The following is a 56,589-nucleotide window of genomic DNA, read 5'->3' as shown; positions in this document are numbered from 1 at the left end:
GTGACATCCAGCAGGCCAAATCCCGCGCGGCTGAAGCCGGTGGCAAGGTCAAGGTGGCCTACGACATTCCGAAAGAAGGCGCCGGCAGTTTCTATGACATGGTCGCCATCCCTAAAGATGCTGAAAACGTCGACGCTGCCTACAAGTTCATGAACTACCTGCTGGAGCCGAAAGTCATGGCTGCCATCACCAACAGCGTACGTTTCCCGAACGGTAACGAGAAAGCGACCCCACTGGTCGACAAAGACATCACCAGCGACCCGGGCATCTACCCGTCCGCCGATGTGCAAGCCAAGCTCTACGCCATTGCTGACTTGCCGGCTGCAACTCAGCGTGAAATGACCCGCAGCTGGACCAAAATCAAATCGGGTAAATAAGCCTTAAACCCTGTGGGAACGGGCTTGTGTGGGAGCGGCGGTTCGACGATTCGATTTGCTCGCCAAAGCGGTGTATCAGTTGATGCACCTGCTGGCTGACACATCGCCTTCGCGAGCAAGCCCGCTCCTCCTAAACCGACTCCCACAAATTAAATGACAGAAAGTTTTGCCGGATCGGTTTATCGAGGGTAAGTTGCGCGCCGGTTTTGTTGCCGGGCAACAACTTTAAGGCCCAACTATTTAAGAGGACCTCCACTTGCCAATTTCTTTATTTCGCAAAGCCGTGCTGGTAGGTGCAGGTATCACGCTGGCTGTCAGCGTGCAGGCCGCGCCGACTGTGCATATTTATAACTGGTCGGACTACATCGGCCCCGACACCCTGGCCAACTTCGAAAAGGCCAGCGGCATCAAGCCCGTGTATGACGTGTTTGATTCCAATGAAACCCTGGAAGGCAAGTTGCTCGCCGGGCGCACCGGTTACGACGTGGTCGTGCCGTCGAACCACTTCCTCGGCAAGCAGATCAAGGCCGGGGCGTTCCAGAAGCTCGACAAGTCATTGCTGACCCATTATGCAAACCTCGACCCGGCGCTGCTCAAGCGTCTGGAAAAGAACGATCCGGGTAACCAGTACGCCGTGCCGTATCTGTGGGGCACCAACGGGATCGGTTACAACGTCGACAAAGTCAAAGAAGTACTGGGCGTCGACCATATCGATTCCTGGGCGGTGCTGTTCGAGCCGGAGAACATGAAAAAGCTGGCCACCTGTGGCGTCTCGTTCATGGACTCGGCCGATGAAATGCTGCCGGCGGTGCTCAACTACATGGGCCTGAACCCCAACAGCACCAACCCGGCCGACTATAAAAAGGCCGAAGAGAAACTGCTGAAAGTGCGTCCTTACGTGACTTACTTCCACTCCTCCAAGTACATCTCGGACCTGGCCAACGGCAACATCTGCGTGGCGGCAGGTTTCTCCGGTGATGTGTTCCAGGCCAAGGCCCGCGCGGCCGAGGCGGGCAAGGGCGTGAAGATCGCCTACGCGATTCCGAAAGAAGGCGGCAACCTGTGGTTTGACGTGCTGGCGATCCCGGCGGATGCCACCAACGTTAAAGAGGCCCACGCCTACATCAACTATTTACTGCAACCTGAGGTGATCGCTCAGGTCAGTGATTACGTCGGTTACGCCAACCCTAACCCCGGGGCGGACAAACTGATGGAGCAATCGATACGCACCGACGCAGCGGTTTACCCACCGCAGGCGGTTCTCGACCGGACGTTTGTCAACTTCGAGTTACCCCCGAACGTGCAGCGTTTAATGACCCGTAGCTGGACCAAGGTCAAGACGGGCAAGTAAGGCTTAAAGCTCAAACTATCCAAGGTTTCGCCCGTATTGGGTGAACCTCAAATTTTGTTGGGAGTTTCGTAAATGGCAGTTGCCTCCGGCGCCTATAAGAAAGCCCTCGAGGGCGACCAGACACCGAAAAAGGTGTTGGTCAAAATCGACCGGGTCACGAAGAAGTTCGACGAGACGATTGCCGTGGACGATGTGTCCCTGGAAATCAAGAAAGGCGAGATCTTCGCCTTGCTCGGCGGTTCGGGTTCGGGCAAATCCACTTTGCTGCGCATGCTCGCAGGCTTCGAGCGCCCAACCGAAGGTCGCATTTACCTCGACGGTGTGGACATCACCGACATGCCGCCGTATGAGCGGCCGATCAACATGATGTTCCAGTCCTACGCCTTGTTCCCGCACATGACGGTAGCGCAGAACATCGCGTTCGGCCTGCAGCAGGACAAGATTCCCAAGGCTGAAGTCGACGCCCGCGTGGCCGAGATGCTCAAGCTGGTGCAGATGAGCCAGTACGCCAAGCGCAAGCCGCATCAACTGTCGGGTGGTCAGCGTCAGCGTGTGGCCCTTGCGCGTTCGCTGGCCAAGCGCCCGAAACTGCTGCTGCTCGATGAGCCGATGGGCGCCCTCGACAAGAAACTGCGTTCGCAAATGCAGCTGGAGCTGGTGGAGATCATCGAGCGCGTGGGCGTGACCTGCGTGATGGTGACCCACGACCAGGAAGAGGCCATGACCATGGCCGAGCGCATCGCGATCATGCACCTGGGCTGGATCGCGCAGATCGGCAGCCCGATCGACATCTACGAAACGCCTACCAGCCGCCTGGTGTGCGAGTTCATCGGCAACGTGAACATCTTCGACACCCAAGTGGTGGACGACGCCGAAGGCCACGCGGTGCTCAAGTGCCCGGACCTGGACCGCGACATCTACGTGGGCTACGGCATCGCCACGGCGGTGGAAGACAAGTCGGTGACCTACGCCATCCGCCCTGAAAAGCTGCTGGTGACCACCGAAATGCCGACCTGTGAGCACAACTGGTCCAGCGGCAAGGTGCACGACATCGCCTACCTGGGCGGCCACTCGGTGTTCTACGTCGAGCTGCCGAGCGGCAAGCTGGTGCAGTCCTTCGTCGCCAACGCCGAGCGCCGTGGCCAGCGCCCAACCTGGGGCGACCAGGTGTATGTGTGGTGGGAAGACGACAGCGGCGTGGTGCTTCGCTCATGAATATGAAGAAGTTCAAACGCCAGCTGCAACGAATAACACCCGGTGGCCGGCATGTGGTCATCGGGATCCCTTTCCTCTGGCTGTTTCTGTTTTTCGCGCTGCCGTTCTTCATCGTCTTGAAGATCAGCTTTGCCGAAGCCGACGTAGCGATCCCGCCTTACACCGAGATCTACACCTTCGTTGAGCAAAAGCTGCAACTGGTGCTCAACCTGGGCAACTACGCGATGCTGGGCGACGACGAGTTGTACATCGCCGCGTACCTGGGCTCGCTGAAGATGGCGTTTTTCAGCACGATTTTGTGCCTGTTGATCGGCTATCCGATGGCCTACGCCATTGCCAGCGCACGCAAAGAGATGCAGACCGTGCTGGTGCTGCTGATCATGATGCCGACCTGGACCGCGATTCTGATCCGCGTGTATGCGTGGATGGGCATCCTCAGCAACAACGGGTTGCTCAACGGCTTCCTGATGTCCATCGGGTTGATCAACGAACCGCTGCAGATCCTCAACACCAACATCGCGGTGTACATCGGCGTGGTCTATTCGTACCTGCCGTTCATGATCCTGCCGCTGTACGCCAACCTCGTCAAACACGACCAGAGCCTGCTGGAAGCCGCGTCCGACCTGGGCTCGAGTACCTTCAACAGCTTCTGGAAAATCACCGTGCCGCTGTCCAAGAACGGCATCATCGCCGGCTGCATGCTGGTGTTCATTCCGGTGGTGGGCGAGTTCGTGATCCCGGAACTGCTCGGCGGCCCGGAAACGCTGATGATCGGTAAAGTGCTGTGGCAAGAATTCTTCAACAACCGTGACTGGCCGGTGGCGTCTGCCCTGGCGGTGGTGATGCTGGCGATCCTGATCGTGCCGATCATCCTGTTTAACCGCAGCCAAGCCAAAGAGATGGAGGGCAAGATATGAAGCGCTTCAGTTTCTCGAGTTTCATGCTGGTGGCGGGGTTGCTGTTCATCTACCTGCCGATGCTGATCCTGGTGATCTACTCGTTCAACGAATCCAAGCTGGTGACGGTGTGGGGCGGTTGGTCGATCAAGTGGTACGTGGGCCTGCTGGACAACACCCAGTTGATGGGCTCGGTGGCACGCTCCCTGGAAATCGCCTGCTACACGGCGGTGGCCGCCGTGGCGCTGGGGACGTTGGCGGCGTTCGTGCTGACGCGCATCAGCCACTTCAAGGGCCGCACGCTGTTCGGCGGCCTGGTGACGGCGCCGCTGGTCATGCCCGAGGTGATCACCGGTCTGTCGCTGTTGCTGCTGTTCGTGGCCATGGCGCAGATGATCGGTTGGCCCCAGGAGCGTGGCATCGTCACTATCTGGATCGCCCACACCACGTTCTGTGCGGCGTATGTGGCGGTGGTGGTGTCGGCGCGCTTGCGTGAGCTGGACCTGTCGATTGAAGAAGCGGCGATGGACCTGGGCGCGCGGCCGTGGAAGGTGTTCTTCCTGATCACCATCCCGATGATTGCGCCGTCGTTGGCGGCGGGCGGCATGATGTCGTTCGCGCTGTCGCTGGATGACCTGGTACTGGCCAGCTTCGTGTCGGGCCCAGGCTCGACGACCTTGCCGATGGAAGTATTCTCGGCGGTGCGTCTCGGGGTTAAACCCGAGATCAACGCCGTGGCCAGCCTGATTCTGTTGGCGGTGTCGCTGGTGACCTTCCTGGTGTGGTTCTTCAGCCGCCGTGCCGAAGAACACCGCAAAAAAGCCATTCAGCAAGCGATTGAAGAAGCGGCAGCGGATGGCTGGCAACAGCCAGACAAGCGCCGGGCGCCTGCTCCGGTCTAACCCGCGCAGCCTGGCGGAACCGGATCAAAAATGTGGGAGCGGGCTTGCTCGCGAATGCGGTGGATCAGTCAGTACATCTGGTGACTGACACTCAGCATTCGCGAGCAAGCCCGCTCCCACAGTTGGTTGTGTTTCAAGTCAACTATGCCGCCCACGGCGACTTGCGAATCACCTCGACAAAATTCATCGGCTTGAACCCCGGCTCCTGATCCACCAACACATCCGTCTTCACGTTGCCAAACGTGGTCTGCGGGCGATGGCGCAAGCCGTCGGCAAACGCGCAGATAATGCACTCCTTGAACCCTTCACCGCGTGGATGCGCATGCACCACGGCTTCGCGCTGCACGCTGGAAAACGCGGCGTAGTCCATGCCCAGCACGTCCATTTCCACACCGGCAGTCACCAGCGCCACGGTCGGGCGCAAATGCTGCGGCACGCCCGGCGTGGTGTGCAGGGCGATGGACAGCCACACCTGTTCGATATCGTCGTCGCTCAGCCCGTAAGGCTTGAGGAACGCCGCCGCTGCATTGGCGCCGTCCACTTCGAAACGCTCGTTGTCGCTGCGATGGCCTTCAACCAGGCCCAGGTCATGGAACATGGCGCCGACGTACAGCAGCTCCGGGTTGTAGGCCAGTTGTTTGCGCTCACCGCTCAGCGCGCCGAACAGGAATACGCGGCGGGAGTGGTGGTAGAGCAGGTCGGATTCGACGTCGCGGATGTACTCGGTGGTGGCCTTGGCCAAGGCGCTGTCCGGGATCTGGATGCCGGCGATGGTGGTGCTCATGGTCGTTCTCCTCAACAAAGCGCCGGGGGGTGGCGCCGATGAGTCCAGTCTGGGCGCGCGCCCGCGACGGGGCCATCGCGGCGAGGATGCGATGTCGGCCAATGTGGCGCGATATCGCGCCAGCGGGAATAGTCTCTTGAAGCCTAAGAGGATCAAATGTGGGAGCGGCGGTGCGACGATTCGACTTGCTCGCGAAAGTGGTATGTCAGTTAATGCATGTGTCAGCTGAACTACCGCATTCGCGAGCAAGCCCGCTCCCACAGGGGTTTTGCATTTATTCAGTTAGAAAAGGTGTTTGCAGCATGGGCAAAACTGTCGCCATCCTGATCTTCCCCGGCGTCCAGTCACTGGACGTGACCGGTCCCATGGATGTGTTCTGCGAGGCCAACCGTTTTCTGCCGCCGCAAGACCACTACCAGCTTGAAGTGCTTGGCCTGGGCCACGGCACACTGGCCGCCTCCAATGGCTTGTCGCTGCAGGCCCACCGGCATTACAGCGAAGCCCTGCAAGCCTACGACCTGCTGCTGGTTGCCGGTGGCCCGCAATTGCCCTTCGAGGATTTCGGTGCGCCGTTTGATGACTGGCTACGTGCCGCCGCCGCGCGGGCGCAGCGCTTCGGTTCGATCTGCAACGGCGCCTTCATGCTGGCGCGAGCCGGATTGCTGGACGGCAAAACCGTCACCACCCACTGGAACGATGCCGCCGACCTGGCGCGCCTGTGCCCCTCGGCCCAGGTCGACGCCGACCGCCTCTACGTGCAGGACGGCAACCTCTACACCTCGGCCGGGGTCACGGCCGGCATCGACCTGTCGCTGTTTCTGCTGGCCCAGGACCACGGTCCGGAAGTCGCGCTGAGCGTGGCCAAACGCCTGGTGGTGTTTACCCAGCGCTCGGGCGGGCAGTCGCAGTTCAGTCCGTTCCTGACGCCCCACGCCGAAAGCACTTCGGCGGTGGCGCTGGTGCAGTTGTACGTGTTGGCGAACCTGACCGGTGATTTGACCATCGCCGACCTGGCGAAGGCGGCGAATATGAGCGCGCGTAATTTCTCCCGGGTGTTTGCCCGTGAGGCGCGCATCACCCCGGCGGAGTTTGTCGAGCGGGCGCGGGTGGATGCGGCGCGGGTGATGCTCGAAAGCAGCCCTGCGCCACTCAAGACCGTGGCCTATCAATGCGGGTTTCGCGACGCCCAGCACATGCGCAGCGTGTTCAACCGCCGGCTGGGCGTGACGCCGCAGCAGTTCCGGCTTAACTTTGCGGCGCCGGTTTGAGCGTGTCGTAGGCTTCCAGCGCACGCAGCGAGTAGATGTACGCGGCGCCGGCATTCAGCGAGATCGCGGTGGCAAGCGTGGCCGCCACTTCTTCGCGGGTCGCGCCGGCCTTGATCGCCGCGTCGGCATGTACGCCGATGCAGCCGTCGCAGCGTGTGGTGATGGCCACGGCGATGGAAATCAGCTCACGGGTCTTGGCGTCGAGTACATTGTTTTCCTCGGCAGCCTCGCCCAGCGCCATGTAGGCTTTGACCATCTTCGGGTTGCTCTTGCCCAGCGCGCCAAAGGCTTTCTTCACGGTAGGCAGCAAGTCGGACCAGTTATTGAACATTGCGGTAACTCCTGAACAGGTGGGGTGTGAAGCCAGTTTCTGCTGTTCGGCGTTGGCGTTATTGTTCGATCCGCTCATCTTTTTGACCGATGCTCGCAAATGAATTCGATCGACACGCTTATTGCGCTGGCCAACCTGCGCGGCAGTCTGGATTTGCGTTGCCAGTTCCAGGGCGACTGGGCGCTGGATCACCCGCCTGAGAAATTTGGCGTAGCGCCGTACCACATCGTGCTCAGCGGAACGTGCCGTGCAGAGCTCTCGGGTGGGCAGCAGGTGACGCTGGAGGAGGGCGACATCCTGCTGATGCCCGGCGGTGCCACCCATTTGTTGCGCAGCCAGGGTGCGCGTATCCGACCGATGCAGCCGCAGGTCATCGAAGGGGGCGTGCTGCCGGTGCATCGCTTGGGCGGCGCGCGGCCAGAGGTCGACATGCTGTGCGGTAGCTTTCACTACAACCGCCAGTCTTTGCTGTTCAGTGCGTTGCCGGAGTATTTGGTGGTGTCCAGCCGGCAGTGGCAGGGCGACGAGCAGTTGGCGGCGCTGATCGCGCTGCTGCGCAGCGAAGCGGACGGCGAGCAACTGGGCGCGCGCTCGTTTATCGATGCGCTGTCGTCGGCGTTATTTACCCTGGTTCTGCGCACCTGGCTGACCCGTCAGGCGCCCGTGGCCGGCACCTTCGCCCTGCTCGCCGACAAGCGCCTGAGCAAGGCCTGGCAGGCGATGCTGGCCGAGCCCGGCCATGAATGGACCATCGACAGCCTGGCCGCTGCGGCGACGATGTCGCGGGCCACCTTCATGCGTGCGTTTGTGAAAGTGGCGGGTGTGTCGCCGTGGGTGCTGCTGACTCAGCTGCGCATGGAACTGGCGTTCAACCTGCTGCGCCAGTCGCGCTTGAGCCTGCTGGATATCGCCGCCCAGGTGGGTTATCAGTCCCAGGCGGCGTTCAGCAAGAAGTTCAAGGACACCTATGGCGAGGCGCCGGGGCGAATGCGCACACGATAGTCGCTACAACACAAAGCAAATGTGGGAGCGGGCTTGCTCGCGAATGCAGGGAGTCAGTCGATACATCTGGTGACTGATACTGCGCATTCGCGAGCAGGCCCGCTCCCACATTGAACCGCATGCCTTCAGCGCTATTGCCTGGCTGGCAACAGCTTCAACGTACCCCGGGTATTCGCCGTCACTTCCTCATCGCTGAAATGCGCCTGCTCATACCCGCCTTCGATGTAGGTTTGCGCCTGGTCGTCATAGTGCGAGTCAAACGGCACGCCGCTTTGCCCCACCGGGTTGATGGTCATGGCGTGAGCGGGGTCGGCGAAGTCGATCAGGCGGCGCGTCGATGGGCCGTATGTCACTGGCCAGGGTGCCGGGCCGATCATGGCGGATTGGTTGTTCGGCACTTCGTGGGTGCCGGGGGCGGGGAAGGGGCCGACGTTGAAGAGCTTGTCCAACGGCTTCTGCATGCCCAGCGGGTGGCCGTGGGTCAGGGTGTGCGCCTTGCCCCACTGCCACTGCGTCGGGTCGTCGCCGAACGTGGCTTTCAGATGCGCCAGGCTGTTGTCCCACGCCAGTTTGACCGTGTTGGCGCGCTTCCCGTCCCACCAGGGCGAGTCCGCTGAGGCGGCCAGGCGCGGCAGCGCCGCATCGATCACCCGCGTGGTGAGCAGGGACTTGAACATCGCGTCGCCCAGTTTCGGGTGAAAGGCCGCGTCGGTGAGGTTGAACAGGAACTGGTTGAACAGCGTGGCGCTGGTGGAGTCCAGTGGGTAGTCACCCTTCCAGCTCGCAAGCTGCTCCACCAGTTTCAACTGCGCCGGGTCTTTGACCACCTCACGCAGCACCGGCAACAGCGGCGCCAGCAGGCGTGGGCCATAAGCGGTGGTAGTGCCCAGTTGCAGGGCTTGGCTGTTGTTGACGTCCCACTTCACGCTTTTGTCGCTCAACTGCGTGTTCAACTGCTGGCCACGGTCGGCCAGGTTGTAATAGCCCGGGATTTCCATGCCAGTGGGCGACACCGGCTGGGCATTTGCCGACACCACATAACCACGTGCCGGGTTTTCTTCCTGTGGGTTGGCGCTGAACGGGTAGAAACCGAGCTTGTCGGCCTGGGCGGTGCTGCCGTCGAGGATAAAGCCGGGGTTGACCCCCGTCGGGCGGATCGGCAGCTGCGCCGCCGCCCACCAGCCGATATCACCCTTGGCGTTCGCCCACACGATATTCAGCCCCGGCGCCGACACCATCGCCGCTGCCGCGCGTGCCTTAGCCAGCGTGTCGGCGCGGTTAAGTTGGTAGAAGCCTTCGAGGATCGGGTTTTCGGTGTCGAGGAATGCCCACCACATCGCGATCGGTGTGTTGCCGGCGTTCTCGCCGAGTACGTCATTGATGATCGGGCCGTGGGGCGAGCGACGCAGGGTGAGTATCACCGGGTCTTGGCCTTTGACCGCAATCTGCTGCTCGCTGCTGGTCATGTCGACCCATTGGCCGTGATACCAGACCTGGTTGGGGTTGTCCGGGTTGACCTTTTCGGCGATCAAGTCGAGGTCATCGTTCTGGAACATGGTCAGGCTCCAGCCGAAATCCAGGTTGTGGCCCAGGAACGCCACCGGCACCAGCGCGTTGTGATAACCGTAGAGCTCAAAGCCCGGCGCCGAGAGCTGCGCTTCGTACCATACCGACGGCACCGAGAAGCGGATATGCGGGTCGCCCGCCAGTAACGGCTTGCCACTTTGGGTGCGGCTGCCGCTGATGGCCCAGGCGTTGCTGCCCTCGAACTGCGGCAAGCCGTTGTCGGCCAAGGCCTGATCGCTCAGAGAGGCGATGGCACCGAGGGTGTTCCAGTCGCTGGCGGCCAGGTTCAGCGCGCCTTTGGGTTGCCAGTCCAGGTCAAAGACTTTCAGGTAATCGCTGCCCAACTGGTCGCGGACGTACGTCAGCAGCGGCTCGGTACGAAACGCGGCGGCAAAACTGTAGGCCATGTACCCGGCGACGCTGATGGTGTCCTCGGCGGTAAACGGCCGCTTGGGGATGCCCAGTACGTCGAATTCCATGGGGCTGGCGTGGCTGTCCTGATATTGGTTGATGCCGTCCAGATAGGCTTGCAAGGCCTTCCACGCCTTGGAGTCGTGGTCAATGTGTTCCACGTAACTCAAGGCCCGTTCACGGATGCGCAGGCTGCGGAACAGCTTGTCGGTCTCCAGCACTTTTGGCCCCAGCACCTCGGCCAGTTCGCCTCGGGCCAAGCGCCGCATGATCTCCATCTGGAACAGCCGGTCCTGAGCGTGCACGTAGCCTAAGGCGCGATACAGGTCGGTCTCGTTCTCGGCGCGGATGTGCGGCACGCCACGGTCGTCGTAACGCACCGTGACCGTGCCTTGCAGGTTGGCCAGTGTTTCGGTGCCCTGGCGAGTGGGCTGCTTGCTGTAGACATACCAGCCGGCGCCGGCCATGAGGGCGGCAATCAGGATGGCGAGTACGGTCAGGCTGCGTTTCATGGACGGTCCTTGGTCATTCACCTTTCAGGTCAGCGGAGTCTAATAGGTTTGGCGCGGGCTGCGGGAAATGCTGATGTGCCCTGCCGACAGCCGAGGTTCAAGTGGAGAACACCCCGAAGAGGCTATTATTCCACCTGTCATCTTTGAGCTTTTTGTCATGACTTGCGCCACGCAACCACTGCCAGACTCCAGCCGCCCCGAGGCTACGTACGCGTGCTGCTTGGAAGGGCAATCGCTGATCGGGCGCTTTTTGCAGCACCCGCCAGTGGGTTTCGACGTGCGCCTGTCCGAACAGGGCCTGCCGTACTTCTTCACGCCCTTTGACCTGCTGACCACCGCCGATGATGAGTTCGTGAACCGTGTGCGGGGTTGGCCGGGGTATGGTTTCTGGCATTCGTGGCTGCGTATCGACAGCTGTTTTGTCGGCACCACGGTCAGCGAATACTCGCCGTTCCCCCAAGGCGTGTCGCCGCAGGACCTTGCGCAGTGGCTGCAACATGAGTGTGCGCCGCAGCGCAAACTCACCGTGATCAAAGACGTGCCGTGCAACTCGCCGCTGCTCAGCGACGCGGACAACCGCTACGCGCACGACCTGATCGATGACTGCACCCGGCGCGGCTTCATCAGCCTGGAAGGCCAGGCGCTGGCGTATGTACCGATCAACTTCACCACTATCGACGAGTACCTGGCGCGCTTGTCTCACAGCCGTCGGCGCAATATCCGACGCAAATTGCGCAGTCGTGAAGCGCTGCGCGTGGAAGTCCTGGACACCGGCGATGCGCGCTTCAACGATGATGCCTGGCTGGCGCACTTATACGCGCTGTACAGGGCAGTCTACGACCAGAGCGAGATCCATTTTGACCTGCTCACGCCGGAGTTTTTCAGCAGCCTATTGAAGGACGCCGCCAGCAACGGGCGGGTGTTCTGCTACTGGCACTGCGACGAATTGATCGGCTACAACCTCTGCTACGTGGAGGGCGATAAGCTGCTCGACAAGTACATCGGCCTCAACTACCCGCAGGCGCTGGAGTTCAACCTGTACTTCGTCAGTTGGTTTGTAAACCTGGAGTACGCAGTCGCCAACGGCCTGAAGTTTTACGTGGCCGGCTGGACCGACCCGCAGGTCAAGGCCAGCCTCGGCGCCGACTTCACCTTCACCCGCCATCTGGTCTGGGTGCGCAACCCGCTGTTGCGCAAGCTGGGCAATCGATTCCGCCATCACTTTGAAAGCGATGCCCAGTGGCAACAGGAGCACACCTCATGAGCCAGGATCGACCACCGCTGATTCTGGATTTCGATGGCGCCGTCAGTGACATACCCGGCGCTATCACTTTGCCGTTGCAGGCCTGGCAAGAAAAAATCCGCTTCGGCTGCCGCTGGGCGCAGTTCAAAGAGCTGGAGACCGCTCTGCAGGCGCAAATGCCCGGCGACTACGGCTGTGTGTTTACCGGCAGTGGCGATTATCACCACCTCAGCCAGTTGCTGTTGAACCGACTGCCCACGCAGCAGAAGTTTCAACTGATCATTTGCGACAACCACCCGGACAACATGCGCTACCCGTTCGGCATCCATTGCGGCTCGTGGGTCTATTGGGCCAGCCGTTTGCCGCAAATCGAGCATGTGCATGTGCTGGGCATCGGCTCGCAGGACATCGGCCTGGGCCACGCCTGGGAGAATCACTGGTCGCCGCTGCTCAAGCGCAAATTGACCTACTGGAATATCAACGTCGACACGCGCTGGATGAACTGGGTCGGCGCCGGCCGCAGCAATCGCGCGTTCACTCATCCGGATGAATTGATGCGCGCGTTCCTGGCGCAGTTTGACCGTTCGCTGCCGGTGTACCTGTCCATCGACAAAGACGTGCTCAGCCCCGATGTGGTGAACACCAACTGGGACCAGGGTGAATTCCTCGAGCAGCATTTGAATGACCTGATCAGCGCCTGCCAGGGCCAGATCATCGGCGCGGACGTCACCGGCGATGTGTCGGCCTACCACTATGAAAGCAAGTTCAAGCGCTGGTTGAGTGCCTCCGATGGCCAGGAACAACTGCCCGAAGCGCAGGTGCAAATCTGGCAACAGCAGCAGAACGAGCTGAACAGCCGTTTGGTGGCGCGTATCAATCAGGGCTGGCGACGATAGCTTTTAGCTGGGCCAGTATTTGCTCGAAGAGAGCGTCCGTCAGCCAGTGGCTGTTGCTGATCGACAGCGTGCGAGTGGCGAAGGCTTGGGCCTGGGTCATGTCGCTGCCAGGCTGTAACAGCGGGGCCACGGCCGGGTAGTCCGGCAAGGTGTGAATAAACAGGCGGGTCACACCCAGCCCTGAGGTCCACAGCTGCGTCATCGCCGCATCACGCATGTGTGCCGACGGCATCATCACCATCAGAAACGGCCAGGTGCCTTGCTGCCCCGGCCGGTCCATCACGACTGAGACACCGGGCAAGGCATTCAAGCGTGCGGCGCGGTGCAGTGCCCGGTTGCGGCCTTGTTGCAGGTGATCGGGCAAACGAGCCAGCGCGGCGGCGCCGACCTTCTGGCGATAGGCGCCCAGGCGGTGTAGCGGGATGTCATCGACCGAAAAGTCGTCGCCCACGGCGGCCACTTCATCGCCTTGCGCCAGCGCCGCGCGCAACCCTTTGCCGTACACGTAGTACAAACCGCGCGGCTGATAGGCCAGGGCGTAACCCCACAGTTCAGCGGTGCGTTGCAGCTCCCAGCGCAGGCTGAACGGCAGGTCCTGCTGGCATTGCCGGTGCAGCGCCTGATGCAGCACCGGGTCGCGGCTGAACAGCACGCCGCCTTCGGCCGTGGTCAGGCCTTTACCCAGCGCCATGCTGAAAAAGCCCACGTCGCCTTTGAGCCCGACGCTGTGGCCATCGTCGAGTGCGCCCATCGCTTGCGCGGCGTCTTCGATGACCGCCGCACCGACTGAGTCAGCAATACGTTTGGCGGTGTCGACATCTGCCACGCGCCCCGCCAAGTGGGTGACCACCACGGCCAGTGTGCTTTCATCGCACAGCTGCTGGAGTTGTTGTTCGTCCAGGTCAATGCCGCCCGGTTGCAAATCACAGGGCACCACCCGCAACGGCGGGCAGTAATGCGCAGCCAGTGCCACCAACGGGCAGGTGTAGGCGGGCACGATGAGCCGGGTGCGGCCGGGCATGCGCTGCTGCAAGGTGCGCAGCGCGATGATCAACGCCGCCGTGCCGGAGCAGGGCAGCGCCGGCTTTGGAATCGAGAATTGGCGGGCCAGCGAATCGGCCAGGTCTGCTGAGCAACCGAGCAAATCCCGCCAGCGCAAAGGGAGCCCTGCGGTCGGCGGAATTTCCCATCGGCGTGTCATGACACCGGGGCCTGTGCCGGCTCGACCTCGACCGGTTTGCTCGCTTTGTCTTCGCTGCGCGCCAGGCACAGAATGCCCGCAATAATCAGCGCACCGCCGATGATTTTAGGCAGGGTCAAGGTGTCATCGAACAGCCAGACGGAGATCAGCGTCACACTGATCAGCTCCAAGTGCGAGGCCGCAAACGCCGGGCCCACCGGTGCGTATTTGAGCAGCGTCATCCAAGTGAAGAACGCGCCGATATAGCCCACAAAGGCGCCGTAGATCCACGGCGCGCCAAATACGCGAACCAGCCAGGCGGCGTCCATGGTCAGCGGCTCGGCATGCACCGAGGCGAACTTGAAGCTGACCTGCGCCAAGGTGTCGAAAATGATCAGCGCGAGAAAACCCAGGATATAAAAGCGTTTCATCATTCAAACCCTACGACTGTCACACCACAGGCGATCAGCATGATGCCGATCAGGCGCCATTTGCTCAGACTCTCTTTGAACAGGAACCGTCCGGCAATCATGATCACGACAATATTGATCGAGCCCAGCATCACGCCCACCGACAGCGGCACCAGGGTCAGGAACGCCAGCCACAACACGAATTCGAAGACGTAGCAGATTACCCCCAGCCAGATCCACGGCCGCTTGAGCATGTGCTTCCAGTGGGCCATGCCATCATGCTCGGCGCTGGCCGAGGCGGCGGCTTTAAAGGCCAACTGGCCGGACGTGTCAACGATAACGTTGAGCATCCAGAGGATGATGGTTAACTGGCTCATGTATTCCTACGCTTACAATCTCACTGAAAACGTACGATACAGCAGCGCAATGATCGGGTGATTGGAGTTTGTCGGTTGAACAGGCTGTGTTCAGTTTGGGGTAGGGCTACGCGTTGCATGACGTGCTAGCCGCGACTGGCCACCATAGTTGGAATCAGTATGTTATCTCGAGCGGATCGGGCGGTTTTAGGCGTAATCAATAGGGCACAAGGCCCAGCATTGATCTGGGCGTTGTCAGCTGCTGTATTAAGGTTTACTCAAACGAATATTTTTTCTCAGTGATAAACGTCGGCTCTTTCCAGTTGGGGCCTTTGAGTGTGTGCCCATTGGCATCTTTTGCCAGCTTTCCTTCAGCCAATAATCGTTTGTAAGTTGGCAGAAGCTGGCCGGTTGAGATGACGTCAAAGTTAAATTGAACGTAAAGCCTATCTATGCTTGGATAAGGGGTGTTGGGGGCAAATGCCAGTAATACATCTTCAACGCTTTCAGTTTGGATGACGTGTTCGATAGATGACATTAGAGGCCTCCATTGTATTTTTGCTGTTCGGCCTTGATGTAGGCTTCGTTGGCTTCTGAAGTATATAAAGGTTGATTTTTCTCGTTGATTTTAAAGTCTTCTAGCGTTGCAGTATGCGCGTCATTCCATATGGTCTCATCCACGATATGATCAGGTGTGCCTAAAGCACGGTAGCGTTCCAGTTCTCTGATTTCATGAGTGTAGAATCTCTTGTCTACATCTGTAATAGAAATTTCACCACGTAACGCTCTCTCTAATCGGTCGATCATAACCGCGTTGTCAGCAGACGGGCCGAATCGCTGCGTATGCAACTTGACCAACTCAATACCTTCTTGAGTAACCGATGCTGTCGTCCAGTCCAGGTTCAAGATTGGCCCCCCTGTATTACCAGAGTTATAGGGTCTGCCGCTATGCTTGCCTCTTGTCGTTGCCCCATCATAAGGAGAGCTGAATACTGCGTAGATTGGCGCAATACCCGACCCCGCAGGAAACACATAAATTGCATCTCGTATATCCAGCGGGTCAACCGCTGGCAGCACTTCGGTCGTCGCCGTGATCGGTGTCAACGTAACACCTGAATAGACAGGCACATCCATTGGTTGGGCGGGGGATGTGGTCGAGCTGTTGCCGGGTGCCGCAATGGGAAACACCAGTGTTCGGGGTGGTGTGTCGGCTGAGGTGAAGGTGTAGGCGTTGAGCGAAGGGTCCAGTGTCAGCGCCCTTACGGCGACCTTTGCTGCAGCTCGATCGCCGACAGGGGTTGCGATCAGGGAGTACTGGGTGCGGTCTCCGTAAATACGATACGGCATATCCACAGTCCCGCCAGCGGCGGCGATTTCCGGTAGGTTGCCCGGCAGTTGCGGTGCCAATCCTGCGGCAGGAATGCTCATTGCCGTTGGGTAAAGGTCGCTGTTACCCAGTGCCGGTGAATACAGCAGTAAGCCAATGCCCACTCCTGTTGCCCGGTCCAGTACGGTTGCGGCAAGCCCTCTCAGGGCCTGGATCGCCGCTTGAATGGCTGTATCCAGCGTTAGCGAAGAGCCAGCCGTGATAGCAATTGAGCCTGCTGTGGTACTGAGTTGCGCACCTACCGGCAGCGCGGAAACCCTGAACGTGTTTGCCGCCCGGAGGGTCTGTGCCTGCGCTAAAAGTTGAGCTTGCTCGGCAGCTTCAGCAGCCTTGGCCTGTTCGACTTGAGCCGTCAGCCACGCGATCTGTTGCGTCAGGTACGTGATTTCATCATTCAGGAGTTTGGCAGCATAGGCGGCGTGTAAGGAGTTTTGCCAATTTTGGAAGTTTTTGTCTGGGTTGGCAAAAATCATGCTGTCGGAGATAGCTATTCTCATAAAGTCGCTGACGCGCCGGCTAAAGAAGTTGGAGCGGTAATAGCTGTTTGCAGTGGCTATCTGCGTTGTTATCGCTGCTGATTTTTCAGCAAGCAGTGTTTCTCTGATTGATCGTTCCTGATTTAACGCCTCGATAGCCGTTAAGGCAGTAGTCACCATCTTTTCCCTGATGGCAGAAAGACTGTCATCTATGGATGTGGCCAGAGCCCCCAGTCTGGCTGAATAGAGTGTTTCTTGATTTCTTACTGCGGCCGCGACGAGCGGTGGAAACTTTTCCAGAATGTAGTTACGGGTTGCGGAGCCGATTCTTTGTGCTTCTCGGCTGCCTGAGAAATCGTCATATCCACCTCCGTTATTTGGGCCAAATGTTTGCTCTCTATAAGCAGTTATCCTTGTTTCTCCAAGGAAAACAGTATCTCCGGGTCTATATGGCATTGATGCGTTCCCTCATTTGACGCGCCAGCACGAGCCATTCCATGCTCGTGTATATAAAGTTAGTTGTTCGCTCTTTTAGAGATGAGCATCTGCACTCTAGTGCAGCCAAGTTGTGAGTGCATCGAGTAATTGTGTGGAGGCGTTTCTATTAACTTTCGTGCTTAGGCAGAGGCGGGGGAAGAGTTAGTGGATGAATGACCGGTTGCGTTAAGTCTTAGGGGGCAGAGGGCGCCGAACGCCACTCGCAATAGCAGCCCACGGCCAACGTATGGGTGGCATCGACCTCGCGCCCGGCCTCGAGGGCTTGCAGGATCGGCTCGATGAAGCTGTTGCTGGAATTGCACGTAAGCCCTTCGCTGTACGGCCCGAAATACGCAAGTTTGCCGCTTCGATCCCAGATTCCGACGGCAGGCGTGGCCGGTATCTGCTCGGCACCGGACAGGGCGTGGAGGGTTTTCATTTTGCGCAGGTTGTCGGGCAGTTGGCCGTGGCTGCCGGCCTTTTGCAGGGCGTAGAACTCTACGCCTTGGGGCGCGTAGTGCTCGATCAACTCGCCCAGGTGTTGCTGGTTGCCGACATTGCACGGGCAGGCCGGGTCCCAGAAGTGCACCAGGCGGATCGGGCCGGGGCCTGAGAGTTCGGCGGGCAGGCGCAGCGCGTCGCCGGAGAAGACCGCCGTGTGTTCGCTGAATGCACGCAGGTAGCGGCCCTGGAACCAGTCATACGCCGCCCACAGCACGCCGGCGCAGATGACCAGGATCAGGCTGGCGAACAGGGCGGAACGGTAGGGCTGTCGCATTCAGATCAATCCTCGAAGGTCGCGTAGCTTGCCATGCTTGTCCTGACAGATGAATATCACCGCTCGATATTCATCTTCACCGTCAGTCTGGAACTCTTTATGCCTGTGAGCTTTGACCCCGATCATCTGCGCGAAAGCTTGCGGCCACTTGTGGATGCGCAACCGCTCAGCGCCGAGGCGCGGGTCTACCAGCGTTTCTACGGGCTGGACCTGGCCGCGCGCAAGGTACCGGCGGCGAGCCGCCTGGGGCGTTTCGATGTGGATGGCTTCCAAGTGGTGGCGCAGGTGTGGTGGCCACCCCAGCCCGTGGCGACGATGTTTATGTTCCACGGCTTCTACGACCATATGGGACTGTACCGCCATGTGGTGGACTGGGCGCTGGACCAGGGCTGTGTGGTGATTGCCTGCGATCTGCCCGGCCATGGCCTGTCCAGCGGCGCGCGCGCCAGCATCGATGATTTTGCCGTGTATCAGAACGTGGTGCAGGCGCTGTTTGCCCAGGCCACGGCGCTGCAGCTGCCGCAGCCCTGGCATCTGTTCGGGCAAAGCACCGGCGGCGCAGTGGTGGTGGACCATGTGCTCCATCACGGCGCCGACAGCCCGGCGCAGGGCAAGACCTTCCTGCTGTCACCCTTGGTGCGTCCGCGTGCGTGGGGTTGGTCGCAAGTCAGCTATTACTTGCTGCGGCCCTTCGTCAAAGGCATCGCGCGGCGGTTCAGCGAGAACACCCACGACCCTGCGTTCAAACCGTTCCTGGAAGCTGACCCGCTGCAGCCGCGCCACTTGCCGACCGCCTGGGTGGGCGCACTGGCACGCTGGATCAAGCGCATCGAAGCCGCACCGCGCAGTTCGCGGCGGCCGGTGATTGTGCAGGGTGAGGAAGACATGACGGTGGACTGGCAGCACAACCTGCAAGTGCTGCGGGGCAAGTTTGATCAGCCTGAAGTGTTGATGATCCCGCGTGGCAGGCATCATTTGGCGAATGAGATTCCGGAGATTCGTGAGGAATACTTCCGTTATTTGACGGACCACCTGAAGTAACACCATCCAAATGTGGGAGCGGGCTTGCTCGCGAATGCGGAGTGTCAGTCAACTAATTTGCTAACTGACACACTGCATTCGCGAGCAAGCCCGCTCCCACATTGGTTACTGCGACAGGCTGGAAGTGCTCTGGCCGACGGCAAGTCCTGCGCGAATGGCTGCCAGCGCCGCCTTGTAATACGCCCGACCCTCCGGCGACTCCGCGAACGTGGCGAATTCCTCCAGCTCCGGGTCAGACAAATCCCGATAGACATACAACAGCGTGTTGTTCAGGTCATTGCCGATCTGCTGCATCAGCCGCTCACGCTGTCCATTCAACATGCCCTGAGCCTGACCGCCGCCCAACAGGCCCGGAATCATCTGGCTCAAGCTGTCGGCGGCCACACCGGCAATCGCCAGGCTGACTTCCGCACCGGCTTCACGGGCAGGCAGGGCCTGGGCCAGGTGGCCGATGATCAGGCTGCGAGTGGCATCGGCCTCGATGTGCGGCAGGCCTTGGGCGTTTTTCGCCAACTGGTCGCGGCGTGTGGCCAGCAACTCGGCGGCGACAATCTTGCGGCCCAATGGTGATTGGAAAAACGCCAGGGCGGGCTTCGGGTCCGCCAGGTTTTTGCGCAATTGCGCCTCGGCACGCTGGTCCACGGCCTGGGCGGCGAAGCGTTTATTGCTGTTGTCCACCAGTGCCTGGTACACCGCCGGCGGCAGGCTGTTGCGGTAGCGTTGCTGAGCGGCACTCAGAGCGTCATTGAAATGCGCACGCTGTTCAGCCCAGCCGGCGACCTTGTACAACTGGTCATGGCCGTCTGCCCAAGCGGGCAAAACGCAGAACATCAGCACGGAAAAAAACAAACGACGCATATGGACTCCTGTCAGTCGGCCACTATTGTCCGTGTCGGGCGTAGGATTTGTCGAGAAATCCTATCGGTCACCTGACTAAAGTGTATTCAGACGCTCGGCGGCTCTGTCAGATTCACAGGCGTATGGATACTATGCGCGCCATGCAAATACCCCTCGATCATCCCCTGCTGCAACGCATTGTCGACGACCTGGCCGAAAAAGGCTGGTCGCAGCAGAACGGCTTCCTGCCCCAGGCTCTGACCCTGGAACTGGCGGCTGAGTGCCGTAAACGTGCGGCGGAGGGGGAATTGGCACCCGCAGCTGTAGGACGCGGGCCGGCTCAGGAGATTCGCGAGGGCATTCGCGGTGACCATATCCAGTGGTTGGAAGAGGGTGATGCAGAGGTCTGCGAGACCTACATGGGCGTAATGGACAGCCTGCGGTCGGCCATGAACCGCGGGCTGTTCCTGGGCCTGGAAGATTTCGAAAGCCACTTTGCGATGTACCCGCCGGGTGCGTTTTACCTCAAGCACCTGGACCGTTTTCGCGACGATGACCGGCGCATGGTCTCGGCGGTGGTCTACTTGAACGACGCCTGGCTGCCCGAGCATGGCGGCCAGCTGCGCATGTACCTCAAGGGCGGCGTCGAATACGACGTGGTGCCCACCGGCGGTAGCCTGGTGGTGTTCCTGTCCGGGGAGGTGCCCCACGAAGTCCTGCCCGCCACGCGCGAACGCCTGTCCCTGACCGGCTGGTTTCGCCGGCGGGGTAACGAGCCGTTTTAAACATGGAAAAGATTCTGATCAGTCGCTGCCTGCTCGGGCACAAAGTGCGCTACGACGGCGGCGCCAGCGGCCCGTTCGATCAATTGGCGGCGTGGCAGGCTGAAGGCCGTGTGGTTGCGATCTGCCCGGAAGTGTCTGGCGGTTTGCCGACGCCCCGGCCCTCTGCCGAAATCCCGGGCGGGCAGGGCATCGATGTGTGGGAGGGCCGTGCCCAGGTGCTGACCGCTGAGGGTGAAGACTTCAGCGCCGCCTTTCTCGATGGCGCCCGCCAAGCCCTGGCGCTGGTGCAACGCCACAATATCCGTGTCGCCGTTCTCAAGGCCAATAGCCCGTCCTGCGGCAACGTGCTGACCTATGACGGCACGTTCACTGGCGTAAAGGTCAGCGGCGAAGGCGTGACGGCGGCGTTGCTCAAGCGCCACGGGGTGTTGGTGTTCAGCGAGCTGGAGTTGCCTGAGGCAGCTGCGGCCTTGGCCCGACTCGCAACCCTCACCTGAATCAACATGTGGGAGCGGGATTGCTCGCGAAGGCGGTATGTCGGTCACCGTTTCGGGTACTGACACTCCGTCTTCGCGGGCAAGCCCGCTCCCACAATTGATCTAGGGTGTCTTGAGGACCGGTGTGTCGCCTTCAAACCACTTCTGCGTCAGCGCCTTCAAGCGACCATCCGCCTTCACCTGCTGCAGCGCCTTGTCCAGGCTATTTTTGAACGCCGGGTTGCCCTTTTGGAATGGAATGGCCAGCTCAGGTGTTTCCTTGTAGGGATCGCTGAAATCGAAACGATCCTGCAGCTCGGCAGTCATAGCGATATGGTTGATGGCTACGTCGTACTTGCCGGTTTCAACGCCTGGCAGCATGTCGGCGTCATCGGTGGTGATGAATGAGGGGCGTACGTCCATTTCCTTCGCCAGCTGCTCGCCCAGTTCCACTTCAAAGCCGGTGAGCTTGTCGCCGTCCTTGAAGTTGAACGGCGGCGTGTTGGCCTCCAGGGCGATGCGCAGTTCGCCACGATCAAACACATCATCAATCAATTCGGCGTGAGCCAATGGGCTCAGAAGGGGCAGCAAAAGTACAAGGCCAGGCGAAAAGCGCATGGTCGCTCCTGATGAATTCGTCTACGCGAGGGGCCGTTCAGCATCGCTTTGCTATGGTGTTGAGTGCCTTGGACAGCAATTTGTCGCGAAGTTGTCATAACCCTACAGATTTCATAGAAAAACTGGAGAAGCGAATGAAAGCCTTTTTGTCCCGTGCCACCCTGGCCAGCGTTCTGCTGGGTGCTTCGATGTTGGCTACCGCTGCTGACGGTATCCCACGCAGCGCGCCGCCTGAAGGCGCCAAAGTCTTTATCGTGTCGCCAAAAGACGGCGCCACTGTCGATAAAACCTTCACCGTCAAATTCGGTATGGAAGGCCTGAAACTGGCCCCGGCCACCAGCCAGGACCCCGGCACCGGCCATCACCACCTGCTGATTGACCAGAAAGAGCTGCCTGACGCCAGCGTGCCGATCCCGGCCACCGACACCGTGATTCACTACGGCAAGGCCCAGACCGAAACCGAGCTGACCCTCACCCCTGGCAAGCACACCTTGCAGCTGGTAGCCGGCGACAAACTGCACATGCAGTTCAACCCGACTGTAGCCTCGAAAGTCATCACGGTTAACGTCAAGTAAGATTTATTCAGATGTGAAAAAGGGAGCCCCGCGGGGCTCCCTTTTTTATGCTGCGTTGAAACCTTAGAACAACACGCGGCTACGAATCGTGCCGTTGATGTGCTGCAGCTTCTCTTGCGCCAGGTCGGAGTACTCGGCGTCGACGTCGATGACCACGTAGCCGACTTTCTCGTTGGTCTGCAGGAACTGACCGGAAATGTTGATGCCGTTTTCTGCGAAGACCTTGTTGATCTCCATCATCACGCCAGGGATGTTCTGGTGGATGTGCAGCAGACGGTGCTTGCCAGGGTGAGCAGGCAGCGCCACTTCCGGGAAGTTGACCGAGGACACCGAGGTGCCGTTGTCGCTGTACTTGACCAGCTTCTCCGACACTTCCAGGCCGATGTTGGCTTGGGCTTCAGCGGTGGAACCGCCGATGTGCGGGGTCAGGATCACGTTGTCCAGGCCACGCAGCGGGCTTTCGAAGATGTCGTCGTTGGAGCGTGGCTCCACCGGGAATACGTCGATCGCGGCGCCGATCAGGTGCTTGTCCTTGATCGCGTCAGCCAGGGCGTCCAGCTCAACCACGGTGCCGCGTGCAGCGTTGATCAGGATGCCGCCTTTCTTGATGGCGCGGATTTCCTTCTCGCCGATCATCCACTGGGTCTCAGCGGTTTCCGGTACGTGCAGGGTGACGATGTCGGACATGCCCAGCAGCTCGGTCAGGCTCGACACCTGAGTGGCGTTGCCCAATGGCAGCTTGGTCAGGGTGTCGTAGAAGAACACCTGCATGCCCAGGCCTTCGGCCAGAACCGACAGCTGCGTGCCGATCGAGCCGTAACCGACGATACCCAGCTTCTTGCCGCGGATTTCGAAGGAGTTGGCCGCGCTTTTGATCCAGCCGCCACGGTGGCAGGAAGCGTTCTTCTCAGGGATGCCGCGCAGCAACAGGATGGCCTCGGCCAATACCAGCTCCGCAACGGAACGGGTGTTGGAGTACGGTGCGTTGAACACCGCGATGCCGCGCTCGCGCGCCGCGTTGAGGTCGACCTGGTTGGTGCCGATGCAGAAACAGCCGACAGCCACGAGTTTCTTGGCGTGGTCGAAGATCTCTTCGGTCAGCTGAGTGCGGGAGCGAATGCCGATAAAGTGCGCGTCGGCGATCTTTTCCTTTAACTGGGCTTCCGGCAGAGAACTGGTGATGTACTCAATGCTGGAGTACCCAGCGGCCTTCAGTACGTCGACAGCCGATGGGTGGACGCCTTCCAGAAGAAGGAACTTGATCTTGCTCTTATCGAGAGAAGTCTTGCTCATCTGCGTAAACCTGTATCCCGGAGAAAAATGGCAGGGAATCGAGCAGTTAGTGCCTTGAATCAGTGCACAAGAGCTGACCCGGACGGCAGGAAAGCCGTCACCGCAGAAACGCCCTTGGGCTCTGTCCTGCGGGGGCGGTATGCTAGCATACGTGCCCCGCTAAACACCCATTCCTGCGACGTGAAGCGTTCTCAGGATGACCATGAATTGTTCGAGAGTTCTGTCGATGACCCATCCTGCCCTGATTGATGAGCTGAAGACCCTGGTTGAGCCTGGCAAAGTGCTGACCGATGCAGACTCCCTGGAGGCTTACGGCAAGGATTGGACCAAGCACTTCGCACCCGCGCCTTGCGCCATTGTGTTTCCCAAGACCACCGAGCAGGTGCAAGCCATCGTGCGTTGGGCCAACGAACACAAGGTCGCGCTGGTGCCTTCCGGCGGCCGCACTGGCCTGTCGGCTGCGGCGGTGGCGGCGAATGGCGAAGTGGTGGTGTCGTTTGACTACATGAACCAGATTCTCGAGGTGAACCTCACCGACCGCACCGCCGTGTGCCAGCCGGGCGTGGTCACCAAGCAATTGCAGAACGTCGCTGAAGAAAAGGGCCTTTATTACCCGGTGGATTTCGCGTCGTCCGGTTCGAGCCAGATTGGCGGCAATATCGGCACCAATGCCGGCGGGATCAAGGTCATTCGCTACGGTATGACCCGTAACTGGGTGGCCGGCATGAAAGTGGTCACCGGTAAAGGTGATGTGCTGGAACTGAACCGCGACCTGATCAAGAACGCCACCGGCTACGACATGCGCCAGCTGTTTATCGGCGCTGAAGGCACTTTGGGCTTTGTGGTTGAAGCCACCATGCGCCTGGACCGTGCGCCGAAAAACCTCACCGCCATGGTGCTCGGTACCACGGATTTCGACTCGATCATGCCGGTGCTGCACGCGTTCCAGAGCAAGCTGGACCTGACCGCCTTCGAATTCTTCTCCGACAAAGCCTTGGCCAAGGTCATGGGCCGTGGCGACGTGCCGGCACCGTTCGACACCGAGTGCCCGTTCTACGCGCTGCTGGAATTCGAAGCCACCACCGAAGAAGTCGCCAACCACGCCCTGGAAACCTTTGAGTATTGCGTCGAGCAGGGCTGGGTGCTGGACGGCGTGATGAGCCAGAGCGAAACCCAGCTGCACAACCTGTGGAAGCTGCGCGAGTACATCTCCGAGACCATTTCCCACTGGACGCCCTACAAGAACGACATCTCGGTGACTGTCTCCAAGGTGCCGGCGTTCTTGAAGGAAATCGACGCGATCGTCGGCGAACACTATCCGGACTTCGAAATCGTCTGGTTCGGCCACATTGGCGACGGCAACCTGCACCTGAACATCCTCAAGCCGGAAAACCTGAGCAAGGACGAGTTCTTCGCCAAGTGCGCTACCGTCAACAAGTGGGTGTTCGAAACCGTCGAGAAGTACAACGGCTCGATCTCCGCCGAACACGGCGTGGGCATGACCAAGCGCGATTACCTGACGTACAGCCGCTCGCCGGTTGAAATCGAATACATGAAGGCAGTCAAAGCGGTGTTCGACCCTAACGGGATCATGAACCCTGGCAAGATTTTCGCTGTTTAATCGCCCCTGTAGGAGTCGTTTCATGAGCTACCAGCACAAGTACGTCGACGGCACCAACATCCACTTTCCCCTGGGCAAAGTGGTGTGCATCGGGCGTAACTACGCCGAACATGCCAAGGAACTGGACAACCCGGTGCCCACCGAACCGTTGCTGTTCATCAAGCCGGGCAGCTGCGTGGTCGCGCTGGAAGGCGGTTTCGCCATCCCGACCGAACGCGGTTCGGTGCACTACGAGGCGGAAATCGCGGTGTTGATCGGCAAGCCCCTGTCGAACAAACCCAGCCGTGAAGAAGTGCTGGACGCCATCTCCGGCTTCGCGCCGGCCCTGGATTTGACCCTGCGCGACAAACAGGCCGAGCTCAAAGCCAAAGGCCTGCCGTGGGAAATCGCCAAGTCGTTCGATGGCGCGGCAGTGATTGCACCGTTCGTGGTCGGCAGCACCTTTGCGGACGTGACCGATATCGGTATTCGCCTGACCATCAACGGCGAAGTGCGCCAGGACGGCAACAGCTCGCAGATGCTCAACCCGATTATCCCGATGATCCAGCACATGGCTGGCTGCTTCTCGCTGCAGGCCGGTGACGTGATTCTCACGGGCACCCCGGCGGGCGTAGGTCCGTTGAACGTGGGTGACGAGCTGGTGCTGGAGTTGACGGGTGTGAGCCGTTTCGAAAGCAGCGTTCGCTGACTCCTGGCCAAACGCAGTAAAAAATGTGGCGGCGGGCTTGCTCGCGAATGCGGTGTACCAGTCAATACATTCGGTGACTGACACTGCTCATTCGCGAGCAAGCCCGCTCCCACATTGGATCTTCATACATTCTGAATCCCTGCTTTTGCATTTTTTTCACACGCCATCCGGATAATCCACACCCTCCTGCGCGCGGGCCCGCTGATCCTGTGCTATCACCTAACGCTGACTTTCCGGAAAAGCGCTCAATGGCCGTGACTTTGCCCTCTGCTGCACCCAAGCCCCGTTCACGCTTTGCCCTGCGCTGGTATTCCTGGCTGTTCCTCGCCGGGGCGATTGTGTATGGCGTTGCCTGGCTCATGCATTGGGATGATCGTGGCGTACTGTGGGTGGCGGAACGCTTTGAGACGCCGGCTGAGCAGCAAGCCAGCGTCTGGCTGCCGGACTACCATGCGGTCATTGACGGCAAGTTGCTGCCCGGCATGGAGAAGGATGAGGCTTCGGATCTTTCCTACAATCCGCAGACCAAAACCCTGTTTTCCGTGATGGGCAAAAACCCGTTCCTGGTTGAGTTGAGCCTGCAAGGCGATGTGCTGCGCAAGATGCCACTCAACGGCTGGAACAACCCGGAAGGCCTGACGATGATGGAGAACGGCCTGATGGCCATTGTCGATGAGCGCATGCACACGCTCACCGTGGTGAAAGTCGATGCCGGCACCCAGCAACTGAATATCGCTGACTTCAAGAGCTACGACCTGGGCCCGTCCAAGGATCAGAACAAAGCCTTCGAAGGCATCACCTGGGACAAGCGCAATCAACAGCTCGTGCTGGGCGAGGAGCGCCCACCGGCGCTATTTACCTGGAAAAGCGATGGCGCCACGCTGACAGGCGACAAGCAAAAACTCGCCAGCACCGAGCTGGACATGCGCAACCTGTCAGCCCTTGCCGTGGACCCGCGTACCGGCCACTTGCTGGCATTGTCGGCCGACTCCCACCTGTTGCTGGAGCTGGATGAAAAGGGCGAGCAAGTCAGCTTCATGACCTTGCTCGGCGGCTTCAACGGCCTCAAGCGCACCATTCCGCGTGCCGAAGGCGTGACCATGGACGAGCGCGGCACCTTGTACATGGTCAGTGAGCCGAACCTGTTCTACCGTTTCGAAAAACAGAAATAACCCACCATTACGTCGGGCATTTCTCCAATAGCGGCATTCGCCAGACATCCGGCAGCGTTTAAGTTTAAATTCAGACAGGCGTGATATTCATTCGCCACTTTTTGACTTCGAGCTGCCCTGATGCGTCGATTCGCCCGCCCCAAACCCGCGTTTTTTACTGTGCTGCTGATCGCCCTGGTGGCCGCCGGTGTGGTCGCACAGCAATTGCGTCTGTTCGAGCGCGCATGGTTTAACTGGCAGGCCTGGCGCCAGCCGGCCGATGAGCGCTCCATCGGCCTGGCCGATTATCGCGTCAGCCTGGAAGCCAAGGTGATCGAAGGCCTCGACGATGATGTCTCGGCCCTCACCTATGACCCGGTGCGCAGAAGCCTGTTTACCGTCACCAATAAAAACGCCGAGCTGGTCGAGCTGTCCCTGGACGGCAAGATTTTGCGGCGCATTCCACTGGTGGGTTTTGGCGATGCCGAGGCCGTGGAGTTCATCAGCGACAACATCTACGTGATCAGCGATGAGCATCAGCAGCGGCTGATCAAAGTGCACGTGAACGATGACACCCAGTTCCTCGACGCCGCCGATGCGGAGCAGATGACATTGGGCGTACACATGGGCGGCAACAAGGGTTTCGAGGGCCTGGCGTACGATTCGGTCGGCAAGCGCCTGTTTGTGGCCAAGGAACGTGACCCGATGCTGATTTACGAGGTGCGCGGTTTCCCTCATTTCAAGCCGGAAAAAACCTACTCGGTGCACGTCATCAACAACCCCAAGCGCGATGCCGGACTGTTTGTACGCGATCTGTCGAGTTTGCAATACGACGAGCGCAGCGGCCATCTGCTGGCGCTGTCGGATGAGTCGTTTCTGGTGCTGGAGCTGGACATCGACGGTCGCCCGCTCAGCAGCCTTTCTCTGCTCAACGGGCGCCATGGCCTGCAAAAACGTGTGCCTCAGGCCGAGGGCATCGCCATGGACGACGAAGGCAGCTTGTATCTCGTCAGCGAGCCGAACCTGTTTTACGTGTTCAAGAAACCCTGATCAAAACATCCACTGCACACCCAGCGAATAGCCGGTCTGGCTGCCTTCGGCATGCCCCAGGCGGCTGTTTACCTCGGCGTAAACGCCCAGCTGCGGGGTGATCGCCAGCTGGCTGCCGACTTGGGCGCGGCCAAAGCTTTTGTCCACGGCACCCAGTTTGGCGGTGCGCGCCTGGCCATCGGCGCGGGCGGTCAATTGCAAGTCGTCGAGACGCCCGTCAGCCAATTCCTTGACCCAGGCGATGTCGCCGTAAGGCAGCAGGCTCAAGCCATAGGGCAGGGCGACGGCACCGCGCACGCGCCAACCGAAGCTGGCTTCCAGGGAGTCGAAAGATTGCTCCTGGTACTCAAGCGCCGTGCGCAGGTTCTGTTTTTCGTGGAATTTATCGATGCGCGAGTGACTGTAATCCAGACCGGCAAACGGACCGCTCTTGACCGCGCCGACGTCGAAGTCATAGCCGCCCAGGACGCGCGCGCCCAAGGACAATGCGTCGGTGTTGCCGCTCAGTTGCTGATTGAGCAAGACCGGGCCGCCATTGGCCTGGATCAACAAGTTGCGCTTGGCATCAAAGCGCGTACGACCGACGCTCAGGTCGCCGGCCAGCCAGCTCGGTCCGCCGTCGTTGAGCAAGGCGTAGGCCGCGGCCTGCCAGGTGTCGCTGTCGAGTTTGCCGCGGTGCTCTAGTTTGTCGCGACCGTTGAGGTAGCTCAGGCTGGCGCCGATGTTCAGGCTGGGCGTGAGTTGGTAGTCGCCGAGCGCATGCACGCCCAAACGCCGCGCTTGAGGGTTGAGCGGGCTGTCGAAGCCGCTGTCCGGGGTGTATTCACCGTCCACGCCAACCTCGCCGTCAAAGCTGCCAACCTCGCGACTGGCTGCTTGCAAGCTCAGCCAGCGGCGATCATGCAGGCGCACCATGGCTTGGTGCTGGCGCTGTAGGTTGTCCTGCATGTTGCGTGCAACGGCGCCGCCGGAGGCAGTCGAGGCCATCAGGTCGGCGTTGGTCAGCTCCAGCACCAGGCGGCTGAGCAGGCGCGAATAGTCGCGCAGGCGCTGGTCGATGCGCGCCTGGCCGAAGGCGTCGGTGAGCACGGCCTTGTTGTCCTCGGCCGGGTCATGCCAGGTCGAGCCACCCGGAATTTTCGGGTTGTTGGTTTGGGTGTAGCCGTCCAGGTCGCCCAGCTCCCAGTTGGTGGCTTCGATATACAGAATCGGGATTTTCAGCGGCTCGAACGGCTCGCCATCGCTGCAGCAGCCGGTGCCCGTGGGGTATTGCGGGTCCAGGCCAGGGTTGGTGAACAGGGGGATGTTCAATTCCTTGGCGATCTGGAAAGTGTGTTCGCGCAGCGAGGCCAGGGCGGGGTTGGCCGTGCTGTTCTGGCCGGCGTGGGCGTACATCATGTCGCCGGTGATCAGGCTGTCGAGGTTGATCATTGCCAGCATGTTCGCGCGCTGGCTGGCGCTGAGTGAGTCGACAAACGCCTTGGAGCCGCGCAGGCCTTCCTCTTCCGCGCCGAAGCCGACGATTTGCAGGCCGTTTTCCAGTTGCAGACCGCCGAGGTTCTTCGCCACTTCGGTCAGCACGCTGGCGCCGGAGCCATTGTCGTCCAGGCCTTGGAGGGTCGGGCGGCCGAAGTAGGTGTCAAAATGCGCGCCAATCACCACGTACCGCGGCGTGGTGCCGGCGGCGTAGGCCACCACGTTTTGCGAGGCGCGAGTGCCGTTGTTCCAGGTGAAATTCTGGCGACTGAGGCTGTAGGCCGAGCCCATCTGGCTTTGCATCCAATCTGCTGCGCCGGCGAAATTGGCGGTGCCGCGATACCGGCCGGGGTAATCGTTGATCAGCTTTTCCAGGGTGGTGTTGGCGTGCTGGCCGTAATCATAGGCCTGGGTATGTGTCGACAGCAGGCTGCCGACCACGCTGATCGCGAGGGCTAGGGGCTTTATCACAAGGTCGTCCTTGAGGTGATGGGGAAGGTCAAGCCCAGACCCATTGCACAATGCGCGCCTCATTCCTTGAGCGATTGCAAAGTGGCGCATTGTTAAACGCGTGAGTCGCCTGGCTGTAATTTGTAACGGGTTTGATACTGAGTGAGGTGTGACATGCCACGAGGTGGCGCACGATATTGGCGAGGGGATGCAGCGAAAAGTAGCGTTTTTGTTACATAACTATCGAGGTCAGCCCATCGCAAATGTGGGAGCGGGCTTGCTCGCGAAGACGGTGTGTCAGGCCACTGATCCAGCGACTGACACACCGCATTCGCGAGCAAGCCCGCTCCCACACAAACCCGGCTCCCACAGGGGGATTCGCGGTTTTTTAAGCCTTCAGGGTTTTCACGCCTTCAGAAGTGCCCAGCAGCAACACATCAGCCGGACGCGCGGCGAACAACCCATTGGTCACCACGCCGACGATCGCATTGATCTGCGTCTCCAGCTCCACCGGGTTGGTGATCTGCATGTTGAACACATCAATGATGATGTTGCCGTTGTCGGTCAATACGCCTTCGCGGTACACCGGGTCGCCGCCCAGCTTCACCAGCTCGCGGGCTACGTGGCTGCGGGCCATCGGGATGACTTCCACTGGCAGTGGGAACGCGCCAAGTACCGGCACCAGCTTGCTGGCGTCGGCGATGCAGATAAAGGTCTTGGCCACGGCCGCGACGATCTTCTCGCGGGTCAAGGCTGCGCCACCACCTTTGATCAGGTTCAGGTGTTCGTCGCTTTCATCGGCGCCGTCGACGTAGAACTCCAGGTCGCTCACGGTGTTGAGCTCGTACACCGGAATGCCATGGCCCTTGAGGCGAGCGGCGGTGGCTTCGGAGCTGGCCACGGCGCCGTCAAACGCACCTTTGTGCTGGGCCAGTGCATCGATAAAGCAGTTGGCGGTGGAGCCGGTGCCGACACCGACGATGCTCTTATCGTCGAGTTTAGGAAGGATTAAATCGACGGCGGCCTGGGCCACTGCCTGTTTGAGTTGATCCTGGGTCATGCGGGCTCCGGAACGGGCGGGGAGTTATCGAGGGCGGCGAGTATAACCCAACAAAACCTCGGTATTCGTGTGGTCGCCCGGCCAAAAGCCGGGTTAGACTCCTTGGCCCTGCCCAACCTGCTCAGTGATTCCCGCCGATGCTTGAACAGTACGTCAAAAAGATCCTCACCTCGCGCGTTTACGACGTTGCCGTAGAAACCCCCTTGCAGACCGCGCGCCAGCTCTCCGAGCGGCTGGGCAACACGGTCTGGCTCAAGCGTGAAGACTTGCAGCCGGTGTTCTCGTTCAAGATTCGCGGCGCCTACAACAAGCTGACCCAACTGAGCAGCGAGGAACGTGCGCGCGGCGTGGTCACCGCGTCTGCCGGCAACCACGCCCAGGGCCTGGCCCTGGCGGCGAAGGTGCTGGGGGTCAAGGCCACCATCGTGATGCCCAAGACCACCCCGGAAATCAAAGTGGAAGGCGTGCGTTCGCGTGGCGGCAAAGTGGTGCTGCACGGGGATTCTTTCCCGGAAGCGCTGGCGTATTCGCTGAAACTGGTCGACGAAAAAGGCTACGTTTACATTCACCCCTACGATGATCCGCACACCATTGCCGGGCAGGGCACCGTGGCGATGGAGATTCTGCGTCAGCACCCTGGGCCGCTGGACGCGATTTTCGTACCGGTGGGCGGCGGCGGACTGATCGCCGGTATCGCGGCGTACGTGAAATACCTGCGCCCTGAAATCAAGATCATCGGTGTCGAACCAGATGACTCCAACTGCCTGCAGGCCGCCATGGCGGCGGGCGAGCGTGTGGTGCTGCCAACCGTCGGCATCTTCGCCGATGGCGTGGCGGTGGCGCAGATCGGCCAGCACACCTTCGATATCTGCAAAGACTATGTGGACGAAGTGATCACCGTAAGCACCGATGAAATCTGCGCGGCGATCAAGGACATCTACGACGACACGCGCTCCATCACCGAGCCTGCTGGCGCACTTGGCGTGGCGGGTATCAAGAAATACGTGGAAACGCGGGGCATCACCGGTCAAACCCTGGTAGCCATCGACTCCGGCGCCAACGTCAACTTCGACCGCCTGCGCCACGTGGCCGAGCGCGCCGAGTTGGGTGAAGGCCGCGAAGCCATCATCGCCGTGACCATTCCCGAGCAGCCGGGCAGCTTCAAGGCGTTCTGCGAGGCTGTGGGCAAGCGCCAGATCACCGAATTCAACTACCGTTATCACTCCGGCCGCGAGGCGCACATCTTCGTCGGCGTGCAGACGCACCCGGAAAACGACCCGCGCAGCGCGCTGATCGCCAGCCTTACCAGTCAGGGTTTCCCGGTGCTGGACCTGACCGAGAACGAGCTGGCCAAGTTGCATATCCGCCATATGGTCGGCGGACACGCGGCCAAAGTCAGCGATGAGCTGGTGTTCCGTTTCGAGTTCCCGGAGCGTCCGGGCGCGCTGTTCAACTTTCTTAACAAACTGGGCGGGCGCTGGAACATCTCGATGTTCCACTACCGCAACCACGGCGCGGCCGATGGCCGTGTGGTCGCGGGCCTGCAAGTGCCGGCGGACGAGCGCCATCTGGTGCCGGCGGCCTTGGCGCAAATCGGCTACCCGTACTGGGATGAAAGCGAAAACCCGGCCTACCAGCTGTTCCTCGGTTAAGCGACTACGCTGACTGAGCGGCCTTCAAGGAATCAAGACCATGGAAACGCTGACCACCCTCAAGGTGATCCACATCACCGCCACTGTGTTACTGCTGCTCAGCGGCCTGGGCCTGGCGGTACTGGCCTGGCGCAAACGCAGCGCCGGTCCGGCCGCTACCGTGCAACGCCCGTGGGCGTTTGTGTGGTTGCTGATGGGGGTGTGCATGGTCAGCATGCCGTTTACCGGTTGGTGGCTGGTGCACCTGATCGGCTGGCCGCTGGGGCAAACCTGGATTCTGGGCTCCAGCATCCTCTACACCGTGGCGGCGCTGGCCTGGTTATGGCTGGTGGCGCGGCTTAATCGCCTGCGTAAAGGCGAGGGCGGTAGCCTGAATTTCACGTTGGCGCTGGCGGTGGTCAGCCTGGTGGGGTTTGTGGCGATTGCCGGGTTGATGGGCGCCAAGCCGGTTTAAGGCTTTAAACCGCGTCGGCTGCATCGGGGCAAGCCCCCTCCCACACTCGACCGCGTTCCAAAGGATCTACTCGGTTAAAGGTGGGAGGGGGCTTGCCCCCGATAGGGCCATCAGCTACGCAGCGTGATTACCGGCCAGCCTCGCTTCTGGGCCTCAGCCCGCAAATTCGGATCCGGGTCCACCGCCACCGGGTGGGTCACTTGCTCCAGCAACGGCAAATCATTCATCGAGTCGCTATAGAAGTAGCTGTCTTCCAGGCTATAGCCGGTCTCTTCCAGCCAACGATTCAAACGCGTCACCTTGCCTTCTCGGAAGCACGGCACGTCGGTGCTGCGCCCGGTGTAGCGGCCATTTTCCATCTCGCACTCAGTGGCGATCAGGGTTTCAACGCCCAGGCGTGCGGCAATCGGCGCGGTGACGAAGCGGTTGGTGGCGGTGATGATCACCAGCTTGTCGCCCGCAGCGCGGTGCCTGGCCAGCAGTTCCATGGCCTTGGGCAGCATGATCGGCTCGATGCAGTCGCGCATGTAGTCGTTGTGCCACTCGTTCAACTGGGCCATCTCGGTGCGGCCGAGGATTTCCAGGCAGAAGTTCAGGTACTCGGCGTTATCCAGCGTGCCGGCCAGGTAGTCCTGGTAAAACTCGTCGTTGCGGGCCTTGTAGGCCACCGCGTCGAGAATCCCGCGTTCGCAGAGGTAATCGCCCCAGGCGTGATCGCTGTCACCGCCCAGAAGCGTGTTGTCCAAGTCGAATAAAGCCAGGCGCATTGCAGTTACTCGCTGAAAAGTCTGTAAAAAGGCGTCCAGAATACGGTCTTTTCACAAGAGTGCACATAAGGTAAGAAGCCTCGTTGCCGCTGGAACAACGTTTGTGGAACAATGCGGTGACATGCGTTTGCGAGGTTGTTGCCGTGATCGACCCCGATGGTTTCCGTCCTAATGTCGGGATTATTCTTACGAATGATGCCGGACAGGTGCTATGGGCTCGCCGAATCAACCAAGATGCCTGGCAGTTTCCTCAAGGCGGAATCAACCCCGACGAAACCCCTGAAGACGCCTTGTACCGTGAGTTGAATGAAGAAGTCGGCCTTGAGCGCGAAGATGTGCAAATTCTGGCCTGTACCCGTGGCTGGTTGCGCTATCGTTTGCCGCAACGCCTGGTGCGTACCCACAGCCAACCGCTGTGCATCGGCCAGAAGCAGAAATGGTTTCTCCTGCGCCTGATCTCCAACGAGCAGCGGGTGCGGATGGATTTGACCGGTAAACCGGAGTTCGATGGCTGGCGTTGGGTCAGTTATTGGTACCCGTTGGGCCAGGTGGTGACATTCAAGCGCGAGGTTTATCGTCGCGCTCTCAAAGAGCTTGCCCCGCGCCTTTTAGCGCGCGACTGACGACGGAGTTCGACCCCGAGCCATGCTCAATACGCTGCGCAAGATCGTCCAGGAAGTTAACTCCGCCAAGGATCTCAAGGCGGCGTTGGGGATTATTGTGTTGCGCGTCAAGGAAGCCATGGGCAGCCAGGTCTGCTCGGTTTACCTGCTGGACCCCGAGACCAACCGTTTTGTGCTGATGGCCACCGAGGGCCTGAACAAGCGCTCCATCGGCAAGGTCAGCATGGCGCCCAATGAAGGTCTGGTGGGCCTGGTGGGGACGCGTGAAGAACCCCTGAACCTTGAAAACGCGGCCGATCACCCGCGTTACCGCTACTTTGCCGAAACCGGCGAAGAGCGCTACGCCTCGTTCCTCGGCGCACCGATCATTCACCACCGCCGCGTTGTCGGCGTGTTGGTCATCCAGCAAAAAGAACGCCGCCAGTTCGACGAAGGTGAAGAAGCCTTCCTCGTGACCATGAGCGCGCAGCTCGCCGGGGTTATTGCCCACGCCGAGGCGACGGGCTCGATTCGCGGCCTGGGCCGTCAGGGCAAGGGCATCCAGGAAGCCAAGTTCGTCGGCGTGCCGGGTTCGCCGGGGGCTGCCGTCGGTACGGCGGTGGTCATGCTGCCACCGGCCGACCTCGATGTGGTGCCGGACAAGACCGTTCACGACATCGACGCCGAAATCAAACTGTTCAAGACCGCCCTGGAAGGCGTGCGCGCCGACATGCGCAACCTGTCGACCAAGCTGGCCACGCAACTGCGCCCCGAAGAGCGCGCGCTGTTCGACGTGTACCAGATGATGCTCGACGACGCGTCGCTGGGTAATGAAGTCAAAACCGTGATCAAGACCGGCCAGTGGGCCCAGGGCGCGCTGCGCCAAGTGGTCACCGATCACGTCAACCGTTTCGAGTTGATGGACGACGCCTACCTGCGCGAGCGTGCCTCGGATGTGCGTGACCTTGGTCGCCGTCTGTTGGCCTACCTGCAGGAAGACCGCACCACCAACCTGGTCTACCCCGACAACACCATCCTGATCAGTGAAGAGCTGACCGCCACCATGCTCGGCGAAGTGCCGGAAGGCAAACTGGTGGGCCTGGTCTCGGTTCTGGGTTCGGGTAACTCCCACGTCGCGATCCTGGCCCGGGCCATGGGTATTCCGACGGTCATGGGCCTGGTGGACCTGCCGTATTCCAAGGTTGACGGCATCGACATGATCGTCGATGGGCATCGCGGCGAAGTTTTTACCAACCCCAGCGAGCTGTTGCGCAAGCAATACGCCGAAGTGGTGGAGGAAGAGAAGCAACTGGCGCTGGGCCTCGATTCGCTGCGCGAACTGCCGTGCGTGACGCTCGACGGCCACCGCGTGCCGCTGCTGGTCAACACCGGCCTGCTCGCCGATGTGGCCCGCGCGCAACAGCGCGGCGCCGAGGGGGTAGGGCTGTACCGCACCGAAGTGCCGTTCATGATCAACCAACGGTTCCCGAGCGAGAAGGAGCAGCTGGCGATTTATCGCGAGCAACTGTCTGCCTTCCACCCGTTGCCGGTGACGATGCGCAGCCTGGACATCGGCGGCGATAAGTCACTGTCTTACTTCCCGATCAAGGAAGACAACCCCTTCCTAGGCTGGCGCGGCATTCGCGTGACCCTCGACCATCCTGAAATTTTCCTCGTGCAGACCCGCGCCATGCTCAAGGCCAGCGAAGGCCTGAACAACCTGCGCATCCTGTTGCCGATGATCTCCGGCACCCATGAGCTGGAAGAGGCTCTGCATTTGATTCACCGCGCCTGGGGCGAAGTGCGCGACGAAGGTGCCGACGTGCCGATGCCGCCGATCGGCGTGATGATCGAAATTCCAGCGGCGGTGTACCAGGCTAAAGAGCTGGCGCGGCAGGTGGACTTCCTTTCGGTCGGCTCCAACGACTTGACCCAGTACTTGCTGGCCGTGGACCGCAACAACCCACGGGTGGCCGACCTCTACGACTACCTGCATCCGGCGGTGTTGCAAGCCTTGCAACATGTGGTGCGCGACGCCCATGCCGAAGGCAAACCGGTGAGCATCTGCGGTGAAATGGCCGGCGACCCGGCCGCAGCGGTGCTGTTGATGGCGATGGGCTTTGACAGCCTGTCGATGAACGCCACCAACTTGCCGAAGGTGAAGTGGATGTTGCGCCAGGTTGAGCTGAGCATGGCCAAGGATTTGCTGGCCGAGCTGATGACCATCGACAACCCGCAAGTTATCCACAGCTCGCTGCAGTTGGCGCTGAAGAACCTGGGGCTGACGCGGATGATCAACCCGGCCTCGGCGAAAACCCTCTAGACCGAGGCGCGGCCATCGCAGGCAAGCCAGCTCCCACAGGGGGAATGTATTCCAACTGTGGGAGCTGGCCTGCCTGCGATGGTGCCAGTCCAGTCATCGCTAAATGTTGAGTTCGACTTCACCCAGTCGGCCACCCAGCGGCCCGAAGCTACGCTCCACCATCCGCCGTGACCCATCCGCATTCACAATCAACGCCGTACTCGCCCGGGTCCCATAACTGGGACTGGCAATAAACACACTCGACAATAAACTCTCGGTCGCCAACCCCACGCCGGTGTCCGGCAAGTCGGCAAACGGGGCGGTCTGCGGGTCGCTCAGTATGTCGAGCAAAGCCTGCGGCTGCGGATTTTCCAATAATTCGCCAAATGCCGCCTTGGCCTTGAGCAGCTTTGGCCATGGCGTATCCAGCCCGGCGTTGGACAACCCATAAACCCCGGCCTTCAGTTGCGTCGGCGTAGTCTCATTGGCGTTGTAATGCCACAGCTCATTCTGCGTACCCACTAACAGGTTAAACCCGGCGTATTCAATCGAACGGCCGTTAACGTCGGCCAAGTAGTCGTCAATTGACAGTGAACCGCCGAGGAATCGCGCCACCAGTTCCCCGCGCGACTTACGGGACGGCGGCTGGTGGGGGTCGCGGATATTGGTCAGGGCCGCAAAGCGCCCCTCGGCGCTGACCCCAAGCCAGGTGCCACCGGCTTCCTGGTCGCGGCCGGCGTAAATGTGCGGCGCATCCGGCCACTGGGCCAGCGGCAGGCTGGGGCGGGCGTAGAACTCATCACGGTTGGCCGCGACGATCAGCGGATGGGCGTGGCCCGGTCGCCAGGCGAAAACAATCAGGCACATAAGGCGTTCCCCTTTGTGTTTTGCTCCACTCTACCCAGACAAACGCGGGCGTTCCATCGTATCGAAGTTGGGCCGCACGCCTTCCATCCGTTAACATGCGGGGCTATTGGGCGCGTGTGAACTTCTTAATTTGAAATAGCGGCTGTAACGCAGGCTTAATCGCACACCGGCATGGTCCGGTGCGCCATGACTAATGATTTAACGAGGAGTCGCAATGCTGCCTTACCCGCAGATCAACCCGGTGGCCGTGGCCATCGGTCCGCTGCAAATCCACTGGTACGGGTTGATGTACCTGATCGGCATCGGCGGTGCCTGGCTGCTGGCTTCCCGGCGCCTGAACCGTTTCGACCCGACCTGGACCAAGGAGAAGCTCTCCGACATGGTGTTCTGGATGTCGATGGGCGTAATCGTCGGCGGGCGGCTCGGGTATGTGCTGTTTTACGACCTGCCAGCCTATATCGCCAACCCGACGCTGATTTTTGAGGTGTGGAAGGGCGGCATGGCGTTCCACGGCGGCTTTGTCGGCGTGATGATCGCCGCGTGGTGGTTCGGCCGCCGTAACGGCAAGTCGTTCTTCCAGCTGATGGACTTCGTCGCGCCGTTCGTGCCGATTGGCCTGGGTGCCGGGCGTATCGGTAACTTCATCAACGCCGAGTTGTGGGGCAAGCCGACCGACGTGCCGTGGGCCATGGTGTTCCCGCCATTCAGCGACCCGGCGCAGTTGCCGCGCCATCCGTCGCAGCTCTACCAGTTCGCCCTGGAAGGTGTGGCACTGTTCCTGATTCTGTACATCTTCTCGCGCAAGCCACGCCCAACCATGGCCGTGTCGGGGATGTTCGCGCTGTTCTACGGGATCTTCCGCTTTATCGTCGAGTTCGTGCGTGTGCCGGATGCACAGCTGGGCTACCTGGCGTGGGGCTGGTTGACCATGGGGCAGATTCTCAGCATGCCGATGATTCTGGCGGGCCTGGGCCTGCTGTGGTGGGCTTACAACCGTCCGCAGGGCATCAAGAACGCCGCGCTTTAAATTCGAATGCCGAGGCTTTTGCAGAGCCTCGGCTTCTACGCTACGGGTACTTACATGAAGCAATATCTCGAACTACTGAACGACGTCGTGACCAATGGATTGACCAAGGGCGATCGCACCGGCACCGGCACCAAAGCCGTGTTTGCCCGTCAGTATCGGCATAACTTGGCCGACGGCTTCCCGCTGCTGACCACCAAGAAGCTTCACTTCAAAAGCATCGCCAATGAATTGATCTGGATGTTGAGTGGCAACACCAACATCAAGTGGCTGAACGAAAACGGCGTGAAAATCTGGGACGAGTGGGCCACCGAAGACGGTGACCTGGGCCCGGTGTACGGCGAGCAGTGGACCGCCTGGCCGACCAAGGACGGCGGCAAGATCAACCAGATCGACTACATGGTCGACACGTTGAAGAACAACCCCAACAGCCGTCGCATCCTGTTCCACGGCTGGAACGTCGAATACCTGCCGGACGAAACCAAGAGCCCGCAGGAAAACGCGCGCAACGGCAAGCAAGCGCTGCCGCCGTGCCACCTGCTGTACCAGGCGTTTGTGCATGACGGCCATCTGTCGATGCAGTTGTACATCCGCAGCTCCGACGTCTTCCTCGGCCTGCCGTACAACACCGCCGCGCTGGCGTTGCTGACCCACATGCTGGCCCAGCAATGCGACCTGATCCCGCACGAGATCATCGTCACCACTGGCGACACCCACGCGTACAGCAACCACATGGAACAAATCCGCACCCAGCTGGCGCGTACGCCGAAGAAGCTGCCGGAGCTGGTGATCAAGCGCAAACCGGCGTCGATCTACGACTACAAGTTCGAAGACTTTGAAATCGTCGGCTACGACGCGGACCCAAGCATCAAGGCTGACGTGGCCATCTAAAGACTGTCTTGGTCTTAATGGATAGGCTTGTGTGGGAGGGGGCTTGCCCCCGATGGCAGTCTGTCAGTCGCCCACCGGGTGACTGAACCACCGCTATCGGGGGCAAGCCCCCTCCCACATTGGGTCCGTGTTCACTTGAGTTAATGGCCGTGGCTTCTGCCCACGTGCGAAGGCTCAGCCTCGCTGGCCGCCACACTGCCGCTGACCTCCAGTCGCTGCAAAATCGCGCATTGATCCAATCCCGCCCCACCGCCGCAGCGTTGGCGCAGGTCCAGCAATTGTTCCTGTAACGCCAGCAGTCCATCGATCCGCGCTTTCACGTGGTGGATATGCTCATCAATCAACGCATTCACGCTTTCGCATTGGTCCTGAGGACTGTCGCGTAGCCCGAGCAGGCTGCGGATTTCTTCGAGGGTCATGTCGAGGCTGCGGCAGTTGCGGATAAAGATCAGCCGCTCGGTGTGCGCCTGGGTGTAAACCCGGTAGTTGGCGTCAGTGCGCGCAGGTGGCGGCAGCAGGCCTTCCTTCTCGTAATAACGGATGGTTTCCACCTGACAGTCGGTCAGTTTGGCCAATTCACCGATCTTCATCGCAGCAATCTCCAAATGGGTGCTTGACCCTATAGTGGCTACAGGGTCTTTACTTGGCAACAGGCACCTTTACGGACGCGACAGAATGAGCGATTCCATCTACACCCCCAAAAAGCATGATCACAAGCACGATCATGACCATGACCATGACCATAGCCATAGCCACGATCACGGCGCCAAACTGACGCCGGTCAAAAAGCACGACCACGCCAGCCACGGCGACACGTGCTGCTCCAGCAAGGCAGCGCCTGCCGTGGTCACGTTGAGTGAAGCGCCGACTGCGGGCTCGCGCTTGAGCACTTTTCGCATCGAAGCCATGGACTGCCCCACCGAGCAGACGCTGATCCAGAACAAACTGGGCAAGCTCGCCGGCGTGCAGCAGCTGGAATTCAACCTGATCAACCGTATCCTCGGCGTCACCCATGACCTGCCGAGCACTGCGCCGATCATCGACGCGATCAAATCCATCGGCATGCAGGCCGACCCCATCGAAGAGGGCGCCCCCGCCGCCGCGCCGCCGGCCAAGAAACACTGGTGGCCGCTGGCGCTGTCCGGCGTCGGTGCGCTGGGCGCTGAAGTGCTGCATTTCACCGGCGTGGCCCCGACGTGGGTGATTGCACTGGTGGCGTTGGTGTCGATCCTCAGCGGCGGTCTCACCACCTACAAAAAAGGCTGGATCGCGCTCAAGAACCTCAATCTGAACATCAACGCGCTGATGAGCATCGCAGTCACCGGCGCGATCCTGATCGGCCAATGGCCGGAAGCAGCGATGGTGATGTTCCTGTTTACCGTCGCCGAGCTGATCGAAGCCAAGTCCCTGGACCGAGCGCGCAATGCCATCAGTGGCCTGATGCAGATGACCCCGGAACAAGCCACGGTGCAGCAAGCCGACGGCGGGTGGATCGAACAAGAAGTCAAAAGCATCGAGCTTGGCGCCATCGTGCGGGTTAAGCCCGGCGAGCGCATCGGCCTGGACGGTGAAGTCACCGCCGGCCAATCCACCATCGACCAAGCGCCGATCACGGGTGAAAGCCTGCCGATTGAAAAGGGCGTGGGCGATAAAGTCTTCGCCGGCACCATCAACCAGGCCGGTTCGCTGGAATACAAAGTCACCGCAGCGGCGAACAACTCAACGCTGGCGCGCATCATTCACGCCGTGGAACAGGCCCAAGGCGCTCGGGCGCCGACCCAGCGCTTTGTCGACACCTTCGCCAAGGTTTACACCCCGGCGGTGTTCTTGTTTGCCCTGGGTGTGGCGATTATCCCGCCGCTGTTCATGGCGGGCGTGTGGTTCGACTGGATCTACCGCGCCCTGGTGCTGCTGGTCGTCGCGTGCCCCTGCGCGTTGGTGATCTCCACCCCGGTGACCATCGTCAGCGGCCTGGCCGCGGCCGCGCGTAAAGGCATCCTGATCAAAGGCGGTGTATACCTGGAAGGCGGTTACAAGCTCGACTACCTGGCCCTCGACAAAACCGGCACGATCACCCACGGCAAGCCGGTGCAAACCGATTACCTGGCGCTGTTTCCCAATATCGAAGACAGCGCGCCGGCCCTGGCTGCCAGCCTGGCCGGGCGCTCCGACCACCCGGTGTCGTTGGCCATTGCCAATGCGGCTGTGGATAAAAACCTGCAGAGCCACGTTGTGGATAACTTCGAGGCCCTGGCCGGGCGTGGTGTGCGCGGCGATATCAACGGTGAAACCTATCACTTGGGTAACCATCGCCTGGTGGAAGACCTTGGCCTGTGCTCACCCGAGCTTGAAGAAAAGCTCTTCGCGCTGGAGAAACAAGGCAAGTCCGTGGTGTTGCTGCTCGACAAGTCCGGGCCGCTGGCGTTGTTCGCCGTGGCCGACACGGTCAAGGACAGCAGCCGCGAAGCCATCCAGCAACTGCACGACCTGGGCATCAAGACCCTGATGCTCACTGGCGACAACACCCACACCGCCCAGGCGATTGCGGCCCAGGTTGGTATCGACCAGGCCCAGGGCGACCTGTTGCCCACCGACAAACTGCAAGCCATCGAGACCCTCTACGGCCAAGGCCACCGCGTAGGCATGGTCGGCGACGGCATCAACGATGCCCCGGCGCTGGCCCGCGCCGAGATCGGTTTTGCCATGGCCGCCGCCGGTACCGACACCGCCATCGAGACCGCCGACGTGGCCTTGATGGACGATGATTTGCGCAAGATCCCGGCTTTCATTCGGCTCTCCCGGCAAACGTCGAGTATCCTCAAGCAGAACATCGCCCTGGCGCTGGTGATCAAGGCGATCTTCCTCGCAGTCACCTTCCTCGGCATGGCGACCATGTGGATGGCGGTGTTCGCCGACATGGGCGTAAGCCTGCTAGTGGTGTTCAATGGCCTGCGCCTGTTGCGCAAATAATTGATGTGAGGGTGGTGTGCTGAGTGCCGAGTTGAAGGCGTTTTTTATGGTCGCCCGCCTGGGCAGCATTACCCAGGCGGCGAAAAAACTCGGGCTGAGCCAGCCCACGGTGACTACCCAGATTCGCAACCTGGAAAGCCAATACGGCGTTGAGCTGTTCTACCGTGGCGGGCGCCGCCTCACCGTCAGCGACGACGGCGCGCGCCTGCTGCCGATGGTCAAGGCGCTGTTGCAGCAGGAAGCCGACATCGAGTTCTTCCTGCGCAACAACGGACAGGTCCAGGGCACGTTACGGATTGCCGCAACGGCGCCGTATTACATCCTCGACCTGGTCAAAGCCTTTCGCGAACGCCTGCCGCAAGTGGAGGTGTCGGTAGAAATCGGCAACTCCCAGCAGGTGCTCGAAGCGCTGGACGATTACCGCGTCGATGTCGCCGCGTCCTCCCAACTGCTGGAAGACCCCCGCCTGATTCGCCGCGTGCTCGGCACCGATCCTTTGGTGTTGGCGGTGCACCGCAACCATCCCTTGGCCAAGCTCGATCACGTGCCGCTCAATGCGTTGGCCGGGCATACCTTGCTGATGCGTGAGGCAGGCTCCACCACGCGGCGGCTGACCGAAGAAATGCTGCAGGGCGCCGGCGTGAGTTACGGGCCGCTGCTGGAGATTGGCAGCCGTGAGTCGATTCGCGAGGCGGTGCTGCGCAATATCGGCATCAGCATCATCGCTCGTCAGGAAGTGCCTCATGACCCGCAGTTGCGCGTGCTGACCATCGAGAACGCGCCGCAGATTCCGGAGTATTTGTACTGCCTCAAGGAACGAAAGTCGGCGCGCCTGCCGGCTGCGTTTCTTGGGTTGGCGCAGGAAATGTCGCCACTCTGAGATTTGCTGTGGCATTGCAATCGCCATCGCAGGCAAGCCAGCTCCCACCTTTGAATGCGTTCACAAATCAAAATGTGGGAGCGGGCTTGCCCGCGATGGCGTCAGCCCTGACGACACAGTCTCCAAATCCTACCCAAATCCACCAATACCACTATCACCGCGTTTTGCCTTCCTGCCACACCAGGTACGCATTGCCCACCTAGCATGGCCTTCATCAGTTTGATGAGGTGCCTCCATGAACACAGCCCTGACCCACCCCGGCGCGCCAATGACGGTGCGCGGTATCCAGAAACGCTTCGGTGCCTTCACTGCGCTGGACAATGTGTCCCTGGACGTCGCCGCCGGCGAGCTGGTGTGCCTGCTGGGCCCGTCCGGTTGCGGCAAAACCACCTTGCTGCGCTGCATCGCCGGCCTGGAACGCCAGGACAGCGGTGAGCTGCGCCTGGGCAACCGCGACGTTTCCCTGCTGCCACCGCAGGCGCGGGACTACGGCATTCTGTTTCAGTCCTACGCACTGTTTCCCAACCTTACCGTCGAGGCGAACATCGGCTACGGCCTCACCGGCAGCGGTCGCGATGAGGTGCGCACGCGTGTTGGCCAGATGCTCGAACTGGTCGGCCTGCTGGGCAGCGAAAAGAAATACCCCGGCCAACTTTCCGGCGGCCAGCAACAACGCGTCGCCCTGGCCCGTGCCCTGGCACCGGCGCCATCGCTGTTGCTGCTCGACGAGCCCATGTCGGCCCTTGACGCCCGTGTGCGCGAGCATTTGTGCACCGAGCTGCGCCAGCTGCAGCGGCGCCTGGGTATCACCACACTGATGGTCACCCACAATCAGGACGAGGCCATGCTGATGGCCGACCGCATTGCGGTGATGAACAACGGCAAGGTTGAGCAATACGCCACGCCCCAGGAAATCTACGACCGCCCGGCCACGCCGTTTGTGGCCGAGTTTGTCGGCCAGGGTAACTGGCTGCCGTTCAGCCGCAACAGTGCGAGTCATGCCCAGGTTGGCGGGATGAACATGCGCCTGGCCGACGATGCTGGCATGGCGAAATCCGGGCGCTTGTTCTGCCGCCCGGAAGCCATCAGCGTCAACCCGCCGGTGCATGAAGAAAACCTGTTCCCGGCCAAGGTTCGCGAGATCACGTTTCTTGGCAACCGCTGCCGCATGCGGTTTGAACTGGAACAATTGCCCGGCCACGCGCTGCTGGCTGAGTTGGCCCCGGAAGCCATGCCACGCCTGGGTGCCCAGGACATCTGGGTCGCCTTGCCGCCGCGCAGCCTGCAGGTGTTTGCCTGAGATGGCGGCTGTGATGACACTGCCGCGCCCGGTATCGCGCGCCGAAAACGGCGACCGTATTTTTGTGCTCGGCGGCAAACTGCTGTGGCTGGTGCTGCTGGGTGTCGCCGTATTGCTGCCATTGCTGGCGATCTTCTGGCGCGGTTTCAGCAGTGAAGCCGGGCAGGGCGGCGGTCTTGCTGCGGCGCGGGAAATGCTGACGAGCGCTAACTTCCACTGGCTGCTGGGCAATAGCCTGAAAGTCTCCCTGAGCGTGGCGGCTATCGTCGTACCGCTGGCCTACCTCTTTGCCTACGCCCTGCAACGCACGCTGATTCCCGGCAAAGCGATGTGGCGTGGTCTGTCACTGCTGCCGTTGATGGCGCCGTCGATGCTGCCGGGGATTGCGCTGGTGTACCTGTTCGGCAACCAAGGCCTGTTGCGCGGTGTGCTCTCGGACAATATCTACGGCTTCTGGGGCATTGTTCTGGGCGAGGTGATCTACACCTTCCCACACGCTTTGATGATCCTGCTGTCGGCTCTGTCGCTGGCGGATGCGCGGCTTTTCGATGCGGCATCGAGCATGGGCGCCAGCCCCGCGCGGGCGTTTCGCAGCATCACCTGGCCGGCCACGCGCCAAGCGGTGTTCGCTGCGTTTTGCCTGGTGTTCACCCTGACCATCACCGACTTCGGTGTGCCCGTCGTGGTCGGCTGCGATTATCAGGTGCTGGCGCTGGAAGCTTACAAGGCGGTGGTCGGCCAGCAACAGTTTGGTCGCGGCGCGTTGATCGGCATGGTGTTGCTGCTACCGGCGCTGTTCAGCTTTGGCGTCGATGCCTGGCTGCGACGTCGGCAGGGCGATGCCATGAGCGGCCGCGCCCAGGTGTTCCAGCCGGCACCGTCGCGGCTGCGCGATGGTTGCTACCTGGCCATTGTGTTGCTGATCTGCGCGGTGTTGCTGCTGGTATTCGGCATGGCGGTGTATTCCTCGCTGGTGAAATTCTGGCCGTACAACCTGTCGTTGTCGCTCAACCACTACCAGTTCGAAGACACGGCCGGCGGCGGTTGGCTGGCCTATCGCAACAGCCTGACCATGGCGCTGTGCACGGCGCTGATCGGCAGCGTGTTGATCTTCACCGGCGCCTACCTGATGGAAAAGACAAAAAGCCAGAAGGGCCTGAACCTGGCCCTGCGCATGCTCAGCTTTGTGCCGATGGCCGTGCCGGGCTTGGTGTTGGGCCTGGGCTACGTGTTCTTTTTCAATTTGGTCGGCAACCCGCTGCATGTGTTCTACGGAACTATGACCCTGTTGGTGGTGTGCACCATTGCGCACTATCTGACCACCGCGCAGATGACCGCGACCACGGCCTTGCGCCAGCTGGACAGCGAATTCGAAGCCGCCGCGCTGTCCCTCAAGGCGCCGTTGTACCGCCACTATCTGCGTGTCACCGTGCCGATTTGCCTGCCGGCGCTGCTGGACATCGTGCGCTACCTGTTTGTGTCGGCGATGACCACCGTGTCGGCCGCAATCTTCCTCTACAGCCCCGACACCATCCTCGCCGCCGTCGCCGTATTGAACATGGACGACGCCGGCAACGTGGGCGGTGCGGCGGCCATGTCGACCTTGATTCTGTTCACCTCGGCCGGCGTCTCGCTGCTGCTGGCGTGGGCCTCACGTGGCGCACTGCGTCGCTCACAAGCCTGGCGCCAGACCGCGCCCGGCCAATAAACATCCTTGAAGGAGGTGCTCCATGTTCAAGCCCCTGGCGCTGGTCGCTGCTGTACTCACCGCATTCAGCCTGAATGCCTTCGCCAAGACCGAGCTGACTGTGTACACGGCCCTCGAAGCCGAGCAGTTGAAGACCTACAAACAGGCCTTCGAAAAGGCCAATCCCGACGTCGAGATCAAATGGGTGCGCGACTCCACCGGCATCATCACCGCCAAACTTTTGGCCGAGAAAGACCGCCCGCAAGCCGACGTGGTCTGGGGCCTGGCTGCCTCTAGCCTGGCGATTCTCGATCAGCAAGGCATGCTGGATAACTATGCGCCGAAGGGCCTGGACAAGATCGGCAAAAACTACCGCGACGCTGCCAACCCGCCGGCGTGGGTCGGCATGGACGTGTGGGCCGCAACCATCTGCTTCAATACCATCGAAGCCGAGAAGCAGGGCCTGACCAAGCCGGTGAGCTGGCAAGACCTGACCAAGCCTGAGTACAAGGGCAAAATCGTGATGCCCAACCCGGCCTCTTCCGGTACCGGCTTTTTGGATGTCAGTGCCTGGCTGCAAACCTTCGGCGAGAAGCAGGGCTGGCAGTACATGGACGACCTGCACCAGAACATCGGCCAGTACGTTCACTCCGGTTCCAAGCCGTGCAAGCTGGCGGCCTCGGGTGAGTTCCCGATTGGTATTTCCTTCGAGTACCCCGCCGTTCAACTGAAACGCCAGGGCGCGCCGCTGGACATCATCCTGCCCAAGGAAGGCCTGGGCTGGGACATTGAAGCGACTGCTGTGATCAAGGGCACTGCCCACGCCGATGCGGCTAAAAAGCTCGCGGACTTCTCCGCCAGCGCGGCGGCGATGGACCTGTACAAAGACAATTTTGCCGTACTTGCCCAGCCCGGTATCGCCAAGCCGCAGACCGAATTGCCCGCCGACTATGAGCAACGCCTGATCAAGAACGACTTTGCCTGGGCCTCGAAAAACCGCGACAGCATCCTGACTGAATGGCGCAAGCGCTATGACGGCAAGTCCGAGAAGGTGGCCGGTCAGTAAGCTTTTCGTTAGGGCTGATGGCCTCTTCGCCGGCAAGCCAGCTCCCACATTTGACGGTGTTCATAAATCAAAAATGTGAGAGCTGGCTTGCCGGCGATAGCGGCTTCGAATTCAGGACACCATTTAATGACACAACACAGCGACTTATTGATCATCGGCGCCGGCATCCTCGGCCTGTCCCACGCCTACGCCGCTGCCAAGCGCGGCCTCAAGGTCAAGGTCTTCGAGCGCAGCGCCACGCCGCTCGGCGCCTCAGTGCGCAACTTTGGCCAGGCGCTGGTCACCGGCCAACCGCCGGGGCCGATGCTCGACCTGGCCCGGCAAAGCCGTGATATCTGGGGGCATTGGGCGCAGGTGGCCGGCCTGCAGCTCAAGCGCAAGGGCTCATACCTGTTTGCGCGTACAGAGGCGGAAGAACATCTGTTGGAAGCTTTTTGCGCCGGTCGTGCGCAGGCTTACGGCTACAACGTCGAGCTGCTGCAAGGCGCCGCGATGAAGGATTTATATGGCGGCCAGTTCCGCCATCACCGCGCCGCGCTGCATGGCAAAGACGATCAGCAGTTGTATTCGCGCGAAGCAATTCCGGCGCTGATCAACTACCTTCGCAGCGAATTGAAGGTGGAGTTTCATTTCTCCACGCTGGTGCGCGACGTTGAGCCCGGCCACGTGCACACCACGGCGGGGAGCTTTCGTGGCGAGCAGGTCATCGTGTGCTCCGGCCATGACTACCAAACCCTGCTGGCGGAATCGATCGCCGAACTCAACCCGAGTGTCTGTCGCCTGCAAATGCTGCGCGCCCGCCCCGTCGTTAACCTGAACCTGCAACACGCGTTGCTCACAGGTCTCAGTTGTGTGCACTACGGCGCCTTCGCCGATTTGCCGGAAGCTTCGCCCGTGCAGGCGCACATCCTGCGCGATTCACCGCATTTGCATGAACACGGCATTCACTTGCTGATCAGCCCGACGCCTTATGGCGAACTGATCATCGGTGATTCCCATGACTACGGCCGCGATGCCTCGCCGTTCAATACCGAGCAGGTCGATGACTGGATGATCGAACTGGCGCAGCAGACCCTGGGTTGCAAGGTTCAGGTGGTGGAGCGCTGGCAGGGCGTGTATGGCGCGCGTGGACCGGGGCCGTTTTCGTTCCTGCGCGTAGCACCGGGCGTGAGCGCGGCGTTGATGCACACCGGCGTGGGCATGAGCGTCGGGCCGGCGATGGCCGAACGAAACATCAGCACAATGTGGGGTGAGGCGTGATGAACCCGGAACAGGCGATTGCCGAACTCTTCGGCCTGTACGATCAACATGGCACGGCCGACTACATCGGCGAGCCGGTGTCGCAGATCGAGCACATGTCCCAGGCCGCACAGCTGGCGATGGCTGAGGGCTTTGACGATGAAGTGGTGCTGGCGGCATTTTTCCACGACATCGGGCACCTCTGCGGCCAGGGCGGCGAGAACATGGGCGGCTACGGCGTGGTCAGTCATGAGCGGCTGGGCGCGGATTATTTGCGCCGCGCAGGGTTCAGCGAACGCATGGCCAGGCTGGTGGAGTATCACGTGCAGGCCAAGCGTTACCTGACCTTCAGCCAGCCGGACTATTATGCCCGCTTGAGCGAAGCCAGCCGCCGCACCTTGGGTTACCAGGGCGGCGTGATGAGCGCCGAAGAAGCCCAGGCGTTCGAACAAGACCCGCTTTGCTCGGTGAGCCTGCGCATGCGCCACTGGGATGAGCAGGCCAAGGACATGCACGTGCCGGTGCTGGACCTTGAAGTGTTGAAGGCCAAGGCCCGGCGACTGCTTGCGGCTTAGCGTTCATCCAGGCGCAGGGCCAGCGCCTCGACCTGTTCCTGGCGCTCGGCCTGGCTGAGTTTGGCGTGAGGGTTGAGGGACGACCATTGCGGGTGCGCGCGGGCTTTATGCAGCGCGTCCGGCAGCTTGCCCTCGCGCCAGGTTTTGTCCTGGGGCGTGTCGACCTTGATGCTGTGCATCGCCGCATGGCCACGCAGGTTCAAGGCCTTGAGCAACTGGCGCTGGCGCAAGGCGAGCAGGCGCAGCACGCTGTCGTCGACGGTCAGCTCGCGATGGCCTTTGATCTTGCCCAGCAGACGGCTGCCGTAGCTGCGCGCGGTTTGCAGCGCACCGCCGGCAATCGCACCGGCAATCGCGGCGACGCCCAGGGTCAGGCCGCCAACCAGCAAATCCACGCCGGCCCCGGCGGCCGCGCCTGCGGCGATCCCACCGCCGACGCGCACGCCAAGTTGCTTGAGGGTTTCGGGGTTGAACAGGTCATCGCCCCAGCGGCCGTCGAGCAGCGGCAAGTCGCTGGCGGTGGCGTCCTGCGGGCGAAAGCCGAAGAGTTTGAGCAGGGCTTCCACGCATTTTTGTTCGCGCTGGCGCACGGCCTTGCGTAAATCGCTGATGGCTTGCTGTTCATCCTCGGTGACCACGCTGCGCCGGCACGCGGCGCAGTCGATCAACAATTCGGCGATCAACCGCGCGGCGCTCAGCTGGCGGGCCTGGCGCTGGGCTTGCTGATCGAGGATCAGCCGTTCCAGCTGCGGCCGCGCATTCTCCAGCAGCAGGGCCAGGCTTTCATACAGGCGACGCTCCCCGTCTTCCGGCGGCGCGACGCTGTCGAACCTCACCAGCGCGTGCAGGCCCAGGCGGGCCAGGGCTTCGCGCCAGTCGGGTTCGCGGTGGTTGCTGCTGCTGACAAAATTGAGCACCGGCAGCAGCGGCTTGCCGCAACTGGCCAGCACTTGCAGCTCGTCGCGGTACTTGGCCAGCACCGGCTCGCGAGCGTCGATCACATACAGGCCGGCGTCGCAGGCCAGCAGTTGGCGCAACACCTTGGCCTCCTGTTCGAAACGCTGGCGCGCTTCGCTGCCTTCCAGGAAACGCGCCAGGCGTGCCGGGCCGTCCAAGCGCTCGCCGGGGCGATCCAGGCGCTCCAGGTAATCAAGCAGGGCAATCGCGTCTTCCAGCCCGGGCGTGTCGTACAGCTCCAGCAAGGCTTCGCCGTCGACCGACAACCGCGCGCCTTCCACATGCCGCGTGGTGCTGGGGCGATGGGAGACTTCGCCGAAGCCGACGTCACGGGTCAGCGTGCGCAAAAGCGACGTCTTGCCGACATTGGTGTGGCCGACCACGGCCAGTTTCAGCGGTTTAGTCATGACCGGTCTCCAGCCATGTGAGCGGCGCGCAGTCGGCGAAGGGCAGTTCGAGTTGGTGCAACGCGGCGTGCCAATCGCCAAGGCGCTCGGCGTCCAGCGCCTGGCCGGGCGGTGCCTGCAGCAGCCACACGCGGGTGGCCGTGGCGCTGCGTGCCAGTTCGGCGATCAGCGCCAGGCTGCCACGGTCAGGCGAGCGACGAGGGTCGCAGGCGATGGCCAGGCGTGCGGGTGGAAAGCGCGTGAGCTGTTCCAGCAGTTTGTTGCGCGATTCGCGGCTGTCCAGAATGCCGGCGTTTTTGATGCTGGCCGGTAGTTTGGGCGGCCACGGGTGCTGATCATCGAGTTCGATGGCCACCAGCAAGGCGCCGTCGCTCTCCAGTTCGCTGACGCCGCCGCTGACGTGGTGCAGCTGTTCAGGCGCTGCATCGTTGACACCGAGCCGCTCGCTGCTTGGCATCAGGCGTTCGCGCAACGCGCTGTAGCCGGGCAGGTTGAGGTCCAGGTGCAGGGCGGCGCGCCCACGTTTCCAGCGCCACAGGCACAGCAGCGCGAGGATCAACCGCGGCAGCAGGCCGTACACCAGCAGCACGCCCACCAGCCAGGCGGCCCAGGCCTGCCGTGCGCTTTCGATATTCAGGGCGGAGTCGCCGCTGGCGCGGATCATGTCGACGGTCGGCACGTTAAAGCCCAGCAGCGCGGGCAGGCTGCCGAGGGCTTGGGTGACGGCGACAAACGTGTCGGCGCTCAGGATGGTGGTTTCCCACACAAAACCGTAGCGTCGGGTGGCCAGCAGTGTCAGCAAAATCACCATGGCACTGAGCAATGCCAGCAGCCACAGGCTGTTGACCAGCACACCCACTGCCCAGCGATTGAGTTTGTGGCGTTGCAGCAACAGCAGCAGCGCCGGCGCCAACTGAGCCGCCTTGGCATCACGCGCGAATTTTTCGCTGAGCCACAGCCACAGGCGGCCGAGGCTGGCGCTGTGCTCGCCGGCAAACGCCAGGCCCAAGGCCCAGCTCAGCAGCAGAATCAGGTTCAAACCGAGCAGACTGCCCAGCGCCCAGAACACATTCACCGGAGTCAGGCCGTTACCCAGCGCAGCAAACGCCAGGCCGGCGCCGCTGATCACCGCGACCACGGCCAGCAGCACCAACGCCAAACGGGCGCCTTGCAGCCAGCGGGTGAGGGCGCCGGTCAGTCCGTCGCGCTCGGCCAAGTGCAGGGCGCGCGCCTGGATGCGCGTCGGCAAGTCGCCGCCGGCCGTGCGGGCCAGGCGGTTGGCTTCCAGGTCTTCGAGTGGGCCGGCGTGTTCTTCACGCAGGCGTACGGTTTCTGTCAGCCAAAGTGTGTGCAGGGGAGTCAGAGCAGTCACGCGCCGTCCTGTTGAGCAAGTGAGGTTGGAGCATAACCGCAGACTCGCAGCTCTGGTATTCTCGTCGCCATGAAAAAAACTCTCCCTTTAAGCCTGATCGCAGCCCTCGGTGAAAACCGCGTGATCGGCGTCGACAACAGCATGCCCTGGCATTTGCCGGGGGATTTCAAATATTTCAAGGCCACCACGCTCGGCAAGCCGATCATCATGGGGCGCAAGACCTGGGATTCACTGGGCCGACCGTTGCCGGGGCGCTTGAACATTGTGGTCAGCCGTCAGACCGATCTTAAGCTTGAAGGTGCGCAAGTTTTTCCGTCGCTGGCTGCGGCGGTGGAACGGGCTGAGGCCTGGGCGCTGGAGCAGGGCGTGGATGAGCTGATGCTGATCGGCGGTGCGCAGTTGTATGCGCAAGGGTTGGAGCAGGCGGATCGCCTGTATCTGACGCGGGTTGCGTTGAGCCCGGAAGGGGATGCGTGGTTTCCCGAGTTTGATCTGAACCAGTGGAAGCTGGTGTCGAATGTCGAGAACCCGGCCGAGGGCGATAAGCCCGCGTACAACTTCGAAGTCTGGGAAAAAGCCTAAAAGCATCGGGGGCAAGCCCCCTCCCACACTTGATCGCGTTCGATCGGTCAACTGTGGGAGGGGGCTTGCCCCCGATAGCGGTCTATCAGGCTTGCGCTAACTCCGCATGCTCATCGGCATTCAGCAACGCTTTATCCGTCTGCCCCATGATCTGGCTGGTAATCGCACCCGCCGTCATCGAACCGTTCACGTTCAGCGCCGTACGGCCCATGTCGATCAGCGGCTCCACGGAAATCAGCAGCGCCACCAGTGACACCGGCAAGCCCATCGCCGGCAGTACGATCAGCGCGGCAAAGGTCGCGCCGCCGCCAACACCGGCCACACCGGCCGAGCTCAAGGTCACAATCGCCACCAGGGTCGCGATCCACAGCGGGTCCAGTGGGTTGATGCCTACGGTCGGTGCAACCATCACCGCAAGCATGGCCGGGTAGAGACCGGCGCAACCGTTCTGGCCGATTGTGGCGCCAAACGAGGCGGCGAAACCGGCAATTGATTGCGGGATACCCAGGCGGCGGGTCTGCGCTTCAATGCTCAGCGGGATCGCGGCTGCGCTGGAGCGGCTGGTGAAGGCAAAGGTCAGCACCGGCCACACCTTGCGGAAGAAGCGCAGCGGGTTGACCCCGGCCAGCGACAGCAGCAGGCCGTGCACCACAAACATCAGGCCCAGCGCCAGGTACGACACCACCACAAAACTGCCGAGCTTGATGATGTCTTGCAGGTTGGAGCCGGCGACCACTTTGGTCATCAGCGCCAGCACGCCGTAGGGCGTCAGCTTCATCACCAGGCGCACCAGGCGCATCACCCAGGCTTGCAGGGTGTCGATGGCGTTGAGCACTTTCTGGCCTTTTTCCACGTCGTCCTTGAGCAGTTGCAGCGCGGCAACCCCGAGGAACGCAGCAAAAATCACCACGCTGATGATCGACGTCGGCTTGGCCCGGGCCAGGTCGGCAAACGGATTGGCTGGCACGAACGACAGCAGCAGCTGCGGGATATTCAGGTCGGCGACCTTGCCTGCGTAATCGCTCTGGATCACTTGCAGGCGCGCCATTTCCTGGGTGCCGGCCACCAGGCCTTCGGCGGTGAGGCCGAACAGGTTGGTCAGGCCGATACCGATCAGCGCCGCAATCGCTGTGGTAAACAGCAGCGTGCCGATGGTCAGGAAGCTGATCTTGCCCAGGGACGAGGCGTTGTGCAGACGCGCCACGGCGCTGAGGATCGAGGCGAACACCAGCGGGATCACGATCATTTGCAGCAATTGCACGTAACCATTGCCGACCAGATCAAACCAGCTGATCGAGGCTTTGAGCACCGGGTTGCCGTCGCCATAAATCGTGTGCAACGCCGCGCCGAACAGCACGCCGAGCACCAGCGCAAACAGGACCTTTTTAGCGAGGCTCCAGTGTGTGTGACGCGTTTGTGCCAGGCCCAAAAGCAGGGCCACGAACACCAGTACGTTGAGAATCAGGGGCAGATTCATTGAAGCTCCGTTGAGAAGGCAGCCAATCGCGTGAGCCTGCGATTGCGAACCGGAAATCCTAACAGCTTGAAATATATTGATTTAATACCGATATGGAATGGTGACTGTCGTTTTTGGAATAAGCGTTTGACGCTCAGGCACACGCTCTTGGCGCAATCACGACGCAAGCGGTCGTGCTCGGGCGATAACTGTCACACAGATTTGTTAGCGTCGATGTCTTTCACTCAGGGAGAAAACGCTTATGAAGCTCGCGCCAACACTACTGGCCGCCGCCTTCTGCTTGGGCCTCACCAGCCAGGCATTTGCCGCCACCGAGTTAAAGCACTGGCCGGCGCCTGCCGCCGAGCAACTGAACAAGATGATCGCCGCCAACGCCAACAAAGGTAACTTCGCGGTGTTCGACATGGACAACACCAGTTACCGTTACGACCTCGAAGAGTCGCTGCTGCCGTACCTTGAGAACAAAGGCCTGATCACCCGCGACACCATGGACCCGTCCCTCAAGCTGATTCCTTTCAAAGACACCGCCGACCACAAGGAAAGCCTGTTCAGCTACTACTACCGACTCTGCGAAGTGGACGACATGGTCTGCTACCCGTGGGTTGCGCAGATTTTCTCCGGCTTCACCCTCAAGGAACTCAAGGGCTACGTCGACGAGATGATGGCGTCGGGCAAGCCGGTGCCGGTCACCTATTACGACGGTGACGTGGTCAAGACCATGGACGTGCAGCCGCCGAAGGTCTTCACCGGCCAGGCTGAGCTGTTCAACAAACTGATGGAAAACGGCATCGAGGTGTATGTGATGACCGCCGCATCCGAGGAGTTAGTGCGCATGGTCGCTGCCGATCCCAAGTACGGCTACAACGTCAAACCCGAGAACGTCATCGGCGTGAGCACCTTGCTCAAGGATCGCAAGACCGGCGAGCTGACCACTGCGCGCAAACAGATCGCCGCCGGCAAATACGACGAAAAAGCCAACCTCGGCCTGGAGCTGACCCCGTACCTGTGGACCCCGGCGACCTGGATGGCCGGCAAGCACGCAGCGATCCTCACCTACATTGATGAGTGGAAAAAACCGGTGATCGTGGGCGGCGACACCCCCACCAGCGACGGCTACATGTTGTTTCACGATGTGGACGTGGCCAAGGGTGGCGTCCACCTGTGGGTCAACCGCAAGGATAAATACATGACCCAACTCAACGGCATGATGGCCAAGCACGCAGCGGCCCAGGCCAAGGAAGGGCTGCCGGTGACGGCGGACAAGAACTGGGTGATCGTCAAGCCGGACGAGATTCAGTAAGACCGAGCCGCCTGCTTCGCGAGCAAGCCCGCTCCCACATTCGACCGCATGCACAAGCTCGAACCCGGTCACCTGTGGGAGCGGGCTTGCCCGCGAAGGCTTTGTGTCAGGCCCTACAGAGGCGGCTGGCCCACCGCTATCGCAGGCAAGCCAGCTCCCACATTCAACCGCATGCTTAAGCCGGAACCCGATCAACTGTGGGAGCGGGCTTGCCCGCGAAGGCTTTGTGTCAGGCCCGACATGAGTCAGCTGACCCACCGCGATCGCAGGCAAGCCAGCTCCCACATTCGACCGCATGCTTAAGTTCGAACCCGGTCACCTGTGGGAGCGGGCTTGCCCGCGAAGGCTTTGTGTCAGGCCCTGCATGAGGCGGCTGGCCCACCGCTATCGCAGGCAAGCCAGCTCCCACATTCAACCGCATGCTCAAGTTGGAACCCGATCAACTGTGGGAGCGGGCTTGCCCGCGAAGGCTTTGTGTCAGGTCCTGCATGAGTCAGCTGACCCACCGCTATCGCAGGCAAGCCAGCTCCCACATTCGACCGCATGCACAAGCTCGAACCCGGTCACCTGTGGGAGCGGGCTTGCCCGCGAAGGCTTTGTGTCAGGCCCTGCATGAGTCAGCTGACCCACCGCGATCGCAGGCAAGCCAGCCCCCACATTCGACCGCATTCTCAAGTTGGAACCCGATCAACTGTGGGAGCGGGCTTGCTCGCGAAGGCGGTGTGTCAGGCAGTACATGAGTCAGCTGACCCACCGCGATCGCAGGCAAGCCAGCTCCCACATTCGACCGCATACGCATGTTGGAACCCGATCAACTGTGGGAGCGGGCTTGCCCGCGAAGGCGGTGTGTCAGGCCCTGCATGAGTCAGCTGACCCACCGCTATCGCAGGCAAGCCAGCTCCCACAATTCGACCGCATTCTCAAGTTGGAACCCGGTCAACTGTGGGAGCGGGCTTGCCCGCGAAGGCGGTGTGTCAGGCAGTACATGAGTCAGCTGACCCACCACTATCGCAGGCAAGCCAGCCCCCACATTCGACCACACACGCATGTTGGAACTCGGTCTACTGCTGAAGGGTTTATCCAGCCAAAAAAATGCCCCGCACGTGGCGGGGCATTTTCATGCGCGAGGCTTACAGGCCGTCGAGCATCGCTTTGTTACGCACAGCGCCTTTGTCGGCGCTGGTGGCCAGCAGGGCGTAAGCCTTCAGCGCGGTGGTGACTTTGCGCGGACGCTTCTCGACCGGTTTCCAGCCTTTCTTGTCCTGCTCGACCCGGCGCG

At 61.0% G+C, this 56,589-nt stretch carries 53 protein-coding genes (2 of these 53 running past the window's edge); 32 read left to right on the top strand and 21 right to left on the bottom strand.

What is annotated here, in order from left to right; all coding sequences use genetic code 11:
- The 5 genes from AACW30_RS01300 to AACW30_RS01280 form a co-directional block, all read left to right on the top strand.
- Nucleotides 1-377: the end of a polyamine ABC transporter substrate-binding protein gene (locus AACW30_RS01300; protein ID WP_106576071.1), read on the top strand. It extends 718 nt beyond the left edge of the window; 377 of the gene's 1,095 nt are visible here — the last part of the coding sequence; its start codon lies beyond the left edge, outside the window; the stop codon is at nt 375-377.
- Nucleotides 378-633: 256 nt separating this feature from the next.
- Nucleotides 634-1,728 carry a polyamine ABC transporter substrate-binding protein gene (locus AACW30_RS01295; protein ID WP_106575746.1) on the top strand — a complete coding sequence of 365 codons (1,095 nt, stop codon included), beginning with the start codon at nt 634-636 and terminating at the stop codon, nt 1,726-1,728.
- Nucleotides 1,729-1,800: 72 nt separating this feature from the next.
- The gene (locus tag AACW30_RS01290) at nt 1,801-2,943 is read left to right on the top strand and encodes an ABC transporter ATP-binding protein (protein WP_003176776.1); all 1,143 of its coding nucleotides are present in this window, start codon (nt 1,801-1,803) and stop codon (nt 2,941-2,943) included.
- Nucleotides 2,940-3,860, top strand: coding sequence for an ABC transporter permease subunit (locus tag AACW30_RS01285; protein ID WP_017139530.1), 921 nt, complete (start codon nt 2,940-2,942; stop codon nt 3,858-3,860). The genes AACW30_RS01290 and AACW30_RS01285 overlap by 4 nt, the downstream gene beginning before the upstream one ends.
- The gene (locus AACW30_RS01280; protein WP_106575745.1) at nt 3,857-4,741 is read left to right on the top strand and encodes an ABC transporter permease subunit; all 885 of its coding nucleotides are present in this window, start codon (nt 3,857-3,859) and stop codon (nt 4,739-4,741) included. The genes AACW30_RS01285 and AACW30_RS01280 overlap by 4 nt, the downstream gene beginning before the upstream one ends.
- A 142-nt stretch (nt 4,742-4,883) precedes the next feature.
- On the opposite strand, the gene AACW30_RS01275 is transcribed toward AACW30_RS01280, so the two are convergent.
- Nucleotides 4,884-5,525, bottom strand: coding sequence for an HD domain-containing protein (locus AACW30_RS01275; protein WP_106575744.1), 642 nt, complete (start codon nt 5,523-5,525; stop codon nt 4,884-4,886).
- Between the two features lie 302 nt (nt 5,526-5,827).
- Here AACW30_RS01275 and AACW30_RS01270 point away from each other — a divergent pair, with 302 nt between their 5' ends.
- Nucleotides 5,828-6,793 carry a GlxA family transcriptional regulator gene (locus AACW30_RS01270; RefSeq protein ID WP_106575743.1) on the top strand — a complete coding sequence of 322 codons (966 nt, stop codon included), beginning with the start codon at nt 5,828-5,830 and terminating at the stop codon, nt 6,791-6,793.
- Here AACW30_RS01270 and AACW30_RS01265 read toward each other — a convergent pair.
- Entirely contained in the window at nt 6,771-7,124 is a 354-nt protein-coding gene (locus tag AACW30_RS01265) for a carboxymuconolactone decarboxylase family protein (RefSeq protein WP_016973032.1), read from the bottom strand. The genes AACW30_RS01270 and AACW30_RS01265 overlap by 23 nt on opposite strands.
- 99 nt (nt 7,125-7,223) lie before the next feature.
- Here AACW30_RS01265 and AACW30_RS01260 point away from each other — a divergent pair, with 99 nt between their 5' ends.
- Nucleotides 7,224-8,126, top strand: a complete 903-nt coding sequence (locus AACW30_RS01260) for an AraC family transcriptional regulator (protein ID WP_119737353.1) — start codon at nt 7,224-7,226, stop codon at nt 8,124-8,126.
- 131 nt (nt 8,127-8,257) lie between these two features.
- Here AACW30_RS01260 and AACW30_RS01255 read toward each other — a convergent pair whose 3' ends face one another.
- Entirely contained in the window at nt 8,258-10,615 is a 2,358-nt protein-coding gene (locus AACW30_RS01255) for a penicillin acylase family protein (RefSeq protein ID WP_200622307.1), read from the bottom strand.
- Nucleotides 10,616-10,772: 157 nt separating this feature from the next.
- Here AACW30_RS01255 and AACW30_RS01250 point away from each other — a divergent pair, with 157 nt between their 5' ends.
- Both AACW30_RS01250 and AACW30_RS01245 read left to right on the top strand, forming a co-directional pair.
- Nucleotides 10,773-11,879 (top strand): GNAT family N-acetyltransferase, encoded by a 1,107-nt coding sequence (locus tag AACW30_RS01250; RefSeq protein WP_200622305.1) that lies wholly within the window; start codon nt 10,773-10,775, stop codon nt 11,877-11,879.
- Entirely contained in the window at nt 11,876-12,754 is an 879-nt protein-coding gene (locus AACW30_RS01245; protein WP_200622303.1) for a hypothetical protein, read from the top strand. The genes AACW30_RS01250 and AACW30_RS01245 overlap by 4 nt, the downstream gene beginning before the upstream one ends.
- Here the strand turns inward: AACW30_RS01245 and AACW30_RS01240 are convergent.
- The 6 genes from AACW30_RS01240 to AACW30_RS01215 form a co-directional block, all read right to left on the bottom strand.
- Nucleotides 12,732-13,955 carry a DegT/DnrJ/EryC1/StrS family aminotransferase gene (locus tag AACW30_RS01240; RefSeq protein WP_200622301.1) on the bottom strand — a complete coding sequence of 408 codons (1,224 nt, stop codon included), beginning with the start codon at nt 13,953-13,955 and terminating at the stop codon, nt 12,732-12,734. The genes AACW30_RS01245 and AACW30_RS01240 overlap by 23 nt on opposite strands.
- Nucleotides 13,952-14,365: a DMT family transporter gene (locus AACW30_RS01235; RefSeq protein ID WP_119737363.1), complete on the bottom strand. Its 414-nt coding sequence runs from the start codon at nt 14,363-14,365 to the stop codon at nt 13,952-13,954. The genes AACW30_RS01240 and AACW30_RS01235 overlap by 4 nt, the downstream gene beginning before the upstream one ends.
- Nucleotides 14,365-14,721, bottom strand: coding sequence for an EamA family transporter (locus AACW30_RS01230; RefSeq protein ID WP_053258538.1), 357 nt, complete (start codon nt 14,719-14,721; stop codon nt 14,365-14,367). The genes AACW30_RS01235 and AACW30_RS01230 overlap by 1 nt, the downstream gene beginning before the upstream one ends.
- A gap of 253 nt (nt 14,722-14,974) precedes the next feature.
- Entirely contained in the window at nt 14,975-15,238 is a 264-nt protein-coding gene (locus AACW30_RS01225; protein WP_200622299.1) for an immunity protein, read from the bottom strand.
- Complete coding sequence (locus AACW30_RS01220) at nt 15,238-17,019, bottom strand: S-type pyocin domain-containing protein (protein WP_200622297.1); 1,782 nt, start codon at nt 17,017-17,019, stop codon at nt 15,238-15,240. Before AACW30_RS01220 ends, AACW30_RS01225 begins: the two co-directional genes overlap by 1 nt.
- A 214-nt stretch (nt 17,020-17,233) precedes the next feature.
- Nucleotides 17,234-17,818 (bottom strand): DUF6436 domain-containing protein, encoded by a 585-nt coding sequence (locus tag AACW30_RS01215; RefSeq protein ID WP_169367796.1) that lies wholly within the window; start codon nt 17,816-17,818, stop codon nt 17,234-17,236.
- A 99-nt stretch (nt 17,819-17,917) separates the two neighbouring features.
- On the opposite strand from AACW30_RS01215, the gene AACW30_RS01210 reads away from it, so the two are divergent.
- On the top strand, nt 17,918-18,859 hold the full coding sequence (locus AACW30_RS01210; RefSeq protein ID WP_200622642.1) for an alpha/beta hydrolase: 942 nt from the start codon (nt 17,918-17,920) through the stop codon (nt 18,857-18,859).
- A gap of 105 nt (nt 18,860-18,964) precedes the next feature.
- Here the strand turns inward: AACW30_RS01210 and AACW30_RS01205 are convergent, their stop codons facing one another.
- The gene (locus tag AACW30_RS01205) at nt 18,965-19,717 is read right to left on the bottom strand and encodes a DUF2059 domain-containing protein (protein WP_106575734.1); all 753 of its coding nucleotides are present in this window, start codon (nt 19,715-19,717) and stop codon (nt 18,965-18,967) included.
- 131 nt (nt 19,718-19,848) lie between these two features.
- On the opposite strand from AACW30_RS01205, the gene AACW30_RS01200 reads away from it, so the two are divergent.
- Both AACW30_RS01200 and AACW30_RS01195 read left to right on the top strand, forming a co-directional pair.
- Entirely contained in the window at nt 19,849-20,481 is a 633-nt protein-coding gene (locus tag AACW30_RS01200; protein WP_200622295.1) for a 2OG-Fe(II) oxygenase, read from the top strand.
- 2 nt (nt 20,482-20,483) lie between these two features.
- Complete coding sequence (locus tag AACW30_RS01195; RefSeq protein ID WP_200622287.1) at nt 20,484-20,978, top strand: DUF523 domain-containing protein; 495 nt, start codon at nt 20,484-20,486, stop codon at nt 20,976-20,978.
- A 102-nt stretch (nt 20,979-21,080) separates the two neighbouring features.
- Here the strand turns inward: AACW30_RS01195 and AACW30_RS01190 are convergent, their stop codons facing one another.
- Complete coding sequence (locus AACW30_RS01190; RefSeq protein ID WP_145157845.1) at nt 21,081-21,575, bottom strand: transporter substrate-binding domain-containing protein; 495 nt, start codon at nt 21,573-21,575, stop codon at nt 21,081-21,083.
- 134 nt (nt 21,576-21,709) lie between these two features.
- Between AACW30_RS01190 and AACW30_RS01185 the strand changes: the two genes are divergently transcribed.
- The gene (locus AACW30_RS01185; RefSeq protein WP_106575730.1) at nt 21,710-22,150 is read left to right on the top strand and encodes a DUF4399 domain-containing protein; all 441 of its coding nucleotides are present in this window, start codon (nt 21,710-21,712) and stop codon (nt 22,148-22,150) included.
- A gap of 63 nt (nt 22,151-22,213) precedes the next feature.
- Here AACW30_RS01185 and serA read toward each other — a convergent pair whose 3' ends face one another.
- A complete protein-coding gene (serA, locus tag AACW30_RS01180) occupies nt 22,214-23,443 on the bottom strand; it encodes a phosphoglycerate dehydrogenase (RefSeq protein WP_010167810.1) in 1,230 nt (409 codons plus the stop codon).
- Between the two features lie 226 nt (nt 23,444-23,669).
- Between serA and AACW30_RS01175 the strand changes: the two genes are divergently transcribed.
- The 4 genes from AACW30_RS01175 to AACW30_RS01160 all read left to right on the top strand — a co-directional run bounded on the left by AACW30_RS01175 (nt 23,670) and on the right by AACW30_RS01160 (nt 27,953).
- Complete coding sequence (locus tag AACW30_RS01175) at nt 23,670-25,064, top strand: FAD-binding oxidoreductase (protein ID WP_200622285.1); 1,395 nt, start codon at nt 23,670-23,672, stop codon at nt 25,062-25,064.
- Between the two features lie 22 nt (nt 25,065-25,086).
- Nucleotides 25,087-25,752, top strand: a complete 666-nt coding sequence (locus AACW30_RS01170) for a fumarylacetoacetate hydrolase family protein (protein ID WP_124418690.1) — start codon at nt 25,087-25,089, stop codon at nt 25,750-25,752.
- A gap of 248 nt (nt 25,753-26,000) precedes the next feature.
- Entirely contained in the window at nt 26,001-26,924 is a 924-nt protein-coding gene (locus AACW30_RS01165) for an SdiA-regulated domain-containing protein (RefSeq protein ID WP_106575727.1), read from the top strand.
- Between the two features lie 120 nt (nt 26,925-27,044).
- The gene (locus AACW30_RS01160) at nt 27,045-27,953 is read left to right on the top strand and encodes an SdiA-regulated domain-containing protein (RefSeq protein ID WP_200622283.1); all 909 of its coding nucleotides are present in this window, start codon (nt 27,045-27,047) and stop codon (nt 27,951-27,953) included.
- Here AACW30_RS01160 and AACW30_RS01155 read toward each other — a convergent pair whose 3' ends face one another.
- The gene (locus AACW30_RS01155; RefSeq protein ID WP_200622281.1) at nt 27,954-29,900 is read right to left on the bottom strand and encodes an autotransporter domain-containing protein; all 1,947 of its coding nucleotides are present in this window, start codon (nt 29,898-29,900) and stop codon (nt 27,954-27,956) included.
- Between the two features lie 367 nt (nt 29,901-30,267).
- Nucleotides 30,268-30,939, bottom strand: a complete 672-nt coding sequence (gene rpiA, locus AACW30_RS01150) for a ribose-5-phosphate isomerase RpiA (RefSeq protein WP_005792336.1) — start codon at nt 30,937-30,939, stop codon at nt 30,268-30,270.
- A gap of 137 nt (nt 30,940-31,076) precedes the next feature.
- Here rpiA and ilvA point away from each other — a divergent pair, with 137 nt between their 5' ends.
- Both ilvA and AACW30_RS01140 read left to right on the top strand, forming a co-directional pair.
- Nucleotides 31,077-32,591, top strand: coding sequence for a threonine ammonia-lyase, biosynthetic (gene ilvA / locus AACW30_RS01145; RefSeq protein WP_124418688.1), 1,515 nt, complete (start codon nt 31,077-31,079; stop codon nt 32,589-32,591).
- A gap of 40 nt (nt 32,592-32,631) precedes the next feature.
- A complete protein-coding gene (locus tag AACW30_RS01140; RefSeq protein WP_200622272.1) occupies nt 32,632-33,045 on the top strand; it encodes a DUF2269 family protein in 414 nt (137 codons plus the stop codon).
- Nucleotides 33,046-33,155: 110 nt separating this feature from the next.
- Here the strand turns inward: AACW30_RS01140 and AACW30_RS01135 are convergent, their stop codons facing one another.
- Entirely contained in the window at nt 33,156-33,812 is a 657-nt protein-coding gene (locus AACW30_RS01135) for an HAD family hydrolase (RefSeq protein WP_106575721.1), read from the bottom strand.
- Nucleotides 33,813-33,955: 143 nt separating this feature from the next.
- Between AACW30_RS01135 and AACW30_RS01130 the strand changes: the two genes are divergently transcribed.
- A complete protein-coding gene (locus AACW30_RS01130; protein ID WP_003176750.1) occupies nt 33,956-34,435 on the top strand; it encodes an RNA pyrophosphohydrolase in 480 nt (159 codons plus the stop codon).
- Between the two features lie 22 nt (nt 34,436-34,457).
- Entirely contained in the window at nt 34,458-36,737 is a 2,280-nt protein-coding gene (gene ptsP, locus AACW30_RS01125; RefSeq protein WP_056857662.1) for a phosphoenolpyruvate--protein phosphotransferase, read from the top strand.
- 99 nt (nt 36,738-36,836) lie between these two features.
- Here the strand turns inward: ptsP and AACW30_RS01120 are convergent, their stop codons facing one another.
- Nucleotides 36,837-37,583: an NRDE family protein gene (locus AACW30_RS01120; RefSeq protein WP_200622270.1), complete on the bottom strand. Its 747-nt coding sequence runs from the start codon at nt 37,581-37,583 to the stop codon at nt 36,837-36,839.
- Nucleotides 37,584-37,797: 214 nt separating this feature from the next.
- Between AACW30_RS01120 and lgt the strand changes: the two genes are divergently transcribed.
- Together lgt and AACW30_RS01110 are read left to right on the top strand one after the other, a co-directional pair.
- Nucleotides 37,798-38,610 carry a prolipoprotein diacylglyceryl transferase gene (gene lgt / locus AACW30_RS01115; protein WP_056857664.1) on the top strand — a complete coding sequence of 271 codons (813 nt, stop codon included), beginning with the start codon at nt 37,798-37,800 and terminating at the stop codon, nt 38,608-38,610.
- Between the two features lie 54 nt (nt 38,611-38,664).
- On the top strand, nt 38,665-39,498 hold the full coding sequence (locus tag AACW30_RS01110; protein WP_106575719.1) for a thymidylate synthase: 834 nt from the start codon (nt 38,665-38,667) through the stop codon (nt 39,496-39,498).
- A 140-nt stretch (nt 39,499-39,638) separates the two neighbouring features.
- Here the strand turns inward: AACW30_RS01110 and cadR are convergent, their stop codons facing one another.
- Nucleotides 39,639-40,088 (bottom strand): Cd(II)/Pb(II)-responsive transcriptional regulator, encoded by a 450-nt coding sequence (gene cadR, locus AACW30_RS01105; protein WP_200622266.1) that lies wholly within the window; start codon nt 40,086-40,088, stop codon nt 39,639-39,641.
- Between the two features lie 85 nt (nt 40,089-40,173).
- On the opposite strand from cadR, the gene AACW30_RS01100 reads away from it, so the two are divergent.
- From AACW30_RS01100 to AACW30_RS01070, 7 genes are all read left to right on the top strand, one after another.
- Nucleotides 40,174-42,468: a heavy metal translocating P-type ATPase gene (locus AACW30_RS01100; RefSeq protein WP_200622259.1), complete on the top strand. Its 2,295-nt coding sequence runs from the start codon at nt 40,174-40,176 to the stop codon at nt 42,466-42,468.
- A 16-nt stretch (nt 42,469-42,484) separates the two neighbouring features.
- Entirely contained in the window at nt 42,485-43,348 is an 864-nt protein-coding gene (locus tag AACW30_RS01095) for a LysR family transcriptional regulator (protein WP_106575716.1), read from the top strand.
- A 235-nt stretch (nt 43,349-43,583) separates the two neighbouring features.
- Entirely contained in the window at nt 43,584-44,648 is a 1,065-nt protein-coding gene (locus AACW30_RS01090) for a putative 2-aminoethylphosphonate ABC transporter ATP-binding protein (RefSeq protein ID WP_106575715.1), read from the top strand.
- A 1-nt stretch (nt 44,649) separates the two neighbouring features.
- On the top strand, nt 44,650-46,356 hold the full coding sequence (locus tag AACW30_RS01085) for a putative 2-aminoethylphosphonate ABC transporter permease subunit (protein ID WP_200622257.1): 1,707 nt from the start codon (nt 44,650-44,652) through the stop codon (nt 46,354-46,356).
- A 22-nt stretch (nt 46,357-46,378) separates the two neighbouring features.
- Nucleotides 46,379-47,401, top strand: coding sequence for a putative 2-aminoethylphosphonate ABC transporter substrate-binding protein (locus tag AACW30_RS01080; RefSeq protein WP_106575713.1), 1,023 nt, complete (start codon nt 46,379-46,381; stop codon nt 47,399-47,401).
- 126 nt (nt 47,402-47,527) lie between these two features.
- A complete protein-coding gene (locus AACW30_RS01075) occupies nt 47,528-48,661 on the top strand; it encodes a TIGR03364 family FAD-dependent oxidoreductase (RefSeq protein ID WP_200622255.1) in 1,134 nt (377 codons plus the stop codon).
- A complete protein-coding gene (locus AACW30_RS01070) occupies nt 48,661-49,215 on the top strand; it encodes a phosphonate degradation HD-domain oxygenase (protein WP_119737408.1) in 555 nt (184 codons plus the stop codon). Before AACW30_RS01075 ends, AACW30_RS01070 begins: the two co-directional genes overlap by 1 nt.
- Here the strand turns inward: AACW30_RS01070 and AACW30_RS01065 are convergent.
- Both AACW30_RS01065 and AACW30_RS01060 read right to left on the bottom strand, forming a co-directional pair.
- Complete coding sequence (locus AACW30_RS01065) at nt 49,212-50,579, bottom strand: GTPase/DUF3482 domain-containing protein (RefSeq protein WP_169367786.1); 1,368 nt, start codon at nt 50,577-50,579, stop codon at nt 49,212-49,214. The two genes, AACW30_RS01070 and AACW30_RS01065, sit on opposite strands and share 4 nt — an antisense overlap.
- The gene (locus tag AACW30_RS01060; RefSeq protein ID WP_200622253.1) at nt 50,572-51,951 is read right to left on the bottom strand and encodes a DUF2868 domain-containing protein; all 1,380 of its coding nucleotides are present in this window, start codon (nt 51,949-51,951) and stop codon (nt 50,572-50,574) included. Before AACW30_RS01060 ends, AACW30_RS01065 begins: the two co-directional genes overlap by 8 nt.
- Nucleotides 51,952-52,020: 69 nt before the next feature.
- On the opposite strand from AACW30_RS01060, the gene AACW30_RS01055 reads away from it, so the two are divergent.
- Complete coding sequence (locus AACW30_RS01055) at nt 52,021-52,533, top strand: dihydrofolate reductase (RefSeq protein WP_124418676.1); 513 nt, start codon at nt 52,021-52,023, stop codon at nt 52,531-52,533.
- A gap of 85 nt (nt 52,534-52,618) precedes the next feature.
- On the opposite strand, the gene AACW30_RS01050 is transcribed toward AACW30_RS01055, so the two are convergent.
- On the bottom strand, nt 52,619-54,010 hold the full coding sequence (locus tag AACW30_RS01050) for an L-cystine transporter (protein WP_106575707.1): 1,392 nt from the start codon (nt 54,008-54,010) through the stop codon (nt 52,619-52,621).
- 241 nt (nt 54,011-54,251) lie between these two features.
- Here AACW30_RS01050 and AACW30_RS01045 point away from each other — a divergent pair, with 241 nt between their 5' ends.
- Nucleotides 54,252-55,310 carry a haloacid dehalogenase-like hydrolase gene (locus AACW30_RS01045; protein WP_200622251.1) on the top strand — a complete coding sequence of 353 codons (1,059 nt, stop codon included), beginning with the start codon at nt 54,252-54,254 and terminating at the stop codon, nt 55,308-55,310.
- 1,130 nt (nt 55,311-56,440) lie between these two features.
- Here the strand turns inward: AACW30_RS01045 and ilvD are convergent.
- A protein-coding gene (gene ilvD, locus AACW30_RS01040) for a dihydroxy-acid dehydratase (RefSeq protein ID WP_200622249.1) crosses the window boundary here: on the bottom strand, nt 56,441-56,589 show its 3' end. Its footprint extends 1,693 nt past the window's final position; only the last 149 of its 1,842 coding nucleotides appear in the window; its start codon lies beyond the right edge, outside the window; the stop codon is at nt 56,441-56,443.

This window comes from Pseudomonas sp. MF6747, assembly GCF_963890955.1.
In the GTDB taxonomy this organism is placed as follows: domain Bacteria; phylum Pseudomonadota; class Gammaproteobacteria; order Pseudomonadales; family Pseudomonadaceae; genus Aquipseudomonas.
This window is presented reverse-complemented; position numbering and strand designations above follow the sequence as displayed.

Coding starts and splice junctions, on each gene's coding strand:
- AACW30_RS01110 (WP_106575719.1), top strand. CDS start 38,665: ATGAAGCAATATCTCGAACTACTGAACGACGTCGTGACCAATGGATTG.
- AACW30_RS01235 (WP_119737363.1), bottom strand. CDS start 14,365: ATGAAACGCTTTTATATCCTGGGTTTTCTCGCGCTGATCATTTTCGAC.
- AACW30_RS01200 (WP_200622295.1), top strand. CDS start 19,849: ATGCGCGCCATGCAAATACCCCTCGATCATCCCCTGCTGCAACGCATT.
- AACW30_RS01240 (WP_200622301.1), bottom strand. CDS start 13,955: ATGACACGCCGATGGGAAATTCCGCCGACCGCAGGGCTCCCTTTGCGC.
- AACW30_RS01120 (WP_200622270.1), bottom strand. CDS start 37,583: ATGTGCCTGATTGTTTTCGCCTGGCGACCGGGCCACGCCCATCCGCTG.
- AACW30_RS01055 (WP_124418676.1), top strand. CDS start 52,021: ATGAAAAAAACTCTCCCTTTAAGCCTGATCGCAGCCCTCGGTGAAAAC.
- AACW30_RS01220 (WP_200622297.1), bottom strand. CDS start 17,019: ATGCCATATAGACCCGGAGATACTGTTTTCCTTGGAGAAACAAGGATA.
- AACW30_RS01225 (WP_200622299.1), bottom strand. CDS start 15,238: ATGTCATCTATCGAACACGTCATCCAAACTGAAAGCGTTGAAGATGTA.
- AACW30_RS01080 (WP_106575713.1), top strand. CDS start 46,379: ATGTTCAAGCCCCTGGCGCTGGTCGCTGCTGTACTCACCGCATTCAGC.
- AACW30_RS01190 (WP_145157845.1), bottom strand. CDS start 21,575: ATGCGCTTTTCGCCTGGCCTTGTACTTTTGCTGCCCCTTCTGAGCCCA.
- AACW30_RS01215 (WP_169367796.1), bottom strand. CDS start 17,818: ATGCGACAGCCCTACCGTTCCGCCCTGTTCGCCAGCCTGATCCTGGTC.
- AACW30_RS01085 (WP_200622257.1), top strand. CDS start 44,650: ATGGCGGCTGTGATGACACTGCCGCGCCCGGTATCGCGCGCCGAAAAC.
- AACW30_RS01265 (WP_016973032.1), bottom strand. CDS start 7,124: ATGTTCAATAACTGGTCCGACTTGCTGCCTACCGTGAAGAAAGCCTTT.
- AACW30_RS01185 (WP_106575730.1), top strand. CDS start 21,710: ATGAAAGCCTTTTTGTCCCGTGCCACCCTGGCCAGCGTTCTGCTGGGT.
- AACW30_RS01230 (WP_053258538.1), bottom strand. CDS start 14,721: ATGAGCCAGTTAACCATCATCCTCTGGATGCTCAACGTTATCGTTGAC.
- cadR (WP_200622266.1), bottom strand. CDS start 40,088: ATGAAGATCGGTGAATTGGCCAAACTGACCGACTGTCAGGTGGAAACC.
- rpiA (WP_005792336.1), bottom strand. CDS start 30,939: ATGACCCAGGATCAACTCAAACAGGCAGTGGCCCAGGCCGCCGTCGAT.
- AACW30_RS01175 (WP_200622285.1), top strand. CDS start 23,670: ATGACCCATCCTGCCCTGATTGATGAGCTGAAGACCCTGGTTGAGCCT.
- AACW30_RS01280 (WP_106575745.1), top strand. CDS start 3,857: ATGAAGCGCTTCAGTTTCTCGAGTTTCATGCTGGTGGCGGGGTTGCTG.
- AACW30_RS01160 (WP_200622283.1), top strand. CDS start 27,045: ATGCGTCGATTCGCCCGCCCCAAACCCGCGTTTTTTACTGTGCTGCTG.
- AACW30_RS01170 (WP_124418690.1), top strand. CDS start 25,087: ATGAGCTACCAGCACAAGTACGTCGACGGCACCAACATCCACTTTCCC.
- AACW30_RS01205 (WP_106575734.1), bottom strand. CDS start 19,717: ATGCGTCGTTTGTTTTTTTCCGTGCTGATGTTCTGCGTTTTGCCCGCT.
- serA (WP_010167810.1), bottom strand. CDS start 23,443: ATGAGCAAGACTTCTCTCGATAAGAGCAAGATCAAGTTCCTTCTTCTG.
- AACW30_RS01285 (WP_017139530.1), top strand. CDS start 2,940: ATGAATATGAAGAAGTTCAAACGCCAGCTGCAACGAATAACACCCGGT.
- AACW30_RS01090 (WP_106575715.1), top strand. CDS start 43,584: ATGAACACAGCCCTGACCCACCCCGGCGCGCCAATGACGGTGCGCGGT.
- ilvA (WP_124418688.1), top strand. CDS start 31,077: ATGCTTGAACAGTACGTCAAAAAGATCCTCACCTCGCGCGTTTACGAC.
- lgt (WP_056857664.1), top strand. CDS start 37,798: ATGCTGCCTTACCCGCAGATCAACCCGGTGGCCGTGGCCATCGGTCCG.
- AACW30_RS01050 (WP_106575707.1), bottom strand. CDS start 54,010: ATGAATCTGCCCCTGATTCTCAACGTACTGGTGTTCGTGGCCCTGCTT.
- AACW30_RS01135 (WP_106575721.1), bottom strand. CDS start 33,812: ATGCGCCTGGCTTTATTCGACTTGGACAACACGCTTCTGGGCGGTGAC.
- AACW30_RS01165 (WP_106575727.1), top strand. CDS start 26,001: ATGGCCGTGACTTTGCCCTCTGCTGCACCCAAGCCCCGTTCACGCTTT.
- AACW30_RS01075 (WP_200622255.1), top strand. CDS start 47,528: ATGACACAACACAGCGACTTATTGATCATCGGCGCCGGCATCCTCGGC.
- AACW30_RS01245 (WP_200622303.1), top strand. CDS start 11,876: ATGAGCCAGGATCGACCACCGCTGATTCTGGATTTCGATGGCGCCGTC.
- AACW30_RS01275 (WP_106575744.1), bottom strand. CDS start 5,525: ATGAGCACCACCATCGCCGGCATCCAGATCCCGGACAGCGCCTTGGCC.
- AACW30_RS01255 (WP_200622307.1), bottom strand. CDS start 10,615: ATGAAACGCAGCCTGACCGTACTCGCCATCCTGATTGCCGCCCTCATG.
- AACW30_RS01290 (WP_003176776.1), top strand. CDS start 1,801: ATGGCAGTTGCCTCCGGCGCCTATAAGAAAGCCCTCGAGGGCGACCAG.
- AACW30_RS01210 (WP_200622642.1), top strand. CDS start 17,918: ATGCCTGTGAGCTTTGACCCCGATCATCTGCGCGAAAGCTTGCGGCCA.
- AACW30_RS01140 (WP_200622272.1), top strand. CDS start 32,632: ATGGAAACGCTGACCACCCTCAAGGTGATCCACATCACCGCCACTGTG.
- AACW30_RS01100 (WP_200622259.1), top strand. CDS start 40,174: ATGAGCGATTCCATCTACACCCCCAAAAAGCATGATCACAAGCACGAT.
- AACW30_RS01195 (WP_200622287.1), top strand. CDS start 20,484: ATGGAAAAGATTCTGATCAGTCGCTGCCTGCTCGGGCACAAAGTGCGC.
- ptsP (WP_056857662.1), top strand. CDS start 34,458: ATGCTCAATACGCTGCGCAAGATCGTCCAGGAAGTTAACTCCGCCAAG.
- AACW30_RS01250 (WP_200622305.1), top strand. CDS start 10,773: ATGACTTGCGCCACGCAACCACTGCCAGACTCCAGCCGCCCCGAGGCT.
- AACW30_RS01065 (WP_169367786.1), bottom strand. CDS start 50,579: ATGACTAAACCGCTGAAACTGGCCGTGGTCGGCCACACCAATGTCGGC.
- AACW30_RS01270 (WP_106575743.1), top strand. CDS start 5,828: ATGGGCAAAACTGTCGCCATCCTGATCTTCCCCGGCGTCCAGTCACTG.
- AACW30_RS01045 (WP_200622251.1), top strand. CDS start 54,252: ATGAAGCTCGCGCCAACACTACTGGCCGCCGCCTTCTGCTTGGGCCTC.
- AACW30_RS01070 (WP_119737408.1), top strand. CDS start 48,661: ATGAACCCGGAACAGGCGATTGCCGAACTCTTCGGCCTGTACGATCAA.
- AACW30_RS01260 (WP_119737353.1), top strand. CDS start 7,224: ATGAATTCGATCGACACGCTTATTGCGCTGGCCAACCTGCGCGGCAGT.